Origin of the sequence: Clostridium senegalense JC122 (genome assembly GCF_000285575.1) — a bacterium.
Taxonomy (GTDB): Bacteria; Bacillota; Clostridia; order Clostridiales; family Clostridiaceae; genus Clostridium_J; species Clostridium_J senegalense.
Window position 1 is genome coordinate 181,737 of sequence record NZ_HE611053.1, and the last position, 43,492, is coordinate 225,228.

Annotated in this window: 36 protein-coding genes, 4 pseudogenes and 1 riboswitch; of the genes and pseudogenes, 35 read left to right on the forward strand and 5 right to left on the reverse strand. The window is 25.8% G+C overall.

Going from position 1 to position 43,492, the window contains the following annotated elements; translation table 11 throughout:
• Positions 1–312 precede the first annotated feature (312 nt).
• From CSGHG_RS21015 to CSGHG_RS14915, 4 genes and pseudogenes are all read left to right on the forward strand, one after another.
• Positions 313–986: pseudogene (locus CSGHG_RS21015) on the forward strand (response regulator transcription factor).
• 335 nt (positions 987–1,321) lie between these two features.
• Complete coding sequence (locus tag CSGHG_RS21020) at positions 1,322–2,008, forward strand: ATP-binding protein (RefSeq protein ID WP_235700160.1); 687 nt, start codon at positions 1,322–1,324, stop codon at positions 2,006–2,008.
• A gap of 114 nt (positions 2,009–2,122) precedes the next feature.
• Entirely contained in the window at positions 2,123–2,875 is a 753-nt protein-coding gene (locus CSGHG_RS14910; RefSeq protein WP_010296919.1) for an ABC transporter ATP-binding protein, read from the forward strand.
• Positions 2,875–4,767, forward strand: a complete 1,893-nt coding sequence (locus CSGHG_RS14915) for an FtsX-like permease family protein (RefSeq protein ID WP_010296922.1) — start codon at positions 2,875–2,877, stop codon at positions 4,765–4,767. The genes CSGHG_RS14910 and CSGHG_RS14915 overlap by 1 nt, the downstream gene beginning before the upstream one ends.
• A gap of 49 nt (positions 4,768–4,816) precedes the next feature.
• On the opposite strand, the gene CSGHG_RS14920 is transcribed toward CSGHG_RS14915, so the two are convergent.
• On the reverse strand, positions 4,817–5,362 hold the full coding sequence (locus tag CSGHG_RS14920) for an NADH peroxidase (protein WP_010296925.1): 546 nt from the start codon (positions 5,360–5,362) through the stop codon (positions 4,817–4,819).
• Positions 5,363–5,593: 231 nt separating this feature from the next.
• Here CSGHG_RS14920 and CSGHG_RS21025 point away from each other — a divergent pair.
• Together CSGHG_RS21025 and CSGHG_RS14930 are read left to right on the forward strand one after the other, a co-directional pair.
• Positions 5,594–7,101, forward strand: a pseudogene (locus CSGHG_RS21025) (carboxypeptidase M32).
• 84 nt (positions 7,102–7,185) lie between these two features.
• The gene (locus CSGHG_RS14930) at positions 7,186–8,895 is read left to right on the forward strand and encodes an ABC transporter ATP-binding protein (protein ID WP_010296935.1); all 1,710 of its coding nucleotides are present in this window, start codon (positions 7,186–7,188) and stop codon (positions 8,893–8,895) included.
• A 77-nt stretch (positions 8,896–8,972) separates the two neighbouring features.
• Here the strand turns inward: CSGHG_RS14930 and CSGHG_RS14935 are convergent, their stop codons facing one another.
• Complete coding sequence (locus CSGHG_RS14935; protein WP_010296937.1) at positions 8,973–9,518, reverse strand: NADH peroxidase; 546 nt, start codon at positions 9,516–9,518, stop codon at positions 8,973–8,975.
• Between the two features lie 412 nt (positions 9,519–9,930).
• Between CSGHG_RS14935 and CSGHG_RS24915 the strand changes: the two genes are divergently transcribed.
• Genes CSGHG_RS24915 through CSGHG_RS14950 form a run of 4 tightly spaced genes read left to right on the forward strand, consistent with a single transcriptional unit; the run spans position 9,931 to position 12,899 of the window.
• On the forward strand, positions 9,931–10,077 hold the full coding sequence (locus CSGHG_RS24915) for a hypothetical protein (protein WP_328284742.1): 147 nt from the start codon (positions 9,931–9,933) through the stop codon (positions 10,075–10,077).
• 22 nt (positions 10,078–10,099) lie between these two features.
• Positions 10,100–10,372 (forward strand): ATP-binding cassette domain-containing protein, encoded by a 273-nt coding sequence (locus CSGHG_RS22815; protein WP_010296940.1) that lies wholly within the window; start codon positions 10,100–10,102, stop codon positions 10,370–10,372.
• Positions 10,372–12,081 (forward strand): ABC transporter permease, encoded by a 1,710-nt coding sequence (locus CSGHG_RS14945; protein ID WP_010296941.1) that lies wholly within the window; start codon positions 10,372–10,374, stop codon positions 12,079–12,081. The genes CSGHG_RS22815 and CSGHG_RS14945 overlap by 1 nt, the downstream gene beginning before the upstream one ends.
• An 11-nt stretch (positions 12,082–12,092) precedes the next feature.
• Positions 12,093–12,899, forward strand: coding sequence for an ABC transporter permease (locus CSGHG_RS14950; RefSeq protein ID WP_010296945.1), 807 nt, complete (start codon positions 12,093–12,095; stop codon positions 12,897–12,899).
• A 138-nt stretch (positions 12,900–13,037) separates the two neighbouring features.
• Here the strand turns inward: CSGHG_RS14950 and CSGHG_RS14955 are convergent, their stop codons facing one another.
• Entirely contained in the window at positions 13,038–13,532 is a 495-nt protein-coding gene (locus CSGHG_RS14955; protein WP_010296947.1) for a GNAT family N-acetyltransferase, read from the reverse strand.
• A gap of 276 nt (positions 13,533–13,808) precedes the next feature.
• Between CSGHG_RS14955 and CSGHG_RS14960 the strand changes: the two genes are divergently transcribed.
• From CSGHG_RS14960 to CSGHG_RS14985, 6 genes are all read left to right on the forward strand, one after another.
• The gene (locus CSGHG_RS14960; protein ID WP_010296949.1) at positions 13,809–14,642 is read left to right on the forward strand and encodes an ATP-binding cassette domain-containing protein; all 834 of its coding nucleotides are present in this window, start codon (positions 13,809–13,811) and stop codon (positions 14,640–14,642) included.
• Positions 14,635–15,363: a hypothetical protein gene (locus tag CSGHG_RS14965; protein WP_010296952.1), complete on the forward strand. Its 729-nt coding sequence runs from the start codon at positions 14,635–14,637 to the stop codon at positions 15,361–15,363. Before CSGHG_RS14960 ends, CSGHG_RS14965 begins: the two co-directional genes overlap by 8 nt.
• A gap of 371 nt (positions 15,364–15,734) precedes the next feature.
• A complete protein-coding gene (locus tag CSGHG_RS14970; RefSeq protein WP_328284743.1) occupies positions 15,735–17,183 on the forward strand; it encodes a hypothetical protein in 1,449 nt (482 codons plus the stop codon).
• 219 nt (positions 17,184–17,402) lie between these two features.
• Positions 17,403–17,873 carry an NADH-quinone oxidoreductase subunit NuoE gene (nuoE, locus tag CSGHG_RS14975; RefSeq protein ID WP_010296958.1) on the forward strand — a complete coding sequence of 157 codons (471 nt, stop codon included), beginning with the start codon at positions 17,403–17,405 and terminating at the stop codon, positions 17,871–17,873.
• 3 nt (positions 17,874–17,876) lie between these two features.
• Positions 17,877–19,751, forward strand: a complete 1,875-nt coding sequence (locus CSGHG_RS14980; RefSeq protein WP_010296959.1) for an NADH-quinone oxidoreductase subunit NuoF — start codon at positions 17,877–17,879, stop codon at positions 19,749–19,751.
• Between the two features lie 12 nt (positions 19,752–19,763).
• Positions 19,764–21,464, forward strand: coding sequence for an NADH-dependent [FeFe] hydrogenase, group A6 (locus tag CSGHG_RS14985; protein ID WP_010296962.1), 1,701 nt, complete (start codon positions 19,764–19,766; stop codon positions 21,462–21,464).
• 110 nt (positions 21,465–21,574) lie between these two features.
• Here the strand turns inward: CSGHG_RS14985 and CSGHG_RS14990 are convergent, their stop codons facing one another.
• Complete coding sequence (locus tag CSGHG_RS14990) at positions 21,575–22,333, reverse strand: MerR family transcriptional regulator (protein WP_026022389.1); 759 nt, start codon at positions 22,331–22,333, stop codon at positions 21,575–21,577.
• 353 nt (positions 22,334–22,686) lie between these two features.
• Between CSGHG_RS14990 and CSGHG_RS22105 the strand changes: the two genes are divergently transcribed.
• From CSGHG_RS22105 to CSGHG_RS22110, 15 genes and pseudogenes are all read left to right on the forward strand, one after another.
• Positions 22,687–23,352 (forward strand): DUF6483 family protein, encoded by a 666-nt coding sequence (locus tag CSGHG_RS22105; RefSeq protein WP_010296967.1) that lies wholly within the window; start codon positions 22,687–22,689, stop codon positions 23,350–23,352.
• Positions 23,353–23,702: 350 nt separating this feature from the next.
• Positions 23,703–24,407: a carbonic anhydrase gene (locus CSGHG_RS15000; protein ID WP_010296969.1), complete on the forward strand. Its 705-nt coding sequence runs from the start codon at positions 23,703–23,705 to the stop codon at positions 24,405–24,407.
• 390 nt (positions 24,408–24,797) lie between these two features.
• Positions 24,798–25,634: an alpha/beta hydrolase gene (locus CSGHG_RS15005; protein ID WP_010296972.1), complete on the forward strand. Its 837-nt coding sequence runs from the start codon at positions 24,798–24,800 to the stop codon at positions 25,632–25,634.
• Between the two features lie 26 nt (positions 25,635–25,660).
• On the forward strand, positions 25,661–26,596 hold the full coding sequence (locus CSGHG_RS15010; RefSeq protein ID WP_010296977.1) for a ribonuclease Z: 936 nt from the start codon (positions 25,661–25,663) through the stop codon (positions 26,594–26,596).
• A gap of 84 nt (positions 26,597–26,680) precedes the next feature.
• Positions 26,681–26,796: riboswitch (FMN riboswitch) on the forward strand.
• 219 nt (positions 26,797–27,015) lie between these two features.
• Positions 27,016–28,091: pseudogene (gene ribD / locus CSGHG_RS21035) on the forward strand (bifunctional diaminohydroxyphosphoribosylaminopyrimidine deaminase/5-amino-6-(5-phosphoribosylamino)uracil reductase RibD).
• A gap of 40 nt (positions 28,092–28,131) precedes the next feature.
• Positions 28,132–28,782: a riboflavin synthase gene (locus CSGHG_RS15020; protein ID WP_010296988.1), complete on the forward strand. Its 651-nt coding sequence runs from the start codon at positions 28,132–28,134 to the stop codon at positions 28,780–28,782.
• Between the two features lie 12 nt (positions 28,783–28,794).
• A pseudogene (locus tag CSGHG_RS21040) lies at positions 28,795–29,978 on the forward strand (bifunctional 3,4-dihydroxy-2-butanone-4-phosphate synthase/GTP cyclohydrolase II).
• A 14-nt stretch (positions 29,979–29,992) separates the two neighbouring features.
• Entirely contained in the window at positions 29,993–30,454 is a 462-nt protein-coding gene (gene ribH, locus CSGHG_RS15030) for a 6,7-dimethyl-8-ribityllumazine synthase (RefSeq protein WP_010296999.1), read from the forward strand.
• Between the two features lie 269 nt (positions 30,455–30,723).
• Entirely contained in the window at positions 30,724–31,635 is a 912-nt protein-coding gene (locus CSGHG_RS15035) for a transposase (protein ID WP_010297003.1), read from the forward strand.
• A 338-nt stretch (positions 31,636–31,973) separates the two neighbouring features.
• Positions 31,974–32,621: an HAD family hydrolase gene (locus CSGHG_RS15045; protein WP_010297006.1), complete on the forward strand. Its 648-nt coding sequence runs from the start codon at positions 31,974–31,976 to the stop codon at positions 32,619–32,621.
• 224 nt (positions 32,622–32,845) lie between these two features.
• The gene (locus CSGHG_RS15050) at positions 32,846–33,181 is read left to right on the forward strand and encodes a PadR family transcriptional regulator (RefSeq protein ID WP_010297009.1); all 336 of its coding nucleotides are present in this window, start codon (positions 32,846–32,848) and stop codon (positions 33,179–33,181) included.
• The gene (locus CSGHG_RS15055; RefSeq protein WP_010297011.1) at positions 33,174–33,953 is read left to right on the forward strand and encodes a DUF1700 domain-containing protein; all 780 of its coding nucleotides are present in this window, start codon (positions 33,174–33,176) and stop codon (positions 33,951–33,953) included. The genes CSGHG_RS15050 and CSGHG_RS15055 overlap by 8 nt, the downstream gene beginning before the upstream one ends.
• Entirely contained in the window at positions 33,946–35,028 is a 1,083-nt protein-coding gene (locus CSGHG_RS15060; protein ID WP_010297013.1) for a hypothetical protein, read from the forward strand. The genes CSGHG_RS15055 and CSGHG_RS15060 overlap by 8 nt, the downstream gene beginning before the upstream one ends.
• 364 nt (positions 35,029–35,392) lie before the next feature.
• The gene (locus tag CSGHG_RS15065) at positions 35,393–37,255 is read left to right on the forward strand and encodes a type IA DNA topoisomerase (RefSeq protein ID WP_010297015.1); all 1,863 of its coding nucleotides are present in this window, start codon (positions 35,393–35,395) and stop codon (positions 37,253–37,255) included.
• A 341-nt stretch (positions 37,256–37,596) separates the two neighbouring features.
• Positions 37,597–38,463 carry a hypothetical protein gene (locus CSGHG_RS22110; protein WP_010297019.1) on the forward strand — a complete coding sequence of 289 codons (867 nt, stop codon included), beginning with the start codon at positions 37,597–37,599 and terminating at the stop codon, positions 38,461–38,463.
• A 182-nt stretch (positions 38,464–38,645) separates the two neighbouring features.
• Here CSGHG_RS22110 and CSGHG_RS15075 read toward each other — a convergent pair whose 3' ends face one another.
• Positions 38,646–39,902, reverse strand: a complete 1,257-nt coding sequence (locus CSGHG_RS15075) for a D-alanyl-D-alanine carboxypeptidase family protein (RefSeq protein WP_010297022.1) — start codon at positions 39,900–39,902, stop codon at positions 38,646–38,648.
• A gap of 271 nt (positions 39,903–40,173) precedes the next feature.
• Between CSGHG_RS15075 and CSGHG_RS15080 the strand changes: the two genes are divergently transcribed.
• From CSGHG_RS15080 to CSGHG_RS15095, 4 genes are all read left to right on the forward strand, one after another.
• On the forward strand, positions 40,174–40,968 hold the full coding sequence (locus CSGHG_RS15080) for an SDR family NAD(P)-dependent oxidoreductase (protein WP_010297026.1): 795 nt from the start codon (positions 40,174–40,176) through the stop codon (positions 40,966–40,968).
• A 96-nt stretch (positions 40,969–41,064) separates the two neighbouring features.
• Positions 41,065–41,937, forward strand: coding sequence for an SDR family oxidoreductase (locus CSGHG_RS15085; RefSeq protein WP_010297028.1), 873 nt, complete (start codon positions 41,065–41,067; stop codon positions 41,935–41,937).
• Positions 41,938–42,005: 68 nt separating this feature from the next.
• Entirely contained in the window at positions 42,006–42,617 is a 612-nt protein-coding gene (locus tag CSGHG_RS15090; RefSeq protein ID WP_010297031.1) for a DNA-3-methyladenine glycosylase, read from the forward strand.
• 81 nt (positions 42,618–42,698) lie between these two features.
• Positions 42,699–43,481 (forward strand): hypothetical protein, encoded by a 783-nt coding sequence (locus CSGHG_RS15095; RefSeq protein ID WP_010297036.1) that lies wholly within the window; start codon positions 42,699–42,701, stop codon positions 43,479–43,481.
• Positions 43,482–43,492: the final 11 nt, after the last annotated feature.

Here is a 43,492-nt window from a genome sequence, read left to right on the forward strand (position 1 = left end):
CTGATCAGCAAGTTGTTTTCTTTTATGCATAGATGATCTAATTTAATCATGTATACAACGTTTTATGAAACTTAAAATGTTTTATATAGTATATAATTTATATGGGAGATATAAATTAGACTATTAATGAGATTTAATTATAGCTTATTAAAATATTATTATATAACTTAAATAAGCTATGTTTTTATTATAAAATAAAGGATAATAATTGTCAACAAATATATAATATTGATACTCGAAAAAATTTACACTAACATAAGTTCATTATATAATTAAACTAAGAGTTTACAAAATAAAGGAGTAATAGAATATATGTTAGATATTTTGTTAATTGAAGATGATAGTGTATTATGCAAAGAATTAAAAATGTTTCTAGAAAAATGGGGGTATAATGTAGGAGATATTAAAGAGTTTGAAAATATTTTACAAGAGTTTGTTAATATGAATCCTAAACTTATAATTATGGATATTAATTTACCTTTTTATGATGGCTTTTATTGGTGTAAAAAATAAGAGATATATCTAAAGTTCCTATAATATTTCTATCATCTAGAGATTCTAATATGGATTTAATGATGGGGATAAATAATGGTGGTGATGATTATATACAAAAACCTTTTTCAACGGATGTTTTAATATCTAAAATACATGCAGTTATGAGAAGAAGTTATGATTATGGCAATATAGGTAACAATATTATATGTTGTGGAGAAATTTATTTAGATGTGGAAAAAGGACAACTTATATATAAGGATAATAAACTTGATTTAACTAAAAATGAGATTAAAATACTAGCTGTTCTTATGAAAAATAAAGGGAAAATTGTACCTAGAAATAAACTTATGATTACTTTATGGGAAGATGATGAGTTTGTAAATGATAATGCTTTAACTGTAAACATTAACAGAATAAGAAATAGGTTCAAAGAAATAGGTATAGAAGATTTTATAAAAACTAAGAAAGGTATAGGATATATAATTCAGTGAATATAAAAGTATTTTTAAAAGAAAATTATCATGAACTAGTATTATCAATTCTTATGATAATTATTGTAAATGTATATTTAATATGTGAAGGAACTTTTTTAAAAGAGATTTTTTGATATTATTTATTTAAATTTTCTTATAATTATTATATATTTCATCTACTTGTATCTTCAATATACAAGATGGAAAGATAAATTTTTAAAAATATATATAAAACTATTAAAAAACGAAAAAATATATGTGGATTTAATAGAAAATAACAATTTTTATGATAGATTAATTAAAAAATTATAATAAATAAGGAAAATGAGGCAACTTTAGAATATGAATTGTTAATGGAAAAGTTGGTAGAAATAGATGAATACATTTGTAGGTCTGTACATGAACTTAAAATACCCATAGCTACTTTAAATATGATGGTTGATAGAGTTGAAGATTTAAAAGTTGGTAATGAACTTAAGAGTGAAGTGGAAAAAGTTAGGCTTTTAACAAATTCAATGTTGTATGGTAGTAGGTCTACCTGTCTTTTTGAAGACTTATTTATAAAAGAAGAAAATTTAGATAAGTTAATAAAGAAATCTATAAAAAACAATTCATTCTTTCTTATAGAAAATAATATTAATGTAGATTTAAAAAATTTAAACTATATAATAAACACAGATAGTAAGTGGATATGTTATGTTTTAGATCAAATTATAAGCAATAGCATAAAGTATTCAAAGGCTAATAGTACTATAGAATTTTATGCTATAGAAACTGAAAAAATGGTAATTTTACATATTAAGGACAATGGTATTGGGATAGAAAAACAAGATTTACAAAGAATTTTTAATAAAGGATTTACTGGATGCAATGGAAGAAATAAATTATATAAGTCTACAGGTATGGGTCTTTATTTTTCTAAAAAAGTGTTGAATAGTTTAGGACATGATATACAGGTAGATTCTATAAAAAATGAATATTGTGATTTTAAAATTTACTTTCCAAAAATATCAGATTATCTTAATGTTACAAAAAAGTAATATTAACTTATGAAAAGTAATGTTAAGAGAGAGAACTCAGAGGAGAAAAGCGTTAACATATTATTAGAGAGTATGTTTAATTAATATACTTAAGATAATTTTGGAGGTATAAATATGGATGAAATATTACAAGTGAAAAATGTAAGCAAAGAATATGGTATTAGAGGGTTTAGAACAAAAGTTTTAGAAAATATTAATTTAAATGTTAAAAAAGGAGATTTTATTGCAATAATGGGTCCTTCTGGTGCAGGAAAAACAACTCTTTTAAATCTCATGTCAACTTTGGATAATCCAAGTAAAGGGGAAATAGTATTAGATGGTATAAAAATAACAAAAACAAAAAATAAAGATTTATCAAAAATAAGACGAGATAAGATAGGTTTTATATTTCAAGATTATAATCTTCTTGATAATATGAGCTTAATGGATAATATAGCACTGCCTTTAGCTTTAGAAAGGGTTAATTCTTTAGAGATAGAAAAAAGGGTTTTAAAAATGGCTTCTATATTTGGTATTGAAGATCATTTAAAAAAATATCCTTGTGAACTTTCAGGAGGTCAAAAACAAAGGGGGTCAGCAGCTAGAGCATTAATTAAAAATCCATCAGTAGTATTTGCTGATGAACCTACAGGTGCATTAGATTCTAGAGCTTCATCAGATTTATTACAATGTTTAAGTGAAATAAATACTAAAGAAAAATCAACTATTATAATGGTAACCCATGATCCATTAACTGCAAGTTATGCAAAAGAAATATATATGCTTAATGATGGAAAAGTAAGTTGTAGGTTAAGTAGTGATGGAAATAGAAAAAACTTCTATGGAAAAATAATAGATATGTTAGCATCTGTAGGAGGACAAGTATAATGGGGATATTTGCTATAGCTTTTAGTAATTTTAAAAATAATTTAAAAGTATATACCATGTATTTCATATCTATGGTTTTTTCTATGATTATTTTGTTTAATTTTGAAAATTTAATATATGGTGACCTTATAAAAAAATTGGATGATATGAATGCGGAATATTGTAGTGGAATAATAAGAGTAATAACTATAATTTTAATAATTTTTATGTGTTTTTATATTTGGTATTCAAGTAATACTTTCTTAATAAAAAGAAAAAAGGAAATTGGAATATATGTATTTATGGGGTTAGATTTACCAACTATAGGGAAAATGTATTTTCTAGAAAATATATTAATAGGTATATTTTCAGCTTTCATTGGAAGTGGAATGGGTATAATTTTTTCAAAGCTTTTTCAAACCATAATTTTAAAAATTTCAGACTATAATATAAAAAGTTCTTTTGAAATTAATCTTAAAGCTCTTATTATTAGTATTTTGATATTTATTATTATATTTTCTATAGTTACAGTGATGGGATTTGTTAATATTAGCATGAGTAAAATTGTAGATTTATTAAAAGCAACTAAAAAACAAGATGTTATACCGAAAATAAGTATTTTATCTTATATATTAGGGATTATATATATAAGTATCATAGGTATGGGATATTATTTATCAACTAAGGATATGTCACAAAATATATTCTATATGGTTATAAGTTTGATTTTAATTATAATTGGAACTTATGGATTTTTTAAAACTTTTGTAGTAGTATTTTTAAATTTTTTAATAAAGCGAAAATCTGTATTATATAATGGTGAAAATATAATAACAATAAATAATATAAGCTATAGATTAAGAAAAAATTATAAAGTATATGCTATAGTAACTATAATATTAGCGTCAACGATTATATCATTAGCTACAGCAGTTTCTATGAAATTAACCTATAAATCCGTAGAAGATAAATCCAATGTATATACTTTTTCATTTATATCTCAAAACAATATAAATGAAAATATAATAATAGATATGATAGAAAATAAAAACATAGACTATGATTTAACAGCTAATATGGTTCATATAGATAAAGGAGTAAGTAGTAATGATAGTTCTATTGGTAATGATGCTGTTATTGTTAAATATGATGAGGCTATAAAAATATTAAAAAAAGCAAAAGAAGAAACATTAGTTGAAGAACTTAAAGAAAATAATCTTAAAAATAATGAGTTTATAAAAATACAGAGAAATATACTTGGGTCAATCAAAAAATATGAAGATAATAAAATTAATATAGACAATAAAGAATATAATATTATAAAAACTTTTAATTGTAAGTTTGTAAGTTTAGATGTAATATTTTTTATAGTTGGTAATGAACAGTATGATGTATTAAAAGAAAAGGGAACTAACGTTAATTTTTATGGAGCAAAACTTAAAGATGAATCAAATGCAGAAGTTTTATATAGTAAATTAATTTCTAATATAGATAAAACTACAATAGGTTATACTTATTTAAAAACTATGAAAAGTTTAAGATGGTTAAATTTTGTTTATGGAATAGGTGGATTACTTTTTTTAGTATTTATTTTAGCAACAGGAAGTATATTATATATGAAAGTATATAATGATGCTACTGAAGATAAGGAAAAGTATGATATATTGCTTAAAATAGGTACAGAGAAAAAGCTTATAAAAAAAGCTATATCAAAGGAAGTTATTATAACATATACTATGCCTTTAATATTAGCTTCAATTCATAGCTATTTTGCAATAAAAATGTTAAGTAAAATGTTAAAACAAATAAATCTTACTGATATTTATATAATAAGTATAGTAATATCGACTATATTATTTTCATTATTATGTACTTTATCTATAAAATCATTTAAAAAAATAATTAATATATAAACTAAAAAGTTGCATATCTATTTTTAGATAAGCAACTTTTTTAAAAGAATTATTTGTTAAAATATCTATTTAGTAAGCCATTAAAAGCAGCGCCATGTCTAGCTTCATCTTTACACATTTCATGAACAGTATCATGTATTGCATCTAAGTTTAATTTTTTAGCAAGAGTAGCTAAATCTTTTTTGCCTTGACAAGCACCGTGTTCAGCATCAACTCTAGCTTGTAAATTAGTTTTAGTATCGGCTACAACAACTTCACCTAAAATTTCTGCAAATTTAGCAGCGTGCTCAGCTTCTTCAAATGCGATTCGTCTATAAGCTTCAGCAACTTCAGGATAACCTTCTCTATCAGCTTGACGGCTCATAGCAAGATACATTCCAACTTCAGTACATTCACCTATAAAGTTAGCTCTTAAACCTTCTACAACCTCAGGATCTATATCTTTAGCAATTCCAATTCTATGCTCATCAGCGAAAGATAAACTATCGCTTTTTTCTACAAATTTATCAGCACCTACTCCACAAACAGGGCAAACCTCTGGTGCGCTATCTCCCTCATGAATATATCCACATACTGTACAAACAAATTTTTTCATAAATAACATCCTCCTAAATTTTAACAATAATATTAATAAAATTTTTATTTATATATTTTAATATTTTTAATGTCCTTCTCTATATTTTTATTATACAATATAGAATAACAATTGTCAACGGATAATTATTATTAATTATAAAATAAATATAAAGTTTATTTTATATATGTATAATGATATAATTAAGTATATAAAATTTAGAATATTTAGAAAATATTTAGGAGGACCTTTATGAAGAAATACTATGAAAAACAATTAAATGAAATTGAAAGTATAGTTGAAAAAGTTAATTATTTTAGTTATATTAGTGGATTAGCTTACTGGGATATGGCTGTTAATATGCCAAAAGAAGCAGGAAAATCTAGAGGAGAGACTTTAGGATTTTTATCATCAGAATTGTACAAGTTAATTACTAATGATAGAACTTATAATTTATTATGTGAACTTGAAGATATTTCTGATTTAACTTTAGAAGAGGCAGCAATGATTAAAAATTTGAAAGAAGAAAGCGATAAAACTAAAAAATACCAGAAGATATCTATAAAAATTTTTCCATAGATGCAGCTAAATCAGGAATGGCATGGGAAGAAGCAAAGTCTAAAAATGATTTTTCAATTTTTATGCCACATCTTGAAAAAATGGTTGATTATAAAAGGAAATTTGCAAATTTCTATGGTTATGAAAAACATCCATATGATGCATTATTAAATGAATATGAGATGGGCATGACTGTTGAAAAATTAGATAAAGTATTTGCATCTTTAAGAGATGAAATAGTAAATATTTTATCAAAGGTTAGAGAGTCTAAAGTTAGTATAGATGAAAATATATTAGAAGGAAAATTTAGCATAGAAAAACAAAAAGAACTTGAGAAATATGTGTTAGATTTAATTGGATATGATTATAAGCATAGAGGTAGAATAGATAGTTCAGAACATCCATTTACAACTAATTTTGGAAACAAAGATGTAAGAATAACTAACCATTATCATGAAAATAATTTTTATAGTGCAATGTACAGTGCTATACATGAAGGTGGACATGCTATTTATGAACAACAAATTAATGATGATTTAGAAAAGTATGGACTTCAAAGTGGAGTATCAATGGGGATACATGAATCTCAATCAAGATTTTATGAAAATATTATAGGAAAAAGTAAGTCATTTTTAAAGTTAGTTTATCCAAAAGTCCAAGAAATTTTTGAAGAATTTAGAAGTGTACCTTTTAAAAATTTTTATAAAGTATTTAATATAGCTTGTCCGTCATTAATAAGAACAGAAGCAGATGAATTAACTTATAGCCTTCATGTAATTATAAGATATGAAATAGAGAAAGAGCTTATAAAAGGGGAGATTGAGGTTAAAGATTTAAAAGAGATTTGGAATAACAAATATGAAGAATATTTAGGTGTTAGACCACAAAACGATAGTGAAGGGATACTTCAAGATATGCACTGGTCTGATGGTGGATTTGGATACTTCCCAAGTTATGCTTTAGGTAATATTTATGGTGCACAATTTTTAAATTCTGCATTAAAAGATATGCCAAATCTTTATAGTGAAATAGAAAAAGGAAATTTAAATGACATAAAGGTATGGTTAAAAGAAAATATACATCAATATGGCAAGCTTTATGAGCCTGCAGAGTTGCTTAAAAAAGTAACTGGTGAAGAATTAGATAGTAAATACTTTGTAGAATATTTAAGAAATAAATTCAAAGATGTATATGAATTTTAATTAATTTTTAATATTAATCTCAATTTTCCCAAGTCAATTGGGGGAATATATGAAAAATAAAAAACAAAAAATAATTATTTAAATATGTTAAAACTTTGTAGTGAATTTAAAATTAGAGCAATATTTTTATCAATAGCATTAATCGGAACTAGTTTTTTATCATCTTATCCTATTAAGTATATAGAAAAAATTATTAATATTTGTAGTAGTAGTAAAAGTGGTAATATGGAAGTGTTTATAAAAGGTGGTTTAATATATCTTATACTTCAGATTTTAAATGTTATATTTAGAGCTTTATTTGAATATCTCAATGCAGATTTAGAATCAAAATTAGGGCATAAAATAAGGATAATATTATTTGAAAAGCTTGAAAAAATGCCTTTTAAGTTTTATGAAAGTAATAATAAAAGTGAAATTATAATGCGGTTAGTACAAGATAGTAGCGTAACTGTTGATGGTATTTTACAACCACTAACTTTTATTATAAAAAACATTCTTACCTTTACTTTAGGGTTTATTTATATGTATTCAATAGATAAGACTTTAACCTTAATTATGATTCCAATAGGCCTTATTATTTCAATATTTGTTTTAAAAACTGGCCCTAAGATATCAAAACTTTCTTATGATGAAAGAGAATCAAATTCTAAACTTTGGAATGGATTTTCAGAGGCTTTAAATGGAATAAGAGAAATAAAAGTTAACTGTCAAGAGAAAAGAATACTAAAGGATGTAGAAAGAAGCAGTGATAATACAAGAAAAGTTATAATGAACTTGAAAAAGTATACTATAAAGGTTGGAAATATAAATAGTGCTATAGTTATGACTATTATTGCTCTTATTATGATTTTAGGTGGATACAAAGTTATACAGGGGACTCTATCTATAGGTGGGCTTACAGCTATTATGATGTACAATGGATTACTTATAGATCCAATTGTTGACTTCTTTAATCTTTTTCAACAAATGCAAAAGGTTTTTGTAAGTTGTGATAAGATATTTTTAGTTTTAAATCATAGTGAAGAACCAATAAATTTTAAAACTTTAAAAGATAGTTTTAATGAGAATATAAAAATTGATAGATTATACTTTAAATATATAAATGATGATAGTGGATTTTGTAATTTAAACAGTATATCCCTTCAAATTAATAAAGGTGATAAAGTTGCGCTAGTAGGGTATAGTGGTAGTGGAAAAAGTACTTTGTGCAAAATATTAGTAAAACTTTACGATGATTTTGAAGGAAATGCAAGTATAGATGGAATTTCTTTAAAAGATATAAACAATGAAAATATAAGAAATATAATAGGAATAGTTTTTCAAGATACGTTCTTATTTTCAGGTACATTAGAGGATAACTTAAAATTTGCAAAACCTAATGTTTCAGAAGAAGAACTTAAAAATGCGCTTGAGATGTCAGGAGTTAGTTTATTTTTAGAAAATTTACCTAATGGATTAAATACTATAATTGGAGAAAATGGTTTTAACCTTTCTGGTGGAGAAAAGCAAAGAGTTTCTATATGTAGAACTATTTTAAAAGATCCACAAATAATAATATTAGATGAGAGCACTTCTGCATTAGATGCAATAACTACTTCTATAGTTATGAAAAACTTGCTTGAACTGTTTAAATATAAAACTGTAATCTTTACAGCGCATAAGCTTAGTAACATAGCTAATGTATGTAATAAAATTTATGTGTTTGACAAGGGAAGTATAGTAGAGTATGGAGATCATAATAAGCTTATTAAGAAGGATGGATTATATAAAAAGATGTATAATGCATATGAATAAGTATAAAACATTATATTGAATATAATTAAGTAAAAATGGTATCACAATCATGATACCATTTTTAGGTGAGAAATTTATTATTTATTGAAGTATCTATTTAATAAGCCATTAAAAGCGGCTCCGTGTCTAGCTTCATCTTTACACATTTCATGAACAGTATCATGTATTGCATCTAAATTTAATTTTTTAGCAAGAGTAGCTAAATCTTTTTTGCCTTGGCAAGCACCTTGTTCAGCGTCAACTCTAGCTTGTAAATTAGCTTTAGTATCAGCTACAACAACTTCACCTAAAATTTCTGCAAATTTAGCAGCGTGTTCAGCTTCTTCAAAAGCGATTCGTTTGTAAGCTTCAGCAACTTCAGGGTAACCTTCTCTATCAGCTTGACGGCTCATAGCAATATACATTCCAATCTCAGTACATTCACCTATAAAGTTAGCTCTTAAACCTTCTACAACCTCAGGATCTATATCTTTAACAATTCCAATTCTATGCTCATCAGCGAAAGATAAGCTATCACTTTTTTCTACAAATTTATCAGCACCTACTCCGCAAACAGGACAAACTTCTGGTGCGCTATCTCCCTCATGAATATATCCACATACTGTACAAACAAATTTTTTCATAAATAACATCCTCCTTAAAATTACCATACAAAATAGTATAATCAATACCTACACAATATATAACAGTTTTATTATGGAGTTTCCAATTTATATCTAAAAATTATTGGATTTGAAATTTGGATACTCAAAATAGTGAAACATGCTCAAATATATTTAGAATTTAATATTAAATTTTGTATAAAAACAGTTTAAATTTATTGAGCTTGTTTTATATAATTTTAATTTCATTTATCTTATGTGTTTATTATAAAACATAAAATATTAATTGTCAACAAATAATTATTATTAATTATATTTTCAGGATTAATATGTAAATCTTAGATAATACTAAGGATCTAAGTTGAATAAACATTATTTTTAATTTACAATATAAGTATATTATAGGAAAAATATACTTATAGGGGATGAGTTTTTGGAATTTTTAAAAACTGAATATTTAACTAAAAGTTATGGGTTTAAGGAAATGGAAATTAAAGCTTTAAAACCTATGGATTGTATTCCTATACTTTCTATAGAAGAAAATATTAAATTACCAATTTTAATGGACAAAAAAAGTTGATGAAGATTATTTTAATGAAATAATGGAAACTTTAGGACTTACCGATAGAAAAAGACATCTTGCTGGAGAAGTATCAGGAGGACAACAACAAAGAGCATCAATAGCACGTGCATTAATTACAAAGCCTTCAATAATATTTGCATATGAACCTACTGAAAATTTAGATAGTAAAAATAGTAAAGAAGTAATGGATTTACTTGCAATGTCAATTATGATAACACATAATCCTAAAATAGCAGATAGAATAATAACTATATCTGATGGTGAGATAAGTGGTGATAGGAGGACTCGTTAATGAAAAGTTTTTGGGGGCTTATTCCACGTAATATACTTAAATATAAAAAGAGAACTGTTCTTATGGGAGTGAGTATTGTCTTAGCTATTGCACTTATAACTTCTTTAAGTTTAGTAAGTGATGGAATGATTAAAAATAATTTTAAGAATGCTATAAAAGATGGTGGCGGAAATTATGATATAAGACTGTATAGTAATGATTACTCTAATATTAAGCAAACTAGAACTGATGAGTTATTTAATAAGGTCACAATAGTAAGTGATGTAGGAATGTATAATATCCCTAATTCTAAATATAAAATAGATATAAAAGCTTATGATGATAATTCAAAGGATATTTTAAACTTTAATCTTATAAAGGGTGAATATCCTAAAAATGAGAATGAAGTAGCACTTGAAGATTGGATTTTAGAAAAACTTCCTAAAAAATATAATATAGGAGATAAAATTAAATTTGAATATGAAGTTAATTATTTAAATGGTAGAACATTAAAAAGTGAAAAAATTGAAAAAGAATTTATTTTATCAGGTATATTTAGTTTTGATATATTAGGAAAAGACACAAGCAAAATAGGTAAAGCTTATGTTAATGAAGAATATTTTTTGAAAAATTTAAAAAAATATAATTTACAAAAGGTATCATATGTAAGTTTAAAAGATAAATATACTATAGATGATGCACTAATTATCTTAGGATTAACAACATCATATAAAGATATTATGTATGAACCTAATTATAGTAAAGTGGATATGATAAAAACTATAAGTTTATTGAATAAAATTTTTAATATATTGTTTATATTTATAGCAATAGTAGCAGGTATAGTTATTTATAATATTTTTAATATAATGGTTACAGAAAGAACAAAAGAATTTGGCATTTTTAGAGCCTTAGGATGTTCTCCACAGCAAATTAAATCCTTAGTAATTTTGGAAAGTATATTTATAGGAATTATATTTATACCTATAGGAATGATTATAGGATCTACTTTTTCTAAGATTTTTATAAATGAAATATATAGTATAAAAAATATATTGTACATTCCACTTAAAGGTGTAAAAGTAGATTTAATAATTGGATTTTTAACAATAATATTAGGTGCATATTTCCCAGCAAGAAAGGCAGCAAAAATATCTCCAATGGAAGCAATTTCATCTAATAATAACTTAAGTCTCAAAGGACATAAGTTAAAAGCTTCCCTTCAATCTGAAAAGGATAAATCTATAAGAAAAAATTTCTCATTTGAAATGAATATGGCGTATTTAAATATTATAAGAAATAAAAAAAGATTTATAACTACAGTTATTTCTTTAAACATTATAATTATAATGTTATTTTCAGCCAATTTCTTAATAGATACTATGAATTCTATTACTCTATTTAAAAGAAATTTTAAATATGACTTTGTTTTAAGTTCATTTGAAATAGAAAAACCTACAAATGGAATAGATGAGCATATAATAAATAGTCTTTCTGAAATTGAAGGTATAAAAGAAATTAATAAAAGTAAAGATATATCTTCACACTTAAAAGTGTTCAAAGATGCTGTTACTACTAAAGGATTTAAATATTTAAAATCCCAGTGTAATAATAATGAATTAGAATTAAAAAAATTAGAAGAAGGTAATTACAGTTTTCCAACATATCCAATATCATATGATGATAAAGAATTAGAAAATCTTACTTCAATAATAGAAAGTAAAAAATAGATATAAAGGATATGAAAGAAAATCCTTCAATTGTTATAGCTCAAAATGTAAATGGAAATAAATATACAATAATTGAAGAAGGAGATCTAGTAGATTTAAATATAGCTAAATATAATAATAATGGTGAATTAATAGGGGAAGATAGTAAAACTTTTGAAGTAGCAGCTACAGTAAAAGGTAAATTCTTAAGTAACAAAGAGGGAAATAAGGATATAGTACCTATAATGAGCAATAAGTGTTTTGAAAAGTTTTTAAATATACCTAATTATTCAAAGGTCTGTATAAAGATTGATAATAAGGCGGATTATGAAAAAATAAAGAATGATATAAAATTAGTAATAAAGGATTATAAAGATATAGTATTAAAAGATTATAAAAGTGAATTAGAGTTAAATAAAAAGATAAGTAAGAATTTAATTATAACTTTATATGGCTTTATAGGCATTATTTCTTTAGTTAGTATAATTAACCTTATAAACGTTATGAATATGAGTATTCTTTTAAGGAAAAAGGATATAAGTATGTTAAGGGCAATTGGATTTAGTAATAAGCAAGTCAGAAATATGATACTTTCAGAAGGATTTTTCTATGGGATTTTTTCTGGGGGATTAGGGTGTGCTCTAGGTACAATGATAAGCTTTTTAATATATTTATTAACAAAATCAAATATAGGGTATCAAATATATTGGAGTTTTCCTTTAATTAATATTTTTATAGTTTTGATATCTACAATTATTATATGTATAGTTGCATCATTGATACCAGCAAGAAATTTATTTAAAGAAAGCATAGTTGACTCAATAAAAAGTATAGAATAATATTTTAAAAGCATATTAAAAAAGACAGGTTTTAAAAGCCTGTCTTTTAAAATTTCACATATATAACTTATTTAGAAAAATACTTATTTTATAATTCTTGAAAATAAATAATATTTATTCTTAAACATATACAAAGGGTTATAATTGTTTTACAAACATTTCTGCCCAAGAACCATCGTTTATTTTATATATTTTTAGTGAGTTGAATCCATACTTTACTAAGAGTTTTTTAGATACTACATTATTAGGATCTGTTATTGCTATGACTCGCTTAATGTTTTTTCTTTGCCTAGCCATATCTATTAAATTACCTACAATTTTAGTACCATATTCTTTACCCCAATACTGTGGAAACAACATATATTCAATTTCTAATTCACTAGAACTATCATTTGCATTTATTCCAGCTATTCCAATAAAAGTATTTGAATTTGTATCAAAAACCTTAAAATATCCTAAATATTGACTTTTGAGGTTTATTTCCAACATACAATCAAATAATTGTTTTGCTTCTCTAAGTGTAAACACTCTACCATAGTTCATTACCATTGCTTTTTCGTTTGAAACTAACTTCCAATAATCTAAAAAGTCTTTTTCAGAAAGATATTTTTTAAAATAAATATTATCATTCATATTTAACCTCCACATAAGTAAAATTCTGAGTTAATCTTATAATAATATTATGCCATAAACTGGATAATCATATAAGACTATTATTTTTATGTATAACCAATTATTACAAAAGGAGATGTATGCAAACATATCAATAACTGGTTAATGTTTACAAAAGGGTTTGCAAGTAATAAAATATTACATGTAAATCCTAATTTTATGTAAAATACTATGCATTTTGTATAAAAAATAAGATAAAATAAGTGCGTGATTCATATAAAAAGGAGAATATGAGAAATGAGTAAAGAACTAATAGTAATAAATAATGTATCAAAAAATTTTGGAAGGAAAAAAGTTTTAAATAATATTAATCTTGTAATAGAAAAGGGTCAATCAATTGCTTTACTTGGACATAATGGAAGTGGTAAGAGTACATTTCTTAAGATTATATGTGGTTTAGTAAGAATAAATTCAGGAGAGATAAGGTATAGCTCTCATCTTAAATTTAATTATATACCAGAACATTTTCCTAAGATGAATCTCACAGCAAAACAATATATTAAACATATGGGTTTGATAGAAGGCATTCCTGTTCAAGTAATAGAGCAAGAAAGTGAGAAATTATTTAAGGCGTTTTTTATGGAGGAAATGCTAGAGATTCCAATGAAGCATTTATCAAAAGGAACATTACAAAAGGTGGGGGTTATTCAAGCTGTTTTAACAAATCCTGATGTCCTATTATTAGATGAGCCCTTATCAGGGCAAGATATTGAATCTCAAAATGTATTTATTAAATTAATGAATGAATTAAAGAAAGAAGGGGTTACAATTATTATGTCTTGCCACGAGAGATTTTTGGTAAGAAGGATATCTAATGTTGTATATGAAATAAAAAATAAAGGGTTAGAGTATGTAAATTTAAGTGAAACATATACAGGAGAATACGATATTTTAAGTTTTTTAAAATCTGATAAGCATAAGGTTATTACTGCTGAGATAGAGAATATGGTTGATAAAATAGAAAATGAGAATAATGCATTTAAAATAATTGTTGAGAGAGAAAAAAGTAATGAAGTAATTAAAAAAATGATAGAAGATGGTTACTTATTAAGGGGGATGTACAGTGAATAGGTTTAAAGAATTATTGAAATATCATTTTATGGTCTATATGAAATCAAATAAGATTATAATGCCTTTTTTAGTGTGGATGATATGTATGTATACTGTTTACAGTACTAGTCCTATTTCTATAGTATCAGACTTTATTATATCAATGATATGTTTATTTTACATAATGGTGTGGATAGGATTAGCTTATATAGAAATAGAAGATCCAGTATTAGAACAATTATTAATATTGAAGGTAGAAAATGAAAACATTTATAATATAAGCAAAACTTTATTTCTTGCATTCATAGGTATAGTAATGAGCCTTATTGGAGTTGTAATTCCAATAATTATAAATATAATTACTGGGTTTCAACTTTTTACAAGAGAACTTACCATAATTGACATCAGTAGTGCTTTTATTTTATATTCTTTCATTGGGTTATTAGGAACAGTGACTGGAACATTATTACATCCAAGAATTATGAAAAATCGAAAGATGGCTGTTATAATGACTTTTACAATTGCATTAATGAGTATGATAAAAGGACCAATGAACACAGAAATACCTAGTACTTGTTTTATAACATGGATTTTTCCTCCTTTATTTAATATTACACAGCGTTTTACTGGAAAAGAATATTTTATCATGCAAGATGTAGTAAGTGTATTACTTTATATAAGTGTTTATAGTAGCATAATTATATTTTTACAGTTATATTTTTTGAAAAGAAATAAATTTTAATTATTGATTTGTTAGAAAATAAAAACTGTTTGTAAAGCTTCAAGGTTTATAATAATAGCAGATTAAGAAAAGTTGGAACAAGAAAAAATCTAAATAAAGACTATTAAAGTATTTTTATTATTTAGATATTTAACAAAATAATTTATTTAAAAGAGTTTTATTGAAATTCAAAGCATTTTTGAGCATGTCTCACTATTTTAGGTATCCAAGTTTTAGAATGAATAATTTAAAAGGTCAATTTGAAACCCTTATAGGGAAATAAGCTGGAATTTAAGATTATTCAATTAAAAATTCATCAACAAAAATTGTATTGAAAAATAAATTTAATATAAAGGTATGGTGATGTAATGGGGAAAGAAATTATAAAAAAATTGAGTATATCATTAGTAACAAATCCAATACTTATAATTATATATTGGGCATTTTTTTATGAATTAGCTTTATTGTGTAAGTTCGGAAGGATGAATCATAATATATTAATTTTATCAATTTGTGTTCTATTATTTATAGTTATAATCATATTTACTACAATTATAACTATAAAAAAGATAGAGAAAGAAGAAATAAAGAGTAAAAAATCATCTTATATGAATATATGGATATGTATTTCTATTGTTATGTTTGTTGTAATAACATCAGTTTATGGATTAAGAATTTATAATAGTGCTGTAAATTATGGTGATAAACTTTCATTAGTTATATACGATTTAAAAAACAAAAGGTCAATAAAATTCGAAAGCGATAATATATATGTAAATGGAGTTGAAGGTATTTTTAATGATATTGGTAAAAAATACGATTTGCCAGATAAATTGTATATATTAGATAACTTTAAACTTAATTTTAATAAAGAAGGAAAGATTACATCTTTTGAAACTTTTGTTTATGGAAAAGATTCAAAAGAAAAAGAGAAAACTTATCTAATTTATTATGATAATAAGAAATCAGATAAAATTACAGTGATTTCAAATAACAATACGAATGCTAATTATAATGATGATAAACTATTAAAACCATTAATAAGTACAATTAAAGCTATTTCAATAGAAGATACAGTAAGTACTTGGAATGAAAGTGACTATGGAATAGTTTATTATGGAAAAAGAAATTGGGGATTTAATACAGAGGGAATAGTTAATATTGATGAACAAGGTAATAAATCATATATAGATATTAGCTCTGAAATAATAGGATACACTGTATCATTGTTTGTACCTGAAAAGGAAGATAAATATACTCCTATTAGATACAACTTAAAATGTGAAGAAGCATGGAGTAAATCAACAATTCCTCCTAAAAAAGATGAGGAGGAAAATAGTTTACAAAATTCAAAAAATGATAATGAAGAATTTTATTTAACAAAAGAGATTGGATATCGTTTAAATATTGAAGATGCTGCAGCAGGAAGCAGATTTTATTCATTAAATAATACTGTTGATGGTGGACAAACGTGGAAAGTAATAAATGAAGATCCATTCTTGGGTAAAACCGGTGTTGCGTCAGGAATAATTTTTATAAATGATAAACTTGGGTTTTTATGTTTATCTCATAGTGGTGGATCAAATGGAGAATTATATCGTACCGAAGATGGAGGCTTATCTTATAGAAAAGTAGAATTTCCAATAAAAGAAGTAAAATTAGATAATAATATAATTATAAATCCTTTTGACTTTCCAACTATTCCTTATGAGGAAAATGATGTTTTAAATATGTTGATTGGACAAGGTCAAGATGGAGATTATAATGGGGATAGTCAGGCTTTGTATCAATCTAAAGATAATGGTGCAACTTGGAAATATGTAAAAGAACTACACAAATAAGAGTTAAAAATGATAGTTATTAAGAAAATGCTTATAGTTTAAAATAAGCATTTTTATTTTTGTTAAATTAAAAGTAAAAAGAATTTATTGTAGAAAAAAGTATTATAAAAATTGTTTTCTTTTTATAGAATAAGCAATAAAATAATATTATTAAATTTAATTTTCAAAATATTGTTTAAAATCAACATAAAGCAAATATGCTAATAGGAGTTGTATACGATGGAAGGATGTAAAAACAAGTTAATCAACCTAGAGGATTTTATATTAAAACAAAATGATAAAGAAAGTGCATTAATTTCAGTATTACATTATGCACAAAATCAGTTTGGATATATAAATAAGGATGTGCAAAGATTTATTGCAGAAAAACTAGAAATACCTGAGTCTAAAGTATATGGAGTTGTTAGTTTTTATTCTTATTTTACAACAGAGCCTAAAGGTAAAAATATAATAAATGTATGTACAGGAACAGCTTGTTTTGTAAGAGGGGCAGGAGATGTATTAAATCAGTTTAAAAAAGAATTAAATATTCATGAGGGAGAAACTACTAAAGATAATTTATTTACATTGGATACATTAAGATGCATTGGAGCATGTGGTTTAGCTCCTGTAGTTACAATAAATAATAAAATTTATGGAAAAGTAAAGCCTGAAGATGTAAAAAATATATTGAAAGAATATAGGGAGTAGACTATGAAGAAAATAAAAAATTATAAAGAATTGATACAGTTAAATAATCAGTATAATAATTTAATTAAATTTAGGAACGCAGATAAAAATTTAAGTGACAAAATTGAGATATTAGTATGTGGTGGAACTGGATGCAAGGCATCAAATTCAGATAAAATAATTGAAAATTTAGAAAAAGAAATAGAATATAATAATTTAAATGATAAAGTTAAAGTTATAAAAACAGGATGTTTTGGATTTTGTGCACAAGGACCTATTATTAAAATAACTCCCCAAAATATTTTTTATATTAAGGTATCAGAGGAAGATGCTAAAGATATTATAAAAAGTCATATTATAGATGGAATTATTGTAGAAAGGTTATTATATGAAAATCCATCAACTAAAGAAAAGATAGCTAAAATGGAGGATATACCATTTTACAAAAAACAAAGGAGAATAGCTCTAAAAAATTGTGGAACTATAGATCCAGAAAATATATTAGAGGCTATAGCTGCTAATGAGTACTTAGCTTTAGGAAAAGTACTTACAGAAATGACTGAAGATCAAGTTATTGATATGGTTACAAAATCAGGATTAAGAGGTAGAGGTGGTGGTGGCTTTCCTACAGGGAAAAAGTGGGAGGCTACTAGAAAATCTACAAATAACATAAAATATGTAATTTGTAATGCAGATGAAGGTGATCCAGGAGCTTTTATGGACAGGTCTATATTAGAAGGCGATCCTCATTGCATTTTAGAAGCTATGGCTATTTGTGGATATGCTATAGGAGCTTCAAAGGGATATATCTATATTAGAGCAGAATATCCACTAGCAATAAATAGGTTGCAAATAGCTATTGGTCAAGCAAAAGAATATGGTCTTTTAGAAAAAAATATTTTAGGAACTGGATTTGACTTTGATATAGAAATAAGATATGGTGCAGGTGCTTTTGTTTGTGGAGAAGCAACTGCGTTAATTCATTCTATAGAAGGTAGTAGAGGTGAGCCAACAATGAAACCACCTAGAACTTCTGAAAGTGGGTTATGGAAAAAGCCTACTTGTGTAAATAATGTAGAAACCTTTGCTAATATAAATAAAATAATAATTAATGGTTCTAAGTGGTATTCATCAATTGGTACATTAAAAAGTACAGGAACTAAGGTTTTTGCATTAGCAGGAAAAATTAAAAATGTTGGATTGGTTGAAGTTCCTATGGGATTAACTATAAGGGAATTAATCTATGATATTGGAGGAGGAATTAAAGATAATAAAAAGTTTAAAGGAGTTCAAACTGGAGGTCCTTCTGGAGGATGTATACCAGCTAAGTATTTAGATTTACCTATTGAATATGATACTTTAACAGAAATTGGTTCAATGATGGGTTCCGGTGGATTTATTGTAATGGACGAAGATAATTGTATGGTTGATATAGCTAAATTTTATTTAGAATTTACTGTAGAGGAGTCTTGTGGTAAATGCACCCCTTGTAGAATAGGAAATAGAAGGTTGTTAGAACTTCTTAATAAAATAATTGAAGGAAAAGGTGAAGAAGAAGATATTGACAACTTAAAAAATTTATCTGATGTTATAAAATCTGCATCTTTATGTGGTCTTGGTGAGTCAGCACCAAACCCAGTATTAAGCACCTTGAATTTTTTTGCAGAGGAATATAAAGAGCATATATATGATAAAAAATGTAGAAGTGGACAGTGTAAGAATCTAATTGATTACAAGATTACAGATAAGTGTATTGGATGCACAAAATGCTCAAGAGTATGTCCTCAATCCTGTATTAGTGGTAAACCAAAAGTTAAACATGAAATAGATACAACAAAATGCATTAAGTGTGGAGCTTGTATAGATATTTGTCCTATTAAAGCCATTATAAAGGGTTAGGGGAGTGATTTTATGATTAATTTAAAAATAAATAATATAGAGGTAAGTATAGAAAATGGCAAGACAATTTTAGATGCTTGTAAAAAAGCAAATATTAAAGTTCCAACTTTATGTAATATGAAAATGATTGATAATACATCACAAAATTGTAAGGGCACATGTAGGGTGTGTATGGTTGAATTAAAAGAAAAAGGCAAATTAGTGCCTGCATGTTCAGAATTAGTAAGAGATGGAATGGATATTACAACTAATAGTACAAAAGTTTTAAAAGTGAGAAAAACAATAGTAGAGTTATTATTATCAAATCATCCTAATGAATGTTTGGTTTGTAATAGAAATGAGAATTGTGAATTAAGAAAATTAGCTGGGGAATTAGGAATAAGTAAAAATCTATATAAAGGCAAAAAAAGTGAATATAAAATAGATTGTAGTTCTCCAGCATTAATAAGAGATATGAATAAATGTGTATTGTGTAGAAGGTGTGTTACAGCTTGTGATAAAGTACAAAATATTAACATATTAACACCTATAAATAGAGGGTTTAACACAAAAATAGGAACATTTTTTGATAATCCCATAAATGAAACAAAATGTACTTATTGTGGTCAATGTGTAGCAGTATGTCCAACAGGTGCTTTAACTGAAGTTATGGATTATGAAAAAATACCTAGAGTTGTAGAAGATAAAGAAAAATTTGTTGTGGCTCAAATAGCACCTGCAGTAAGAGTAGCATTATGTGAAGAATTTGGAGTTAGCAGTGATATTATAACAACAGGTAAAATAGTTGCCGCACTTAAAATGTTGAATTTTAACAAAGTTTTTGATACAAATTTTTCTGCGGACTTAACAATAATGGAAGAAGCTAAAGAATTTATAAATAGATTTAAAGAAAAAAACAAACTACCATTAATAACAAGTTGTTGTCCAGCGTGGATTAGATTTGCAGAAATGAATTATAAAGATAATTTAAAATATATATCGTCATGTAAATCTCCTCAACAAATGTTTGGTGCTATTGCAAAAAGTTATTTAGTAGATAAATATAAAATAAAAAAAGAGAATATGGTAGTGGTATCTATAATGCCATGTATAGCAAAAAAATATGAAGCAAAAAGAAAAGAATTAAAAGGTGATGTGGATATTGTAATTACCACAAGAGAATTAGCAAAGTTAATTAGAGAAAGCTCAATTGACATAATAAACCTTAAAGAAGAAGAATTTGATAATCCATTAGGTGTATCAACTGGAGCAGGTATGTTATTTGGGACAAGTGGGGGAGTTATGGAAGCCGCTTTAAGAACTGCCTATGAATGGAGTTGTAATAAAACATTAAATGAACTGGATTTTAAAGATGTAAGAGGACTTGATGGAATTAAAGAAGCTACTATAGAATTGGATGGTAATAAAATAGAGGTAGCAGTGATTAGTTCATTAAAAAATGCTAGAAAAGTTATGGAAGAAATAAAAAATGGTATATGTAAATATGATTTTATAGAAATTATGGCATGTCCAGGAGGATGTATTGATGGTGGTGGACAACCATATATTAAATCTTGTAAAGAAAAATTAGAAAAACGTATGAAAATAATATATGAAAAAGATAAGGTAAGTAAGATAAGAAAATCTCATGAAAATCCAATTATAAAAGAACTTTATAAGGATTTTTTAAATGAAGACAATATAAAAAAACTATTACATGTAACATATAAGTAATAATAGTATAAATTCCTGTAAAAACAGCTATTGCTTAACTAATATTTAACTAGTTTTGCAATAGCTATTTCTTATATAGTCTCAATCATAGGAAAAAAATTAAATTTTATTTACTTATTATTTTCACAGTAAATTTTTATTGCTTCATTTATAAAATTTGATAGACCGCTTTTGTGTTTATCTATATTTTCAGTAAATCGAGTATCATTTACATACATTTCACCTAAAGATTGAAAGATTTCTATAGTACAATTATAAAAGCTATTTGTTATATGATTTCTCCAGTTTTGAATTTCAGTTTGAACTTCTATATCACTAGGAGATTTATCCATAAGACTAGCAAGATTTTTAAAGATTATATCACCTTTTTCCATTATATTTTGCCAATCATTTTTTTCATATTTTGAAGCTTTTTTCTTATATTCTTTATAAGCATCAGTAGTGCTGTATTTAGCTTCCACCTCTTTTTTATATTTATTTTTATAATTTTCTATTTCAGTTGTATCAAAAGCTTTAAAGTTTTCGTTATTACTCATATTATCTACTCCTTTTTCTAATGTGTTATCAATTATTTTTATTAAATTTTCTAATCTTGTTTTTCTTTCTGTAAGAATTTTTTTATGATTTTCAAGAGCTGTATTTTTATTAAATTTAGGGCTTGAAAGTATTTCTTTTATTTCTTCAAGAGAAAAATCAAGTTCTCTAAAAAACATTATTTGTTGTAATTTTTCAAGATCATTATCATTGTAAAGTCTATATCCAGCGTCGCTTTTACTACTAGGATTTAAAAGATTTATCTTATCATAGTGATGAAGCATACGTATGGTAACACCAGTGATTGACTGAACTTCTTTTACTTTGTACAAAATAATCATTCCTTTTAAATTTTTTATAGAAAATATATTTTCATTACAAAATTAATGTTAAACCATAACAACGTGTTAGAGTCAAGAGTTTTATAAAAATAAATTTTAAAATTATCTATTCCAAAACTTGGATACCTAAAATAGTGATACATGCTACGAATCACTTAGAATTCAACACTATATTTTGCATAAAAATATTTTAACACTGTTGAATAAATTTAAATTGGAGCTTGTTTACCTATAATATTTGATATAGATTAGGTTTAAAGCTTGTAAATCTCTGTATGAAAGGAGTAAAATATAAATATATTTAAGGTTTAATAATATATATTTAAAAATATGAGAGGAGAATTTTTATGGCCTTAAAAAATGATTATATATTAAAAGTAGTTGAAAGAATGACAGAACTTATAAAAAAGGTAGAATTTTTAAAAAAAGAAAATAAAAGCGAAGAGGCAATAGATGAAATAAATAAGGCATGTAAAGAAATATTTGGATTTGATCTTGATAAGGTAGAAAGAATGTCTTATGACAGTATTATAGAATTATTACTATTAAATAAATCTACTTTTGATATTAGATGTGAGGTAGTTGCAGAACTTTTAAGTGTAAAAGGATATATTTATTTAAGTGGTAATAATGGCAATGAAGGATATGATTGTTTTGTTAAAAGCTTGAACTTATACTTATATTTAGTGAATAATGATTGTGAAATGAATATTTTCAATGGAAATGAAAAAGTAGATGTTATAGTTTCAAAACTTTCTCAATATGAGCTTCCAATAGAAACAGAAAAAATGGTTTTAAAGTATTATTTAAAAAAAGGTAAATATTCAAATGGTGAAGATTTATTATTTTCAATGATTAAAAAGGAAAAAAGTGAAGAAATATTTAGTTTAGGTTATGAGTTTTATGATACATTAAAGAAAAAAAGTAGTGAAGAGCTAGAACTTGGAAATTTTTCTTTAGAAGAAGTGGATTTTGGGTTGGAAGATTTAAATCAGCTGAAGAAGAAAAACTAAATGTAAATAAAAACATTTTATTAAAAGAATCATCTAAAAAGTATTTAATATTACTTGTTTAGATGATTCTTTTGTATTTAAAAAATAATTTACACATTGAAAATGATTAATATATATGAAGGTGTTAGATATATAGGTAGACCCCTACAATTTAAATTTATTTAATAGCTTTAAAATGTTTTCATAAAAATATAGCATTAAATCTCAAGTGATTCGTAGCATATATAACTATATAAGATAAGGCTCAATATTGAATAGTTTAAAGTTAACAGCATAAAATATAATTAAATAAAAAAATACATAAAAAATTCAAATAAAATTAAAAAAATATTATAAGGAGATTATATCCAATGAAGAAAAGATTTGATATAGTATTAATAAGTCTAATAGTATTTCTAAGTACAACATTTATATTATTTTACATAAGAGAAGGAGCCAAAGATGTTATGACAGATGTTAGCCAGACGACAGATTTAATGGTAGATGTTAATACACCAGAAAAAGCCCTAAAAATGCTTAAAGAAGGAAATGAAAGATTTGTTAATGATATATCTAATTTAAATAATGTACATAAAAAACGACGAGATGAATTGAAAAACGGACAACATCCATATGCAGTAATATTAACTTGTTCTGATTCTAGAATAAGCCCATCATTAATTTTTAATGTAGGACTTGGAGAAATTTTTGAGGTAAGATTGGCAGGTAATGTAGTGAATGAAGATGCCTTAGCATCTATTGAATATGCAGTAAAGTATCTTGAAACACCGCTTATTGTTGTAATGGGGCATGAAGATTGTGGAGCTGTTATATCAGCTTATGATATGTTGAATAATAGAACTGTATATTCTCATAATTTAACAGGACTTTTAAAAAAGATAGAAACTAGTATAAAGAATAGTAATTCTATTGAAGAAGCTATTAAGTTAAATATAGAAAATTCAGCTTCAATAGTAAAAAAAGATTCTATAATTAGTGAAAAATTAGATAATGGCAGTGTAAAAATAGTTAAGGGTTATTACTCTTTAGATGGAAAAGTGAATTTCTTTGAATAAAATATAGGAAAAGGTGTCTAAAAGCATATGATTTAGACACCTTTTATTATTAAGCGTTATAATAATATATATTGTAATATGATTTAAATATAAAAAACATTCAATTTTTTACTTTAGATAATGAATAAATTAATAAGAGGTATATAAAATATAATTTTAATAGAAACTAAAATAATATTAATATATAGAACTGTTTAAAAAACACATAGATGCATTAATTTTTGAAATTAGTAACTGAATTTTTAAAAAATTCATAGGCTTAATAATTAGTAAACAATATACTTTCTAAAAAATGAAAAAACTATATAAAACTGTCGATTAAAGTAGTATTATAATTATAGAAAATTTATTTTTAGTTGACTAAGACCTAAATAAGGGGTGTAATTTGAGATGACTTTTGATGAGAAATTAACAGTTCTTGCTTTGGGAGTAAGAATGATGATATGGAATAAATATAAAGATAACGAATACAAAATTCATAAAGTGAAGTATGGTCATAATCATAGAAAATATACCTTAATATTAGAAGGACATAAGCCTAAAAAACGTACTTTGATATATTTTATACATGGTGGAGGATGGATGTCTGGAAATCCATTTTCATTTAAAGCTATAGCGAAGTTTTTTGCTAAAAAAGGATATACTGTAGTACTTCCAGCATATAGATTAGCACCTAAATATAAATATCCCTGCCAAATAGAAGACGTATTTTTAGGTTTTCAAGATTTTTTAGAAAAATATTGGCACATGTCAGATTGTGATGATGTTATAGTTATAGGTTTTTCAGCAGGCTCAGAACTTGGAGCAAATTTAGTTTTTAACAAAAAACTTCAAGAAAGATATGAAATAGATCCATCTATATTTAAGGCATTTTTTGCAATAAGTGGTGTGTTAGACTTTTCTAAGTTTACATCTAAAAGAGCTCAAAAATATTTAAATGGATATTTAGGTGGAACTAAATATGAAGGTAAAGTTAATCCATTAAATTTAGTTACTGAAAAACCTGAGTTTCCAGTGTTCTGTCTTCATGGGGATTTAGATGAGCTAGTTCCTAAGGAATGTGCATATAATTTTGTGGAGAGAGTACGTGGGTTTGGGGGAAATGCAGATATTACCCTTATAAAAGAAAAATATCATTCTAATATATTAAATTTATGGATTGGACATGGAGAGGAAGATACAAATATATTTTTTGACTTATTAAAAAAATGTGATAATAAAAATTAAAAACCATATGTTAAAGGAGAATATATATGATAAATGTTACTTTATTAGGTTGTGGAGGTGGAATGCCAATGCCCTTTAGAAATTTAGCTTCATTACTAATAAATTATAAAGGAAGAAAAATACTAATAGATTGTGGTGAAGGCACACAGGTATCAATGAGACTTGCTAAATCTGGATTTAAATCCATTGATATTATATGCATAACACATATACATGGAGATCATATAGTAGGATTACCAGGGCTTTTATCCACTATGGGCAATAGTGGTAGAGAAGAAGAGCTTATTATAATAGGACCAGAAGGAATAAAGGATACAATTGAAGGATTAAGTGTTATTTGTCCATATTTGCCTTATGAAATCAAAGTGATAGAGGCACCTAAGAAAAATTTAAAGTTTGAATTGAAAGATAAATTTGAACTTACTAATGATTATTCTGATGTAGAAATAAGCATGATAGATTTAGAACATTCATCACCTTGCTTAGGATATGGTTTTTACATAAATAGAAAAAGAAAATTTGATGTGGATAAAGCGATTAATAATAATGTACCTAAAATACTTTGGAGCAAACTTCAAAAGTACAATAGTTATGAATTTGAAGGGAAATTATATTTTAGTGATATGGTTTTAGGAGATGAAAGAAAGGGTTTGAAATTAAGTTATATAACAGACAGCCGTCCAATAGATTCAATAAAAAAATTTATAAAAGGTAGCGACTTATTTATTTGTGAAGGCACTTATGGCAGTGATGATGATATAGAAAAAGCTATAAAAAATAAACATATGACTTTTAGAGAAGCAGCATCATTAGCTAAGGAAAGTGAAGTTAAAAAACTTATATTAACTCATTTTTCACCGTCACTTATAGAACCAGATGAGTATATTGAAAATGGGAAAGAAGTTTTTAAAAATACTATATTAGGATCAGATAGAATGGAAGAAAACTTAACTTTTAAATAATAATTTTGGAAGTCTATAGAAAAAGTATAGGATTTTATTGACAAGTTTATGTCTAAATGTTATAATAATTTCAAAAGTTGAATAAATTATCTTCAGGGCAAGGTGAAATTCCTTACCGGCGGTAAAGCCCGCGAGCTATTTTAGCATGATTTGGTGAAATTCCAAGGCCGACAGTAAAGTCTGGATGAAAGAAGAGAGAATATTAGAATTGATTAGATTTTATATTTTTTGAATTTCAATGCTCTGAGCCAATGGCTTGGAGCTTTAAATTTTAAATATAATTTAAATAATTTTGTTTGAAAATAAATTATTTGGAATGCTAATTCTAATTTGTACAATTAATATATGCCCTGGGTAAAGTTTGCCTGGGGCATTTCTTATTTATATTTTAAATAAATTGATTTATAAGGAGTGATAAAATGGATGAATTCTTTATGGAGAAGGCAATAAAACTTGCTAAACTTGGAGAAGGAAAAGTAAATCCGAATCCACTTGTTGGAGCCATAATTGTAAAAGAAAATAGAATAATAGCACAAGGTTATCATGAGAAATTTGGACAACCTCATGCTGAAATTAATGCTATAGAGTCATCAAGAGAAAGCCTAAAAGATACTACCATATATGTGACATTAGAGCCATGTTGTCATTATGGTAAAACTCCACCTTGTGTAGATAAAATTATAGAGAATAAATTTAAAAGAGTGGTTGTGGGAACATTAGATCCTAATCCATTAGTTTCAGGGAAGGGAGTAAAAAACTTAGAGAAAATGGAATTGAAGTATTAGTTGGGGTTTTAGAAGAAAAATGTAAAGAGATAAATGAAATTTTTAATTATAACATGATAAAAAATAAATCTTTTGTTGCAATAAAATGGGCAATGACCTTAGATGGAAAAATTGCTACTAAAAATTATGATTCAAAATGGATAAGTTCAAAGAAATCAAGAATTTATGCTCATAAATTAAGAAATAGATTTACAGCGGTGATGGTGGGAATAAATACTGTTTTGAAAGACAATCCTATGCTTACATGTAGATTGGATGGTGGTATTAACCCAATAAAAATAATTGTAGATAGTAATTTAAAAATTCCATTAGAGTGTAATTTAGTTAAAACAAAAGAAAGTAAAACTATAATAGCTACTATATGCAAAGATAAAGAAAAAATTTTAAAATTAAAGGAACTTGGAGTGGAAGTTATAGTTACAAAAGAAAATAAAAATAAAGTGGACTTAATTGATTTAACCTTAAATTTATATAAAAGAGGAATTGATAGTATTTTAGTAGAAGGTGGTGGAAATTTAATTTATAGCATATTAGAAGAAAAAATAGCAAATAAAATATATGCTTTTATATGTCCTAAAATTATAGGAGGAAGGGAGAGTGTCACCGCTGTAGAAGGTATTGGAAAGGAGAAAGTGTCAGAATGTTTTGAAATCAAAAAATGGAATATGAGAAAAATTGATAATGATATTTTGATAGAAGGAGAAGTTTGAATATTTTAATAATTCAAAATATTTAGAAAAAGGTGATGTGGTGTTTACAGGAATAGTAGAAGAAATAGGATTGGTTTTATCAATTAAAGATGTTGATAAATCTAGGGTAATTAAAATAAAGTGTAAGAAAGTTATAGAAGATATAAACATAGGGGATAGTATTTGTACAAATGGTGTATGTCTAACTGCAACAAAATTAGGTAAAGATTATTTTATTGCAGATGTTATGATGGAATCTTTAAAGCTTTCTAATATATCTAAATTAAAAGAGGGAGATAGTGTGAATTTAGAAAGAGCATTATCTGTTAATGGTAGACTTAATGGTCATATAGTTAGTGGACATATAGACGGTATGGGAACAATAATAGGTGCTGAAAACCATGGGAATAGCACTGTAATAAAAGTTGGATGTAGCAATGAATTATTGCAATATATGGTATGTAAAGGGTCAGTTACATTGGATGGAACAAGCTTAACTATTTCAAGTTTAAAAGAAAATTACTTTGAAGTTTCTATAATACCACATACCAAAGATGAAAGTATTATTTTCAAAAAAAGCATCGGACAAGCTATAAATATAGAATGTGATATGCTTTTAAAATATATAAAAAGACTTATGGATTTTAGGGAATATAAAAGTAATGAAAGTAATCTAACTTTAAATTTATTAAAAGAAAATGGGTTTATATAGGAGGAGATTAAAATGAATACAATTGAAGAGGCAATAGAGGATATAAAAATAGGAAAAATGGTAATTGTTTTAGATGATGAGGATAGAGAAAATGAAGGTGACTTATTAATGGCAGCAGAAAAAGTTACTGGTGAGAGTATAAATTTTATGGCTACATATGGAAGAGGGCTTATTTGTACCCCAATTAATGAAAAAATACTTGAAAATCTTAAAATAGGTCAAATGGTTGAGATAAATACAGATAATCACGAAACAGCATTTACTGTATCAATAGATAGTAATGATGTAACAACAGGCATATCTGCTTTTGAGAGGGCAATAACAATAAAAAAGCTTTTAGATTGTAATTCAAAACCAGAAGATTTTAGAAGACCAGGTCACGTATTTCCACTAAAAGCTAAAAAAGGTGGAGTTCTAAAAAGAGCTGGGCATACAGAAGCTGCTGTAGATTTAGCTACTTTAGCGGGATTTAAACCAGTTGGTGTTATTTGTGAAATAATAAGTGATGATGGAACTATGGCAAAAGGAAAACAATTAATAGAGTTTAGTAAGAAACATGATTTGAAAATTATAACAATAGAAAGTTTAATAGCTTATAGAAAGAAAAGAGAAAAATTAGTAAAATCAGTTGTGGAAACTAAAATGCCAACTAAATATGGAGATTTTAAGGCCATAGGATATGTTAATAAGTTAAATGGTGAGCATCATGTTGCATTAGTTAAAGGTGAGATTAAAGAAGATGAACCAGTATTAGTTAGAGTCCACTCAGAGTGTTTAACAGGTGATGCTTTTGGTTCTAAGAGATGTGATTGTGGAGAGCAATTATCAATGGCTATGGAGAAAATAAATAAAGAGGGTGCTGGAGTTTTATTATATATGAGACAGGAAGGTAGAGGCATAGGTCTTTTAAATAAATTAAAGGCTTACAAACTTCAAGATGAAGGTTTAGACACAGTGGAGGCAAATATTGCATTAGGATTTGAAGCTGATCTTAGGGACTATGGAATAGGGGCACAAATATTAAGTGATTTAGGCATAAAAAAATAAGACTTATGACTAATAATCCTAAAAAGGTTTCTGGATTAAGTGGACATGATATAGAAATTGTAGAAAGAGTTCCAATAAAGATGAATCATAATGAAGAAAATTATTTTTACTTAAAAACTAAAAAAGAGAAAATGCAACATATTCTATAGAAGGAGTGATAAAAGTGAACATTTTACAAGGTGATTTAATAGGAAAAGGATTAAAATTTGCAATTATAGTTGGGAGATTTAATGAGTTTATAGGTTCTAAATTGCTTTCAGGAGCAGTGGATGGATTAAAAAGACATGGCGTTAAAGAAGAAGATATAGATATTGCATGGGTTCCAGGAGCATTTGAAATACCATTAATAGCTAAAAAACTAGCAAATAATGAAAAATATGATGGAGTGCTATGTTTAGGAGCAGTTATAAAAGGAGCAACACCACATTTTGATTATGTTTGTAGTGAAGTATCAAAAGGGGTTGCCACAGTATCATTAGAAACATCAAAACCAGTAATATTTGGAGTATTAACAACAAATTCTATAGAAGAGGCTATTGAAAGAGCTGGAACCAAAAGTGGAAATAAGGGATTTGATGCTGCAGTAACAGCAATAGAAATGGCAAATCTTATGAAGGTTATATAATTAAATTTTAAAATATAAGGCTATTGCAAAACTAAATTAAGAGATTTGGTTTTCCAATAGCTTTTTTTATTTATTTTGATATATAGTGACAGTTATTAAATATATAAAAAAACATATAAAGTGACAGTTATTTATTATATATATTAATATTTAAATTTATTAATTTTGTAAAAATATTTAAAAATGAACTTAGTATTAAATTTTTTGAATATAAAAATCCAAAATGTCAATGATTAAAATAAAGCATAAAAGTTAAGGAGTGTATTGAAATGCCAACTCAACCAAGAAAAAAAGAGAAACATGCAATATATCATATCATGATAAAAAGTGTTAAAGATAGGTTGCTATTTAAATCAGATGTAGATAAGGCAACTTTTATGACTAAATTAAAGGAAAGTCAGATAAAATATCCCTTTAAACTATATGCATATTGCCTAATGGACAATCATGCTCATTTACTTATAGATTCTCAGGAACAAGATATTTCTGTAGTAATGAAAAGTTTAAACTTAAGATATGTTAAATTTTATAATAAAAAGTATGAATTAGATTCACGTTTATGTAAAGGTAGGTTTAAAAGTGAAATTATAAATAATGATAGATATCTATTAGCAGTGTCTTTATATATTCATAGAAATGCAAAAGATTTGCCAGGATTTAGAGGATGTCCACAAGAATATTTATTTTCAAGCATGTCTGTTTATTTAGGGGAAGAAGATCTGTTTGAAGTTTTAGACATAGATAGAATATTAGAATTCTTAGATAAAAATAAGAGTGAAGCAAGAAAAGAATATGCAAATTTATTTAAATATACTATGGAAAATCATATAGAAGATTTAAAAAAAATGGATTTAAAAATAGAATTTAAAGAAGAAAAATTTATTAATGAAAAAGGTGTATTAAAATCCAATTATACCATAAAAGATGTAATTAACTTTGTAGCAGAAAAAGAAAACATACATTCTAATGAAATATTTATAAAAAATAGAAGTCATAATCAAAATGCTAGAGCAATGGTAACAATACTTGCTACGGCTTTCTGTGGTGAAAAATGTAAGGATATAGCTATAAAGTTTGGAAACTTAAGTGTCAGTAGGATATCTCAATTAGGTAATAGGGCAATAACTTTAATTTTGAAAAATAAACATTATAAAGATATGTTTGAAAAGTTTATAGCTTAGCATTAAAAATTAAATAAAAAAATAATTAAAATTTATAAGGAAATTGTAACTTAAAATTGAAATATAGAAAAATAATAAGTAAATGGACAAGCTTTATAAAACTTATAAAAAATATTAATATATTAATTTTAAAAGTAAATTTCATGAAAGATAAATGTTTAAAAATAAATTTAGTTAATGCTTTTAAATCATTTTAAAGTGACAGTTATTAATTATTATGTAAAATATAATAATTAATAACTGTCACTTTAAAAAATAACTAAAAAGTAATGAAAAAAATAAATATATGTCACTATATATGTTATAATAAGAGTTAAAATATGGTTTGGAGGTAATTTATGAAGTTTGAAGCATTGGTATTAGATTTTGATGGGACTATTGCAGATACTAGTGAAAGTATAATTTTAACTATGCAAGATACTTTAAAATATTTTAAGAATGAGGATATTGAGGATGAAGATATTAAGAGATTAATAGGACTTCCTCTATTTGAAATGTTTAAAAGTATTAAAGGGTTTCAAGAGGAAAATATAGAATCAGCAGTGAAAGAGTATAGTGTAAGATATAAAAATATATGTAAAAATACTGTTACTATGTTTGAAGGTGTAAAGGAAACTTTGGAAAATTTACATAAAAAAGGTGTAAAACTTACTATAGCAACAAGCAGGGGCAAAGACACGCTACTTTTATTTCTAAAAGAATTAGAAATTGAACATTTATTTTCTTTTGTTGCATGTTGTGATGATGTAACTAAGCATAAGCCTGCTCCAGATGTTGTTAATTTAGTGCTTGAAAAAATTAATGTTAATAAGGATAAGGCACTGGTTATCGGAGATACTATATATGATGTTGGAATGGGGCAAAATGCAGGTTGTGAAAGCTGTGCTGTAACTTATGGAAATAACACTTTAGAAGAAATTAAGGGTTCTAATCCTGAATATATAATAGATAAGTTTAGTGATTTAATTTCTATTGTTGAAGGTTAACAATAGAAATTAAAAAGGGTATTGTGTAATACACAGTAGTATGATAATATAAAATTATACGTACTGTGTACTACATAGTACGTATTTAAAAAAGTAGGTACTGCGCAATACATAGTATGCTTTGAAAATATTATGATTAGTGAAATTGTAGATTACGATTTCATATTTTTTAATCTATCTACTATGTATTACATAGTATACTATATAGAATAGGAGGTTAAAGTATGAGTACCCAGTTAAGAAAGGGTGTGCTTGAAATATGTGTTTTGACTTTAATAAATAGTAAAGATATGTATGGATATGAAATTGTAGAAAGCATATCTAAAGTTATGGATGTAAAAGAAAGCACAATTTATCCGTTATTGAGGAGATTGACATCAGAAGGTAATTTTGAGACATATATTCAAAAATCAGAAGGCGGACCAGATAGAAAATATTATAAAATAACAGATTACGGAAAAAGTAATCTTAAAGATATGGTTAATGAGTGGGATAGGTTTGTTCAAGATGTAAATTTTATTCTTGAAAGATATCGAAAGGAGAGTATTAAATTTGAATAGAAAAGAATTTTTAGAAATATTAAGAGATTATTTAAGTGACTGTTTTAGTGAAAATGAAGTTTCAGATATAATAAGAGATTATGAAGAATTTTTCTTAAATGGAGAGTTAGAAGGAAAAAGTGATGATGCCATAATAAGTTCCTTAGGTTCCCCTAAAACTATAGCAAATGATTTAAAAAGGGAAATGAAAAAAAGTGATGTAAGTTCTAAACAGAAAAAAGATTATGGAAGAGAAGCTAAAAAAATTTGGGGAAAAACTAAAAGATTAGGAAAAAGAGGTATTGAAAGAAGTAAAGAATTTTTAAACTCTAATGATATTTTAAATGAGAAAATTCCTATATGGGGAGTTAAAGCAATCCTTATAATTTTAACATTGCTTTTGATAATGCCAACAATATTTATCATAACAGGAATAATTTCAGCAACATTAACTCTTATAGGATTTACAATAATGGATATAGGAGGATATATAATTTCATTTCCTATGATGACTGCTAATATGTATATGGGTTTATTTATATTTTTTATGGCGTTAGCAGGTACTGGAGTTATGTTAGCTCTTTGGACAATATATATATACATTGTTAAATTTTTTAAAGATATAATTTTCAGATATATATCCTGGGTTAAAACAAGAAAAATGTATATAAGAGTGAAAGAAAACAACACTTATAACGAAAGTTACAACAATAATACTTTAAGTGTAAGTAAAAACGAAGAAGTTGAACATGAAATAGATGATGAAGATAAGGAGGATAGCTACAATGAATAAAGGAAAAATTGCACTTATAACTGCTGCTATTTTAGTTGGAATAGGAACTATTGGTGCTATAGGAACAGGCGTTGTGGCAGTGCCCCAGTTTGTAGCTGATGTGCAGGATGTAAAAAATAACAATAAGCAAGCTATAGCTAAAGAAATATATTCAACTGAAGATGAAGTCTTGAATGTTGACATAAGCTCTAGTGGAAATGGAAAAGCTTCCGTTGAAATAAATCAAAGTACTGATAATCTAGTTAAAATAAAAACTTATAATTTCCCAATGGAAAAATTAGAGGTAAATCCAAGTTATGATACGGATAGTAAAACTTTAAAAATAAATAGTGAGATAATAGAATCTATGGCAATTCCTGAAGGTGATGGAAATATATTTGAAAGGATGTATAATGGATTTTTATATTCATTATCAGGAGATTACACAGGATCAAAAATAATTATAGAAGTTCCAAAAGGAGTAAATATTAATTTGAAATCTAATGAAAATATTTCTTTAAATATTGAAAAAGCTTCTGTACTTTCAGATTCAATAAATTTTGATAGTTATTATGGTTATTGTTCTTTACCTAAATTTAATAGTTTAAAGCAAGTAAAGATAAGAACAAATGGAAATATAACAATGGATGTTAGAGAGTTTATAAATGCTGATATTGTTGAAATCTTAGGCTCACATGTTAGTATTTCTAGTAATGGATTATTTAGTGATTATGAAAAAGTAGCCACACTTCCTAAAAATATAGATTTAAAAGCAAATAGTGTTTCCATTGAATCTTACATTCCAATTGCAGAGGATATTAAAATTAATGCTAATAATTATTTTAATATAGCAATGGATTTGAATGAATATAACGTAAGTGGTAAAATTCAATTGAGAGATTATAATATAGATGAAATAGAAGTGTTAGAAAATATAGACAAATCTAAATTGAATATTAAAAATAATGTTATAGAAGGTGAATTTTCAAAAGGAGAAAAAGGAAATATTAAATTAAATGTGTTTTCAAATGGAAATGGTGAATTTAAAAATGAGCAAAAAGAAAGTTTAGAATCTAAATTGATGTTAAATAGATAATGTATAATTCTATAAATCTCTTAACAACAATAAATCATAATGAGTGTTTAAAATAAATGTATAAATTTAATTTTATCTTATTTTCTAAAGCTATATTAATTTGGAATTTTAGTTCTAATTTAATATAGCTTTTTATATTTGTATCTTCGTTTTAATTTTATGAAAACAGGATAAAATCTACAATATATGATATAATTTTAAAATAGCTTATTTTTTAGTAAGTTAAAATTAAAATAGTTATTATAGAAATAATAAGGAAATAATAAGGAAATTTTTTGTTTTGTGAATCATATTTTTTACAAAGTATATCTTATTGTAATTATTATTTTTTATGTATTATAAAAAAATTGCAAGTGGTGATAAAATGAAAAGTGTTATATTAGCGGAAAAACCTTCAGTTGCTAGAAATATAGCTGAGGCATTAAAGTGTAAAAGTAGGAAAGACGGATATATAGAAGGAGAAAACTATATAATAACTTGGGCCTTTGGTCATTTGCTAACGTTATATGATTGCAAAGATTATGACAAGGCATTAGCATTATGGAGCTTTGAGAATTTTCCATATATACCAGAAAAGTTTAAATATAAAGTTAAACCAGATGATAAGAATAGAGGTAAAGAGGATAGCGGTGCAAAAAAACAACTTTCTATAATAAAATCTTTAGTTGAAAGAGAAGATGTAGAAAAAATAATATGTGCAACAGACTATGATAGGGAAGGTGAACTTATAGGTTTACTAATTTTTGATTATATTAAAGCTAACAAACCTATATATAGAATTCTCATAAATGAATGGACAGAGGATGAAGTTAAAAGAGGTCTATCTAATTTAAAAACTAACGAAGAGATGGAAAGTCTTCAAAGCGCTGGTTTGAGTAGACAATTAACTGATTGGGTAATTGGTATAAATTTTACTTCTGTTGCAACAATGAAATATTGTAGGGGTAAAGGTAATCTTTTGAATATAGGAAGAGTATTAATGCCTACATTAAAGATGGTTTATGATCGAGAAATGAAAATAGAAAAGTTTAACTCTGAAAAATTTTATGAACTTTATTGTGAGTTTGAAAATGATAATGGTAGTTATAAAGGAAAGTTTTTTCATAATAAATTAGAAAAGTTTAAAAATAAAGAAATGATGGAAAAACTGAAAAAGGAGATTGAAGGTAAAGAAGGAAAGGTCATAGAGAAAAAAATAGAAATAAAAAAAGAAAATCCAGGACCATTATTCAATTTAACTAACCTTCAAGGATATGTAACTAGTAAGTATAAAGGATATACTGCTGATAAAGTTTTAAAGGTATGTCAGAGTTTATATGAAAAAAAATATATAACTTATCCTAGAACATCAAGTACTGCTTTAGAAGAAAGTCTAAAAGATAAAGCAAAAAAAGTTTTAGACACTTTAAAAAAAGGATTATCTTTTGAAGATGAAATTAAATTTGTAGTTACCAAAAAAGTTTTTAATAATAGTAAGGTTGAAAGCCATAGTGCTATAATACCAACTTATTTAAAACCTAAAGATTTAAATAAAGAAGAAAAGGAAGTATATGAATCTATAAAAAATAGATTTATAGCTCAATTTATGGAAAGTGCTGAATTTGAACATACTGAAATAATAACCTCTGTAAAAGGAGAAAATTATGATAGGTTATTTATATCTAAAGGTAAAATTTTACGAAAAGAAGGCTATTTAAAAGTTGAGAAATATAATGGAAAAGATGAGTTACTACCTAAAATTGAAAAAGATGAAATTGTACAAATGGTAGATATAAAGGTTGAAGAAAAGAAAACAAAACCACCAGCTCATCATACTGAAAAAACATTACTTAAAGCTATGGAAACCTGTGGTAAAAGTAACAATAATAATAGTGAGGAAAATGAAGATAAGGATACATCCTTGGTTTTAGCGGGATACTCTATAGGAACTGCAGCTACAAGAGCAGAGACTATAAATAAGTTAAAATATGCAGGGTATATAACAACCAAAGGTAAATCTCTCCTTATAACTGAAAAAGGAAAAAAACTTATAGAAACTTTTCCAATAAAAGAGCTTTTAGATACTGATTATACTGGAAGAATGGAGAAGGCTCTTGCAGACATGGAAAAAGGTAAGTTTAATAAGGATACTTTTTTGAATTATATATATAAATTCACTAAAGAAGGAGTAATAAAAATAAAACGTCATAGAGCTGAGCTTATATGTGATACTAGAAAATTGAAATAAAAAATCTGTCTCAAGGTGGTGTTAAAATCTACTTTGAGATAGATTTTTTTATTTGCATAAATTTAAATTTTTTTTAAATAAGAGGAGTAAAAAATAAGCTCTTTGATTTTATAACTTGTTTTTATTTAAAAAATATATTATAATTTATGCTGTTGCTATTTATTCAAAAAAGGTATAAGTTAAAAGTATTAATTTATATCCATAATTTATAAAAAAATAATTACAGAAATTTATAAATTAATGAATAAATTAGAATTTTTTATACAAAATAATTTATGAAAAAGATTAATTTGATAAAAACTATTAAATTTAGATTAAAAGGAGTTTTTGATGTGTCGAGAATGATTTTTGGTTCTAAGGGAAAAAAGATAAGAAATAAAAGAAATAGGAAAATTTTAGCTAGTATAGCTTTAGGGTTATTAACAATAATTTGCATGTCTGATTCTAAGAATAGCCTTCAGAAAGATACAGTGGTAGCTAAAAATGATACTAAAGCTTTGAATTTATCAGGATTTAACAATAAAGAAAATCTTAAAACTGTAAAAAATAATGATGAAATAAATATAGCCTTAAATGACTTAGAAAAAGATGACTCTAAGCTTTCAAGAGGTGGAGATATAGATGAAAAAGCAATTTCTAAAGAAAAATCTTTAGATGATAATAGTGATATAGTTAGAGGGGTTGCAGTAAGCTCACAAAAGGAAATTGTTAAATCAGCTAAGCCACAGATTGAAAATTTAGATTGGTTTAGTAAGGCTCAATATGTATATCCAATAGGTGCCATTGCTGAAGTTGAAGATGTTTATACTGGTAAAACATTTAAATTAAAACGTACTTTTGGAACAAATCATGCAGATGTTGAAGCATTGACAAAAGAAGATAGTGATGTTATAAAAAATGTATGGGGTGGAAATTACTCTTGGGAAAGAAGACCGGTTATAGTTTCTGTAAGTGGTAAAAGAATAGCAGCATCTATGGCAGCGATGCCTCATGCAGGGAATGATGCTTATCCAGCTTTAGCTGAAGCACCGGATTTATCAGGAGGATACGGAACTGGTCAGAATTTAGATGTAGTTAAAAATAATGGAATGGATGGTGTATGTGATTTACACTTTTTAAATAGTATGAGACATAGTGATGGATCAATCACAGAAGGCGTAGATGAAGAACATCAAAGATGTGTATCTATAGCTGCAAGTAAAAAATAATTAATAAATATACATATAAAAAAAGTGATATAGTTGTACTGTATCACTTTTTTATATAAAACTTTTAATTTATATCTTTACTAAAGTTGTTTACAAAATTAAAATATATATAATATATAGTTTGCTTTATTGAAAACAGCACTGATTTTTAATCAGTGCTATTCAAATATAATATACTATTTTTATCTATAAAATCTAACAGATCTTCTTTTACGATCTTTTCTTTTATTTATAAATTTTAATATAATAACAATTAGAGCTGTTATTATAGCAAGTACTACTATGTATATTAGTATGTTTTGTTTAACTAAATCCATCTTTGATATTGTTGGATATAAATCATATTGATTTGTAGTATCTTTAATTTTTACAGTAACTTTACCTATAGGCTTATTTTTATTTAATTTCCAAGCGCTACCATCATTAAGTTCATATTTAATTTCAGGTTCTAATGATGTTTCATAAGCTAATACATCTTCTTTTACTGTAACTGGAACTCTTATGGTTCTCTCAGGTCCTAATAAAGGAAAAACCTTATACTTTAAAGTTTTACTCTCAAGTTCAGTATCCTTTGCTAGTAGTGACTTTTTCTCTGCATTATAGCTATAATCAGCTAATTTGGCAACATCTTCAAAGACTTTGCTATCTTCTGGAAGATTATATTCAGAGTTAAGAACTACTGTTGCAATTTTACGACCATCTCTTTCATATACTGAAGCTAAGCATCTACCAGCTTTTTCAGTATATCCAGTTTTACCACCTATATTTCCATTTTCACCAAGAATTTTATTTCTATTTTCAACTTTAGCAGTTGGTCCATTTGTAGATTTTACTTCAGATTCTTTTTTACCTAATATAGAACTTGTCCATTCGTTCTCCATAACAGCTTTTAAAAGTATTGATAAATCATAAGATGTTGTTAAATGATCATTTATGTTATCATCTAATCCATTAGGTGTTACAAAATGAGTATTTGTCATTTTCAACTCTTTAGCTTTATCATTCATCATCTTAACGAAATTATCTACAGTCCCGCCAATGTTTTTAGCAATCATATAAGCTATGTCATTTCCAGAATATAAAAGTAAAATATCCATTGCATTAGCAGCGGTAAAAGTATCTCCAGGAGTAACTGGATGAACATTTAATCCGTATGAAAAAGGTGCTTCATTTAATGCCTCTTTAGGATAAGTAAGTAAATCATTTTTCTGCTTATTCTCTGCTAATAATAATGCAGTCATAAGTTTAGTTACACTAGCTGGAAACATTTGATTATCTATATTTTTAGCGTATATGATATCATTAGTTTCTAAGTCAACAGAAATAGCAGAAGTACCTATTAAATTTAATTCTTCAGATGCTTCTTTTGCTAAAACTGTTGTTGAAAAAATGGAAGTAAATATCAAAGTGGATGCAATGATTTTTTTAAGCTTCTTCAACGTTCTCTTCTCCTTCACTATTTTAAATTTCTACATAAGTATAGCATTTAAACTAATATTCAACAAGTTGTATAAGTAAACTTTATCTTTTATTAAAGGCAATTTCTGTTATAAATTTAAATATAACTTTAAATTTTAAAGTTATATTTTAGATATTAATTTATTTTCAATATAATTTTATGTTTATAGAAATATATTGAAAATAACATTGTGATTTTGTAATAATAATATTAAAGGATTAAAAAAGAGTAAATTTATAGAAGGTGATTTTATGAAAAGTATAGTTCTTATTACTGGAGCTACTAGTGGAATTGGAATGGAGTTTGCTAAAATTTTTGCAAAAGAAGGATATAATCTATTTTTAGTTGGTAGGAATGAAAAAGTGCTTTCAAACTTAAAAAGGAGTTTAAGAAAAGATTTTAATATAAATGTAGATGGTTTAATTGTAGATTTAAGCAAAAGAATAGAAATTGAAAATCTATACGATTATATAATTAAAAATAGCTATACAGTAGAAATTTTGATAAATAACGCTGGTCTTGGATATAATGGAGAATTTAATGATATAAGTATAGATAAACATATTCAAGTTATAGATGTAAATATAAGAGGATTAACTATATTAACAAGCTTTATTATTAAAGATATGAAAAAAAGAGGAAAAGGCAAAATTCTAAATGTAGCTTCTACTGGTGCATATCAGCCGGGATCATTTATAGCTACATATTATGCATCTAAAGCATATGTATTATCTTTTTCTTATGCACTAAAAGAAGAATTAAAACCATATAAAATAACAGTTACGGTCCTATGTCCTGGTGCTACAAAAACTAATTTTTCTAAAAGGGCAGGAAAATCAGATTTAAATATAGCAATGAATCCATATTATGTGGCATATAAAGGATATAAAGGTTTAATGAAAGGAAAAGGGAATGTAATCCCTGGGGCAATGAATAAAATTGCAGTGTTTTTATCTAAAATATCTCCTAATATAGTAAATAGCAAAGTAGTTGCAAACATTCAGTATAAGGCTTATAAAAATTATATAGATAAAAAAGATAATTAACAAATTAACAACTAGGGCTATATAAAACTAGTAAATGGTTAATACTTATAATAGCAAAATTTAAAAGCTTTAATAATTTTAAAAGGAAGTGTTATTATGAGTTTAGATAAAAATTTTTCCATGTGCTTTCCACCACAACATCAAAAAATTCAACCAGGTAAAGAGTGTGAGATGATCCCATTACCAATATTTCAGCTAGATGAATATAGTTTTTGTGGAAATAGATTAAAAGATAAAGTAGCAATAATAACTGGAGGAGATAGTGGAATTGGTAGAGCTGTTTCAATAGCTTATGCTATGGAAGGAGCTAAAGTTGTTATAGTTTATTTAAATGAGGAAAAAGATGCAAATTTCACAAAAAAAATTATTACAGAAAATAATGGTGAATGTCTTCTTATAAATGGAGATATTGGTGATGAAAAATTTTCTAATGAAGTAGTAAAAAAAACTATGGATAAATTTTCAAAAATAGATATACTAGTCAATAATGCAGCTGAACAACATGTTTGTGAAAATTTAGAAGATATAACAAAGGAACAATTCGAAAGAACTTTTAAAACTAATATGTTTGGTGCATTTTATTTAACTAAAGAAGCGGTAAAACATATGAAAAGTGGTTCAGTTATAATAAATACAACATCAGTTGTTGCATATCATGGACATGAAACTTTAATAGATTATTCTTGCACTAAAGGAGCACTTACATCTTTTACTCGTTCTTTGGCATTAAATTTAGCTAAAAAAGGAATAAGAGTAAACGCCGTAGCACCAGGACCAATTTGGACTCCACTTATACCAGCATCCTTTGATGAACAAAAAGTTTCTAAGTTTGGTAGTCAAACAGCATTGAAAAGGGCAGGTCAACCGGTAGAACTTGCAGAATCATATGTATTTTTAGCTTCAAAAGGTGCTTCCTATATAACTGGAGAAACAATACATGTAAATGGAGGTGAAATAGTAAATAGCTAAAAATATAAAATTAATAAATATTAAATAAATAACATTGATTATCTTTATAATTAAGATAGGGGGATTTTATGAAATTAGGAAGAGATTTTTTTAATAGGGATGCTAGAGTAGTAGCAGAGGAGCTTTTAGGAAAAATTTTAGTTTCGAATTATAATGGTAAAATCTTAAAAGGAAAAATAGTAGAAACAGAAGCATATATAGGTGAAATAGATAAAGCATCTCATGCTTACGGCAGAAAAAGAACTAAAAGGACTGAGCCACTATATGGCGAGCCATGCACTGCATATGTATATTTTATATATGGTATGTATTATTGTTTTAATATAATAACCAATAAAAAAGATGTTCCAGAAGGGGTACTTATAAGAGCCATAGAACCTATAGAAGGTATTAATATTATGTCGAACTTAAGGTTTGGAAAAGATTACTCTGACCTTAATAAAAATCAAATGAAAGTTTTAACTAATGGTCCAGGAAAACTATGTATTGCTATGAACATATCTAAAGATGATAATTATGAAGATATGAGTAAGAGTAATAAAATTTATGTGGAAAATAGCAAAATAGATAATTTTGAAATAATAAAAACTAAAAGAATAGGCATAGATTATGCAGAAGAAGCAGTAGACTTTTTATGGAGATATTACATAAAAGATAATAAATACATATCTAAAAAGTGAATCTAACTAAAGCTTTTTATATCATTTACTGTAATTAATAGTCATATATATATATTATTAAGACAAAAGGGTGAATTAATATTGAATGATTTATTGACTACAGTACCTTTGTATTTAAATGGGGGATTAATACAAGATTTATCAGGGCTTTTAATTGATGGATATATACAAACTAAAACACTTAAATGTATTACAGAAGACATGGGAAATGCAAGACTTGAAAAGTACTTAAAAGATACTAATAAAATAGAAAAAGATAAAAGTCCAATAGGCCTTGATGGTACTAATGAAGGCTTAACAAGAGGAACATTGGATGGTAGGGCAATTAATCGTGAAGAATATAGTATTAGTAAAACCTATGCCACATTTTCATTTTTCAGACAAGTTAGAGAATCTATGAATGATAATAATATGTATAGTGTAATAAATAGTAAAGATATAATTTTAGGCAAAGTTAAACCTGGAAATCATGTAGAATTCTATGGGGTTGTAAGTAGTATGTCTATTCTTTCAAATATAAATGAAATGATAGATACAATAAGTTGTTATGATATAACTTTATTAAATGGACTTTTACCAAAAGATACTCTAATAAATTATAATACTATTATAAATCAACTTAATATGATAAAAAAATATTTAACTTTAAACAACACTTTTGATATGATAATGGACTTAGGTTGTTGTAAAGCTATAATAAATGCTCATAATGATAATTTTATATCTAAAACCACTCATAGTTATGATTTTTGTAATTGTAATTGTACAGTTATGGGCAAAGTAATATGTGTTTGCAATAAAAATCAACATGTAGATTTATTAAGAAAATCATGTAATGGAGATTTTTTAGAAAACTTATATTAAATATGAAACCT

Excerpts from the sequence above, each read along its gene's own strand:
- CSGHG_RS14920 (WP_010296925.1), bottom strand. The coding sequence starts at position 5,362 with ATGAAAAAATTTGTTTGTACAGTATGTGGATATATTCATGAGGGAGAT.
- CSGHG_RS22105 (WP_010296967.1), top strand. The coding sequence starts at position 22,687 with ATGGCCTTAAAAAATGATTATATATTAAAAGTAGTTGAAAGAATGACA.
- CSGHG_RS14955 (WP_010296947.1), bottom strand. The coding sequence starts at position 13,532 with ATGAATGATAATATTTATTTTAAAAAATATCTTTCTGAAAAAGACTTT.
- CSGHG_RS15035 (WP_010297003.1), top strand. The coding sequence starts at position 30,724 with ATGCCAACTCAACCAAGAAAAAAAGAGAAACATGCAATATATCATATC.
- CSGHG_RS21020 (WP_235700160.1), top strand. The coding sequence starts at position 1,322 with ATGGAAAAGTTGGTAGAAATAGATGAATACATTTGTAGGTCTGTACAT.
- CSGHG_RS14985 (WP_010296962.1), top strand. The coding sequence starts at position 19,764 with ATGATTAATTTAAAAATAAATAATATAGAGGTAAGTATAGAAAATGGC.
- CSGHG_RS15085 (WP_010297028.1), top strand. The coding sequence starts at position 41,065 with ATGAGTTTAGATAAAAATTTTTCCATGTGCTTTCCACCACAACATCAA.
- CSGHG_RS15060 (WP_010297013.1), top strand. The coding sequence starts at position 33,946 with ATGAATAAAGGAAAAATTGCACTTATAACTGCTGCTATTTTAGTTGGA.
- CSGHG_RS14980 (WP_010296959.1), top strand. The coding sequence starts at position 17,877 with ATGAAGAAAATAAAAAATTATAAAGAATTGATACAGTTAAATAATCAG.
- CSGHG_RS14960 (WP_010296949.1), top strand. The coding sequence starts at position 13,809 with ATGAGTAAAGAACTAATAGTAATAAATAATGTATCAAAAAATTTTGGA.
- CSGHG_RS15010 (WP_010296977.1), top strand. The coding sequence starts at position 25,661 with ATGATAAATGTTACTTTATTAGGTTGTGGAGGTGGAATGCCAATGCCC.
- CSGHG_RS14950 (WP_010296945.1), top strand. The coding sequence starts at position 12,093 with ATGAAAGAAAATCCTTCAATTGTTATAGCTCAAAATGTAAATGGAAAT.
- CSGHG_RS22815 (WP_010296940.1), top strand. The coding sequence starts at position 10,100 with ATGGAAACTTTAGGACTTACCGATAGAAAAAGACATCTTGCTGGAGAA.
- CSGHG_RS14910 (WP_010296919.1), top strand. The coding sequence starts at position 2,123 with ATGGATGAAATATTACAAGTGAAAAATGTAAGCAAAGAATATGGTATT.
- CSGHG_RS15000 (WP_010296969.1), top strand. The coding sequence starts at position 23,703 with ATGAAGAAAAGATTTGATATAGTATTAATAAGTCTAATAGTATTTCTA.
- CSGHG_RS22110 (WP_010297019.1), top strand. The coding sequence starts at position 37,597 with ATGATTTTTGGTTCTAAGGGAAAAAAGATAAGAAATAAAAGAAATAGG.
- nuoE (WP_010296958.1), top strand. The coding sequence starts at position 17,403 with ATGGAAGGATGTAAAAACAAGTTAATCAACCTAGAGGATTTTATATTA.
- CSGHG_RS15080 (WP_010297026.1), top strand. The coding sequence starts at position 40,174 with ATGAAAAGTATAGTTCTTATTACTGGAGCTACTAGTGGAATTGGAATG.
- CSGHG_RS15050 (WP_010297009.1), top strand. The coding sequence starts at position 32,846 with ATGAGTACCCAGTTAAGAAAGGGTGTGCTTGAAATATGTGTTTTGACT.
- CSGHG_RS15090 (WP_010297031.1), top strand. The coding sequence starts at position 42,006 with ATGAAATTAGGAAGAGATTTTTTTAATAGGGATGCTAGAGTAGTAGCA.
- CSGHG_RS15005 (WP_010296972.1), top strand. The coding sequence starts at position 24,798 with ATGACTTTTGATGAGAAATTAACAGTTCTTGCTTTGGGAGTAAGAATG.
- CSGHG_RS14930 (WP_010296935.1), top strand. The coding sequence starts at position 7,186 with ATGTTAAAACTTTGTAGTGAATTTAAAATTAGAGCAATATTTTTATCA.
- CSGHG_RS15045 (WP_010297006.1), top strand. The coding sequence starts at position 31,974 with ATGAAGTTTGAAGCATTGGTATTAGATTTTGATGGGACTATTGCAGAT.
- CSGHG_RS14945 (WP_010296941.1), top strand. The coding sequence starts at position 10,372 with ATGAAAAGTTTTTGGGGGCTTATTCCACGTAATATACTTAAATATAAA.
- CSGHG_RS14935 (WP_010296937.1), bottom strand. The coding sequence starts at position 9,518 with ATGAAAAAATTTGTTTGTACAGTATGTGGATATATTCATGAGGGAGAT.
- CSGHG_RS15065 (WP_010297015.1), top strand. The coding sequence starts at position 35,393 with ATGAAAAGTGTTATATTAGCGGAAAAACCTTCAGTTGCTAGAAATATA.
- CSGHG_RS14915 (WP_010296922.1), top strand. The coding sequence starts at position 2,875 with ATGGGGATATTTGCTATAGCTTTTAGTAATTTTAAAAATAATTTAAAA.